We start from the raw sequence: 57,304 nt of genomic DNA on the forward strand, positions 1-57,304 counted from the left end.
ATTTTGCTTGGTGACAATAGCTTTGTGGTCCCACCTGATCCCATCCCGAACTCAGAAGTGAAACGCAATCGCGCCGATGGTAGTGTGGGGTCTCCCCATGTGAGAGTAGGTCATCGCCAAGCGCCTATTTATTCTCGAAAGAGAGTCGATATTCCCCAGCACACCGTGTTGGGGATTTTTTCGTTTAACGACTTCAGAAATACTTGCTTGATTTTACTAGCTCAGACCTGCTCCCATCCGCTCCTTATCGCCGCTGGCGCCCAGAAGTGAAACGCAATCGCGCCGATGGTAGTGTGGGGTCTCCCCATGTGCCCCCTTCGGGGATAATAAAGAGTAGGGTGAGGGGGCTGCGCTTATCAAGCGAAGCTTGATGCTGCTTCTGAACGCGGAGAGCTTGCTCGAAGCTGGCCATGACAGACGCCACTTTGGTTTTCACTTTTCGAAAAGTGAAGACAAAAAGTTAACTCGGAAGAGAGTCGAAAATCCCCAGCACACTGTGTTGGGGATTTTTTCGTTTGGGTGATTAAAAATCTGATAATACTATTAGGCTTGATCTAATCTTGTTTGTTTCAAAAAATTTAGTAAATGCTTAACTACAGCGCTTTTCCGCCTAAGGCTGTGATCTCCGCGGCTAACATGCTATGCAAATATGGGTATAATGTGGAATGAATTGTCGTTTAGGATGCGGTGCTTGCTGTATAGCGCCTTCAATAACCAGCCCTATACCAGGTATGCCTCAAGGTAAACCTGCTGGAGTGAGGTGCATTCAATTGGACGAGAATAATCTCTGTCGAATTTTTGGTAAACCGGAACGTCCATTACTGTGCGATCGTTTTACTGCCGAGCCGGACGTTTGTGGTGAGTCGACAGAAGAAGCACTTTGGTTGATCACATCTTTAGAAGCGGCGACGCAATCTTAGAAGGTAGATATGCAGTTAACTCGTTATACAGATTTTGGTATCCGTACTCTAATGTACCTGGCGATACAGCCGGAGAGAGAAACCCTGTTTCGTATTGCTGAGATCACCGAAGTATTCGATCTCTCATCTAACCATGTGTCTAAGATAGTGCATCACCTAGGTAAAGAGGGGTATCTAAAAACGATACGCGGAAAAGCCGGTGGTTTTAGGTTAGGTAAACCAGCTGAGCAGATCAATATCGGCGTGTTGGTGCGAACTCTGGAAAACTCGCTTGCACCGATAGATTGCGCAAAACCATATTGTCGCTTTACCCCTGCCTGTAAGCTTAAGGGCGTGTTGTCTGAGGCGGTGGATGCCTATCTGGCCGTTTTAGACCGTTATACGCTTGCGGATGTGATCAATAATCAGCAGGAGTTAAAGGCACTCTTGCCCGGTTTAGTCATACCGGTTGCCGTCGCTTAAGTTTTCCTTTAGTGCCGTGAATCCGTTAGTTGTGGCTGCTGAGCTATCCTGTAAGGCAGAAGCGCCGATGTTTTCACTAAGCTCAGGCTTTCGCTGCTGAGTCTCGATAGGTTTTTATTGAGAAAGGCGATAGTTTCTGGATAGGGATGGCCGATAACAATAACGTGATTTTGGCTCTTAGCCAGCTTGAGGATCTGCTTAAACTGTTTTTCTAGCGCCTTTTCACTGACATCATTGTCGAGAAAGATCTCCCGTCTCATAAGCGGCACGCCATATTTTAATGCCATCTCGCCTGCCTTACTGTAACGTGTGGTGACACTATCAACAAAATAGTTATCCTGTTGTTTTAGCGTCTGCATCAACCATCCCATAGGTTGTTCCATTTGGGTTAGCAGGCTCCCCATGTGGTTGTTCACCCCTCTAACATTTTCTATGCTGTTAAACGCGTCACTGAGTGTTTGCTTAAACTCCTCTTCCCCCATCTGATTGGTTAGGCCGCCAGGCCCGAGCTTCTTGCCATTAAGCGCCTGCATAGGTAAGTGCAGCATGATCTCATGCCCTTTAGCACTGGCTTGCTTGGCGATTTTTTTGCCGAGTGGCGTATGGGGTAAGACGGACAGGGTAACTGAGCTTGGCAGAGACAGTACGGCCTCATCGGTTTGGCGATAACCTATATCGTCAATAATGATAGAGACCTGAGCTGCGTGACTGTGAACACTGATAAAGATAAAGGCTAATAAGAGTAATAAGCGCACGATATTTTAATAATTAAGTATTGGTTTTTATCCATGTGATAGCCAAATTGACCAGCTTATCCTGTGCGACTTCATCATGGGGCGATAAGTTCTCGATTATAGGCACGTTTTCATTTGCCGTCATAGTATCGGATGAGATTTTTATATCTGGCTCTATGCCGATGGAGTGAATGTCCTTGCCCTTAGGTGTGCTGTAGTGGGCTATGGTGAGCTTAATGGCATTACCTTCGATGAGGGTCGGGATCAGGCTCTGCACTGTCCCCTTGCCGAAACTTTTCTCTCCCATTAGTGTAGCGCGCTGGTTTTCCTGTAGCGCCGCGGCCAGCACTTCCGATGCCGAGGCTGAGCCTTTATTGATCAGGACTATGATAGGCACCTTACTGAATATGTTGTGTGGCGAGGCAAAATAGTCTGCATTGGCATCGAAGAAGCGACCATTGGTGGAGACGATGCGACCCTTAGCTAGAAACAGATCGGCAATCTCAATGGCCTGGTCGAGCAATCCGCCAGGGTTGTTGCGCAGATCCAGGATCAAACCCGTTAGGGCTTTATCTTGCCATTGATCGAGTTGCTTTATCATATCCTGGGTCGAGTCATCCTGAAAGTTGGCTAACTTGATGTAGCCAATCCCGCCCTCGAGCAGCTCGCCGCTGACGGAATTCACATCGATAAAACCGGGTTTGAGGGTCACATCGATCAGCTCTCTGGAGTTGGGGCGGCTGAGGGAGAGATGGATAGCCAGATTGTGGCGGCTGTGAAATTTAATCTGTTTGAGCACAGTATCCAGCCGTTTGGGGTTGATGGACTCCTGGTTGACCTTGACTATCTTATCGCCGGGGAGAATACCGGCATTGGCGGCGGGAGAGTGGGGAAAAGGGCTGATGATAGTTACCTGCTCATTTTCGGTCGCGATTTCGATACCAAATCCGAAATACTCACCGCGATTAGTATCGACAAGTTCGTCGAACGCTTCCTGATCGAGAAAGGCAGAGTAGGGGTCGAGCTTGGCAAAGATACCGTCTATGGCTGCTTGGATCAGGGTCTGCTGGGAGATCTCATCCACATAATAGGTCTCAACCGTGTTGATCACATCCATCAGCTGGGCGTAGCTGGGCTGCGTCTGATATTTTTCGGCGTTCTCTTTACCGACCAGGGTGATAGATAAGCCTAAGCTTAAGCCCAGCACTATGCAGGTAAAATATCTTAGGAATTGAGCCATACGCAACCTCTTGAAGAAGGGGTTGCCATCCAGTTAGCGTTTGCAATATCTCGCAGGATCGACCGCTTGCCCCTTGTGCCGTATCTCAAAGTATAGGCCAGGTTCGGTTTGTCCACCTGAGCGACCCACCAAGGCGATGGTTTCCCCCTTGTTGACATTGTCTCCAGCGCTCTTGAGTAGGGTTTGGGCGTGGCCGTAGAGGCTCATAAAGCCTTTGCCGTGATCGACAACCATAACCATGCCGAAACCTCTAAGCCAGTCGGCATAGATCACCTTGCCGGCAGAAACGGCCTCGATGGCTTGTCCTTCGGGCGCCGACATTAATACCCCTTTCCATTTCACTTCGCCCGAGCGTTGGCTGCCAAAGCCTGAACTTATCCGTCCCTTGGTTGGCCAGCTCAGCTTATTTCTGCTGGATAAGCCTTCCATTTTCGGATTGTCTTTCATGGCGTTCAGCGCCTGCTCAATGACGCGTTTCAGGCTGGCTTCTTCTATCTGAAGTTGCTCCAGTTTCGAGCCCTGACTACTGAGGGTGAGTTGCAGCTGGGTAAGGGTCTGTTGACGCTGCGCCTGTTCCTGATTAAGTTTCTTTGCCTGTTGCTGCTGATCTACAATCAGCGCATTGAGTCGGCGCTGTTGGCTCTGTTGTTCCTGTTCGACGGATTCGAGTTCGGTCACAGTCTGTTGCAGCTGCTTGATGGCATCCATGCGGGCATCGTTAAGATACTGGTAGTAAGCCAGCAGGCGTTCTATGGTGGCGGGACTCTGCTGGTTGAGCAGCATCTTGGTGTAATCGTGATTGCCTGCCAGATACGCACTGGACAGCTGATTAGCAAGCACCTTTTGTTGAGTTCCCTTTTGTTTATCCAGTTCCACTTTGCGGCTGGCTAATTCGGCGAGTTTTTTATCGGTTTCTTTTAGCGCATCTTTGGTGCTGTTAACCTTTTTGGCTATGCGTGCAATGGCTTGTTCATCCTGCTTAAGCAGTTTTTGCAGCTTTTCACGCTGACGGCTGGTGTCTTTTAGGCTCGATTGCTGACCGCTAATCTGCTTTTGTATCTCAGCTAACTCGGATTGTCGCTGCTTCAGGTTGGAGGCCTGAGCCGCGCCGCAGAGCATGATAAAGCCCGCAATAATGCAGGCTTTATAAAAACCAAATCGTGTAAGCAATCGAGACTCGCTTATTATTTTAATGTGATAAGATTGCGTCCAGTCATCTCGGCTGGAACGGTTTGTCCCATCAAGGTTAACATGGTTGGTGCCAAATCACTTAATTTTCCGTTTGCGGAAATTTCAGCTTTGCGACCCACATAGATAAGCGGCACAAGTTCACTGGTATGAGCCGTGTGTGCCTGACCGGTTTGCTCATCTGTCATCTGCTCGGCATTGCCGTGATCGGCAGTGATTAAGCACTCACCATCAACCTTAGCTAAAGCCTCGACCACGCGGCCGATAGAGGTATCGACAGCTTCACAGGCCTTAACGGCCGCCTCGAAATTCCCTGTGTGACCTACCATGTCGCCATTGGGGTAGTTACAGATGATCACATCATATTTAGTCGATTCAATCGCCTCGACCAGCTTGTCGGTCAGTTCGGTGGAGCTCATCTCTGGCTGCAGATCGTAAGTGGCCACTTTCGGCGATGGGATCAGGATGCGATCTTCGCCTTCAAATGGCTGCTCTTTACCGCCGTTAAAGAAGAAGGTGACGTGGGCGTATTTCTCTGTCTCTGAGATCCGCAGCTGCTGCTTGCCGCTGTTTTGCAGCACTTCGCCCAAGGTGTTGACTAAGTCCACCGAGGGGTAGGCAACCGGCGCGTTTATATCGGCGGCATATTCGGTCAGCATTATGAAGTTGACTCTCGGGGTCACCTTGCGCTCAAAACCGCTAAAGTCGGCGTCGACAAAGCTGCGGGTGATCTGACGGGCGCGGTCGGCGCGAAAGTTCATGAAGATCAGTGCGTCCTTATCTTTAAGGCTGACGACATCGCCTTCGGGTGTGGTGATGGCCGAGCTGGCAACAAACTCATCGTTTTCGTCGCGGCCATAGGCGGCTTCCAGTGCATCAACAGCATTGTTGTATTGATGTAGTGATTTTCCTTCAGTGATCAGCTCATAGGCCTGTGAAACCCGCTCCCAGCGATTGTCCCTGTCCATGGCGTAGTAACGGCCGATAATGGACGCTATCTGCCCTGCACCTAGTTTGGCAAAAAGGGCATTGAAATGTGCCAGGCTGGATTTGGCGCTGCGCGGAGGCGTGTCACGACCGTCGAGGAAAGCGTGCAGATAGACTCTTTTGGCGCCGCGCTTGACCGCCATGGTGCACATGGCTTCGATATGGTTCTCGTGGCTGTGAACACCGCCCGGTGACAGGAGTCCCATGATATGTACCGCGCCATCGGCGGCAATCGCCTTATCGACTGCTTCAATCAAGGCGGGGTTTTCAGCAAATTCGCCGTCGTCAATCGCCTTGCCGATACGGGTCAATTCCTGATACACCACGCGGCCAGAACCTATGTTGATGTGGCCAACTTCCGAGTTACCCATTTGACCGTCGGGTAGTCCGACATCCAAGCCGGAACCTGAGATAAGTGAATTGGCGCAGGTTTGGGTGAGTTTGTCGAGAACCGGTGTGTTGGCGTGATAAACCGCATTGTTATCGGTGTTTTCACGGTAACCCCAACCATCGAGGATCAGCAGTGCCAGAGGGCGTTTGCGTGTCGTCATTGTGAGTACCTTTAAGTTTGAAAGTAAGTATAAAATCAGAAATTGATTAAATATTACTACGTACATAGAGGATCAAAAAGTGATTTACATCGATAGGGGTTATCGAGCCAGTCACAAATTGACGATTCGGCGTTACTGTGAACGCCAACAACTTGCTGCAATTAACCGCGACAATCGGTTATACTGTGCCGCTCAAAATGAACATAAGCCACACAAGTAGGCCCGAAAATAATGCAAGAATATATCGAATTTTTTAAAGCCAACCCTATGCTGAGTCTCGCTTGGATTGGTTTATTTGTCGCACTGATCGTCAGCGTCTTTAAGTCTAGCGTCTCTAAAGTGAAAACGGTCGATCATCAGCAGGCAGTGTTGTTAATTAACAAACAAGACGCCAAAGTGCTCGACGTACGCTCGAAAGAGGAATTCAAGAAAGGCCACATAGTTGACGCTGTGAACCTGCCTTTGGCCGAAATTAAAAATAATCAGATTTCTGCCCTTGAAAAGTTCAAAGCCAGTCCCATTATAATGGTATGCAATGCTGGAATGACTTCAGCGCAAGCTGCTCAGTTGATGGTAAAGGCGGGTTTTGAATCTGTTTACAACCTCAAAGGTGGTATGAGCGAATGGCAGCAGAACAATCTGCCTGTTGCCAAGAAAAAGTGATAACCCGTGCAAGCTTGCTTTTACTGAGTAAGATTGATTAGAGTGTCATCTCTTAAAAAAATGGCTTAAATCCTCAAATGGAGGATTTAAGATAAAACTAAAACTGGGATGGTGGCTGAGGTCTAATTGAGGACCCGAGTAGCAAAAGCCCTAAGATGATTCTTATGAATCAAACAAATTGAATTAGGTAAATATTATGGCTGAAGAAGTAGCAAACAACGAACAACAGGGTCCACAGTTCAACATTCAACGTATCTACACTAAAGATATCTCTTTCGAAACCCCAAACAGCCCAGCTGTGTTCCAAAAAGAGTGGAGCCCAGAGGTTAAGCTAGATCTTGATACTCGCAGCGCTAAGCTGGCCGATGATGTCTATGAAGTTGTTCTGTCTTTGACAGTAACGGCTAAAAACGGTGAAGAAACGGCTTTCCTGTGTGAAGTTCAGCAAGCGGGTATCTTCGCTATTTCTGGTCTGACTGAGCCACAACTTGCTCACTCTCTAGGCGCATACTGCCCTAACGTGCTGTTCCCATACGCTCGTGAAGCGGTTGGTAGCCTGGTTGCCCGTGGTACTTTCCCACAGCTTAACCTTGCACCAGTGAACTTCGACGCACTATTTGCACAGTACGTGCAGCAGCGTCAAGCAAGTGCTGAAGCGGCTCCAGCAGCTGACGAAGCGACAGCTTAATCACGCATGAACAACACTGCCGACATAACGGTACTGGGGGCGGGCTCTTATGGCACCGCCCTTGCTATTTCTTTAGCCAGTAACGGTCATAAAACCTTGCTATGGGGCCATGAGATAGAGCATATCGAAAGGCTCAAGCAAGACAGAAGCAACGAAGCGTTTTTACCTGGTATCCCTTTTCCTGAGCTGCTGATCCCCGAAGCGGATCTGGCTACCGCCTTAGCCGCCTCAAACAATGTTTTGGTCGTGGTACCAAGCCATGTGTTTGGATTAGTGCTGGCTCAGGCCAAGCCTCATCTTCGCAAAGATGCTCGCATCGTCTGGGCGACCAAGGGGTTGGAACCTGAGACAGGGCGTTTGTTGCAGGATGTTGCGCGCGAAGTGTTAGGCGATGCCTATCCGCTGGCTGTACTGTCTGGGCCGACGTTCGCAAAAGAGTTAGCCGCTGGCATGCCGACCGCTATCTCAGTTGCCGGAACCGACCAGAGCTTTACCCAAGATCTGGTGGAACTGCTGCACAGCCCAAGCCGTTTACGCGTCTACGCCAACGATGACTTTATTGGTCTGCAATTGGGCGGCGCGGTGAAAAACGTGATTGCTATCAGCGCTGGTATGTCAGATGGCATAGGCTTCGGCGCCAACGCCAGAACCGCACTGATCACCCGTGGCCTGGTGGAACTTACCCGTCTGGGTGAGGCTATAGGCGCACAGGCATCCACCTTTATGGGGATGGCGGGTCTTGGCGATCTGGTGCTCACCTGTACCGACAACCAGTCCCGTAACCGTCGTTTTGGTCTGGCCTTAGGTCAGGGTCAGGATGTGGAAACGGCTCAGGCCGAAATTGGTCAGGTGGTCGAAGGCTACCGTAATACCAAAGAGGTTTACACCTTAGCCAAGCGCCTCGGCGTGGAGATGCCGATCACCGAACAGGTGTATCGTGTGCTCTATCAGGGCGGCACGCCTCACGAAGCGGCTAAGGCCTTGCTCGCCCGCGAGAAGAAGTCAGAAACCAAAGAGAGCGAATGATCTCTGTCTCGGTTTATGCCGGTTATCGAGTTTATGTAGAACAATATATGTAGAATCATAAAGGGTGCTAAAATAGCGCCCTTTATTTTTGCCCTGTGCGCCATCTTTGGCAATTAAGCTCTGGCAATATTAGGTCAGGCAATTCAGGCTCGGTAATCTAGCTTTACGATGCACCGCCAATGGGCAAATTTGTTCGTTTATCCTGTGGAGTTATAGCGTGAAACATCATCAAGTCATCATAATAGGCGCAGGCGCCGCAGGCTTAATGTGCGCCGCGACAGCCGGTTATCGCGGCCGTGATGTACTGGTGTTAGACAATGCCAAACAGGCGGGACGCAAGATCTTAATCAGTGGCGGTGGCCGCTGTAACTTCACCAATCAGAAGGTGGAGCCGGGCAATTTCATCTGCCAGAATCCTCACTTCGTTAAATCGGCACTGGCTCGCTATCGGTCTCAGGATTTTATCGAGCTGGTCGAGCGCCACGGTATCGAATATCACGAGCGGGATCACGGCCAGCTGTTCTGCAACGACTCGGCCAAAGAGATAGTGGCTATGCTGCTCACAGAGTGCGACTGGGCTGGGGTGCAGATTCAGCTACGCACCGAGATTCAGTCTGTCATCAAAAATGCCGTTGGCCAGTTTGAACTCGAGACTTCTAAGGGGCGCTACAGCTGCGACTCGCTGGTGATCGCCACCGGTGGTCTCTCCATGCCTAAATTGGGGGCAACTCCCTTTGGCTACAAGCTGGCCGAACAGTTCGGATTAAAGGTATTGCCGACCTCAGCAGGCTTAGTGCCCTTTACCTGGCACAGCGAGCAAAAACAGTTATTTGAGCCCCTCTCTGGTATTGCTGTGCCGAGCACCATTACCGCCAAAGATGGCACCCAGTTTAGCGAGGCACTGCTGTTTACCCATCGCGGTTTGTCTGGCCCGGCGGTACTGCAGATCTCCAACTACTGGCGACCCGGCGAGACCATTTCAATCGATCTGCTGCCCAATATGGATGCGACTGTTTCTTTGGATGATGCCCTCGCGCAGCACCCGAAACAAAGCCTGCGTAATACCCTGAGTCAGTGGTTGCCCAAGCGTTTGATCGAATTGCTTTTCGATGAAGCCTTGCTCAATAAGGCGCTAAATCAATTGGTGCATGCCGAGCGGGATCGAGTTGTGGATAAACTGCATCACTGGGAGCTGTTAATGAATGGCACCGAAGGCTATCGCACCGCAGAGGTGACTCTGGGCGGCGTGGATACAAACGAGCTGTCATCGAAAGATATGCAGAGTAAAAAAGTCCCAGGACTCTTCTTCGCCGGCGAGGTGATGGATGTCAGCGGCTGGCTCGGTGGCTTTAACTTCCAGTGGGCTTGGGCCTCCGGCGTCGCCGCAGGACAAGCGGTTTGATTTGTGTAGATACAATCAAGTTTGCCAATATTAAATAGTGCATCGGCTCTGTCAACAACTTGATACTGGTCAACCACGCTGACATGAAGGTGTTGCTGGTACATTATACCTTTCAATGTTTTCAATAAAAAATTTCATTTCAACTCTAATTTTTAACTACTGGATAGCATTTCTGTTATAGTTGCGCTTACGTTCAGAATGCCTGCATGGATAGGAACACATGATCAAATGCCACCTCGCCCGTTTGATGGGAGAGCGCAAATTAAGAATAGCGGATGTCATTCGTGAAACGGGCTTAAGCCGCAACACAGTGACACTTCTGTACAAAGAAACAGCACAAAAAGTGGACTTAGAAGCCATAGACAAACTGTGTGTACTATTTAATTGTCAAGTTGGTGATCTCCTAGAACAGTCACCAGAGAATGATTAATAAAAACAATAGCAAAGGACTGATATGAGTTTCACTGAAGATTCTAGAGTAAAAATACCGACGATCTTACATTTGATGCGATTAGGGTATAAGTACCTGTCGCTTAAAGGTACTTCTTGGGATAAAGATACTAATATTTTTCCTGATCTTTTTTCCACTGCGATAAGCAATATCAACCCAGAACTAACACCTGATGACGTTGCCCGTTTGCTCGAAGAAGTGAAACTCTCTCTGGATAACGAAGACTTAGGCCGAGCTTTTTTCAATAAGTTGAAGGCTCGATCTGGTACTAAGCTGATCGATTTCGAGAATTTGTCCAACAACAGCTTCCATGTCGTTACTGAACTAACCTACAAGAACGGAGACGATGAATTTCGTCCTGACATCATCTTGTTAATCAACGGCATGCCACTGGTGTTTATTGAGGTGAAAAAGCCCAACAACCGAGACGGTATCATCGCGGAAAGAGAACGCATCAATAAACGTTTTCAAAACCCGAAATTCAAGCGCTTTGCTAACATCACTCAGTTCATGATTTTTTCCAACAACATGGACTACGTCGATGGTGATCCAGAGCCAGTACAAGGTGCGTTTTACGCGAGCAGTTCATATGACAAGCCAGTGTTTAACTACTTTCGTGAAGAAGAGGTGTTAGATCTCACAGCGCTTTTAAAACCACTAACTGATGAGCAAGAACTGGCAGTACTCAAAGACAACAACTTAGAGGTGATCCGCAGCAACCCTGAGTTTTTGAGCAACAAAGAACCCAGCCGCCCAACCAACCGAATTTGTACCTCTTTACTCAGCAAAGAGCGTTTGTCCTTTGTTCTACGCTATGCATTGGCTTATGTATCAGAGAGTGATGGCCTGCAAAAACACATCATGCGCTACCCACAGATGTTTGCGACCAAAGCCATTGAGAGAAAGCTAAACGAAGGGGTTCGTAAAGGGATTATTTGGCATACCCAAGGAAGTGGTAAAACCGCGTTAACCTATTACAACGTCGGGTTCTTAACGGATTACTTCCAAAAGCGAGAAATCATTCCAAAGTTCTATTTCATCGTCGATAGACTAGATTTGCTGCAACAAGCACAGCGGGAGTTCACTGCACGCGGCTTGATTGTTCATACTATAAACTCCCGTGAAGCGTTCACGCGTGACATCAAAGCCACACAAGTGATTCACAACCACTCAGGCAAAGCCGAAATAACCGTCGTCAACATTCAGAAGTTTAAAGACGACCCCGACGTTATTTCAACGCAAGACTATAACGTTACCATCCAACGTGTTTACTTCTTGGATGAGGTTCATCGCAGTTACAACCCGAAAGGTAGCTTTCTGGCCAATCTGACTCAGTCTGATACCAACGCTATCAAGATAGGCTTAACGGGTACGCCCTTACTGGGTGAAGACTATAACTCACGAGTTCTTTTTGGCGATTACATTCACAAGTATTACTACAATGCTTCCATTGCCGACGGCTATACCCTGCGCTTAATCCGTGAAGAGATCGCGACCAATTACAAAATGACGCTTCAGCAAGCACTTGAAGAAGCTGAAGTAAAAATGGGCGATGTAGACCGCAAAGAAATATACGCCCATCAAAGTTTTGTTGAGCCAATGCTGGACTACATCATCAGCGACTTCGAAAAGAGTCGCGGCACGCTAAATGACGCAACCATAGGCGGTATGATCATTTGCGATAGCTCAGACCAAGCAAAGAAAATGTTTGAGCTGTTTAATGCGGTGTACGCCTCTAAGTCACCAACCTTGCCCCTATCCAGCAGTGACCGCGCGGAACCTCAGCGAGCAACATCGGTAGCAGAACCAATTCCGACTTACGTTCAAACGGCAAGCATGGAGCCAGCCAAGCAAGCCCACAAAGTGAGCAATGCTGCGCTGATTTTGCATGATGTCGGCACAAAACAAGAACGCAAAGATTGGGTTGAAGATTTCAAAGCAGGAAAAATCGACTTACTGTTTGTTTACAACATGCTACTCACAGGCTTCGATGCTAAACGCTTGAAGAAACTTTACCTTGGCCGCGTGATCCGCAAACATAACTTGCTACAAGCACTCACACGCGTCAATCGCACATACAAAGACTTCCGTTATGGCTATGTGGTCGATTTTGCAGATATCCGCAAAGAGTTTGACGCGACTAACAAAGCTTACTTTGACGAGCTGCAATCAGAGTTGGGCGACGAAATCGAAAGCTACTCCAAGCTATTCAAATCACAGGAAGAGATCAAACAAGAGATAGAACACATTAAAGATGTGTTGTTCCGCTTTGATATCGACAACATGGAGACCTTCTGTGATCAAATCAGCCAGATACAAGACAGAGAAACTGTCTTAGCACTGAAAAATGCCCTAGCTGATGCACGAAGCCTGTATAACCTTATTCGCCTGCAAGGTGAATACGACTTCCTTGATGAACTGGATTTTGCCAAGCTCAACGTGCTTTACCGCGAAACCAGCAATCATTTGGACTTGCTCAACCTCAAGCAAGATCTTGAACAAGGTACAGACACCACACACCTGCTTCACCGAGCCTTAGAAGATGTCATCTTCAAGTTTGTTAAGATCGGTGAAGAAGAGCTAGTTTTGGCTGACCAGTTGAAAAATACACTGCGCCAAACACGCGAAGCACTGGCAAGTAACTTTGACCAGCAAGACCCGAAGTTCATCAACCTGAAAGATGAACTAGAGCGCTTATTTAAGAAAAAGAATCTCAGTGAAGTCACGCAAGATGAAATGGTCGCCAACATCGATGCGCTCAACAAAATTCACCAACGAGTGAAAGAATTGAACCGACAGAACAACCAATTGCGTCAGAAGTACCTAGGTGACACCAAGTATGCGCGTCTGCACAAGCGTTTATTTGAGCGCCAACAAGAGAGACGTGACATTACAGACTCTGAAAGAAAGATTTTTGAGGCCCTACTCGGAGTCAAAGAAGACGCCGATAGCCAGGTGCTCGACAACACCTCCGTTCTCGATAACGAAAGCTATTTTGCGCGACATCTGCTACCAAAGGTTCATAACCGCTTTATCAAACAACAGAGTATTCCCTTGAATGCGGAAGCAGTACGTTATGTAAACCACCTTGTCGTTGCAGAATATTTAAAAGAATTTAATACAGGTAGCCAATCCTGGTAAGAACATAAAGCTTATATTTAAAAGTAAAAGGCAGTACACAAACCATGGTCGAACTCGAATTTAGAGAAAAAACAAAAGCCCTTATCGATAGCCTGAAAAGCATCTGTGCAACCAATGGCTTAGGCAACAGTACCGGGGAATTTGAGATCATCACTCAGGTCTTTTTGTACAAATTCCTGAACGATAAGTTCGCCTATGAAGCAAAGAAAATAGACGAAAAAATCGCCAACGCGGAGAAATGGGAAGAAGCGCTGATTGAAATGAGTGAAGAAGATCTAGAGATGCTCCAGATCCAGATGGGCGGTGATCCTGCTCGTCTCAAACCACATCATTTCATCAGTCACTTGTTCAACCAACAAGACAAACCTGGGTTTGCTCAGCTGTTTGATGATACCTTGATGGACATCGCCATCAGCAATAACGATGTATTTGCGGTAATGACGGACACTGGCGAAAAGGTACAACTGTTTACCCGCATCAGCGAGAACGTGACAGTTTCCAAGCGTGATGCTTTCTGTAAAGCGATCATCAACAAACTGATTGAGTTTAGCTTCGAGCGTATCTTCAACCAGAAGTTTGATTTCTACGCCACCATCTTTGAATACCTGATCAAAGACTACAACAGCAACTCAGGCGGCAAATATGCCGAGTACTACACCCCTCATGCAGTAGCACGCATTATGGCCGCAATTTTGGTGCCTAAAGACCAGCAAGGCACCGTGCGCAATGTGAGCTGTTATGACCCATCAGCAGGGTCTGGCACCTTGCTGATGAATGTCGCCCATGCCATCGGTGAAACGCGTTGTAGCATCTACACGCAGGATATTTCGAAAAAGTCATCAAACCTACTGCGTTTGAACCTGATCTTAAACAACTTAGTGCATTCAATCCCTAACGTGATTGAAGGCGACACGCTTCGCCATCCGCACCACAAGGAAAATGGCGAGCTTCGCAAGTTTGATTACATTGTCTCTAACCCACCATTTAAGCTGGATTTCAGTGATTTTCGTGATGAGTTGGACAGCATCGATAACAAAAAACGTTTCTTTGCTGGTATTCCCAAAATCAAAGCCAAGGCCAAGGACAAAATGGAAATCTACCAATTGTTCTTGCAGCACATTATTTACTCATTAAAACCAGGTGGTAAAGCCGCGGTGGTATTGCCAACAGGGTTTATTACCGCTCAGTCAGGTATTGATAAAAAGATCCGTCAGTACTTGGTTGAGAACAAGATGTTAGCAGGTGTGGTCTCCATGCCATCCAATATCTTTGCGACCACAGGTACTAACGTCTCTATTCTGTTTATTGATGACAGCAACAAAGACAAAGTGGTGCTGATTGATGCATCAAGCCTGGGGCAAAAGGTCAAAGAAGGTAAGAATCAGAAAACGGTTCTAACACCTGAAGAAGAACAGCGGATTATTGAGGTATTTAATAGCAAGTGGACCGAAGAAGACTTCTCCGTTGCAGTCAGCTATGACGAGATCGCTGCAAAAAATTACAGCCTCAGTGCCGGACAGTATTTCGAAGTCAAGATTGAGCACGTTGATATCACTCCGGAGCAGTTTGCGGAAAAAATGCAGAGCTTTACCAGCAATTTGGACAGTTTGTTTAATCAGTCTCGTGAGCTAGAAGTAGAGATTAAAAAACAGTTGGTGAGAGTTAAGTATGAGTAATGTTGTATCTAAAAGGTTAGGTGATTCGATTACCTTAAAGAGGGGATATGATTTACCAGAAAAAAATCGCAAGCTGGGCGCTTATCCGGTAATTAGTTCTGCTGGTATATCAGGCTATCACAATGAATACAAAGTCGATGGTAAGGGAGTCGTAACTGGCCGATATGGTACTTTAGGTGAAATGTACTATGTCGACGGTAAATACTGGCCTCACAACACGGCTTTATATGTTCAGGATTTTAAAGGTAATGACCCCAAATATATTTATTACCTTCTGAAATGCATCGGTCGAATTCGTACATCAGACAAAAGTGCTGTTCCTGGTGTGAATAGAAATGAGCTTCACGAGATGTTAGTCCCGACCATAGCTGACATAGTAGGACAAGTTGCTTGCCGTGAAGTGCTTGAAGTTATAGACAAAAAAATCGAACTCAACAATCGTATCAATACTGAGCTAGAAGCCATGGCCAAAACGCTTTATGACTACTGGTTCGTGCAGTTTGATTTCCCAGATGTGAATGGAAAACCCTATAAAGCTTCTGGCGGTAAGATGGTTTACAACAATACATTGAAGCGTGTAATTCCTGTCGGCTGGTCTGATGGAACATTGGATAATTTAGGTCAGATAGTTGGGGGGAGCACACCTTCAACTGCTGATAAAAATAACTTTTCAGAACAAGGTAGTGCCTGGATTACTCCAAATGATCTTTCAGGGAACATTGGAAATAAATTCATATCTAAAGGCGCTATGGGTGTAACAGCGGAAGGTATAAAATCGGCATCACTTAAAAAATATCCTGCTGGAACTGTGCTGTTAAGCTCAAGAGCGCCAATAGGTTATATGGCGATTGCAAGAAATACACTGACAACAAATCAGGGGTTTAAGTCTTTTGTTCCATCTAAAGGGTACCCAACAGAGTTTGTCTATTTCACGGTAAAAAATAGCCTAAAAGCAATAATTCAATACGCTTCTGGTTCAACGTTCAAAGAAGTATCTGGAACTGTTATTAAAACAGTGAAATTAGCTCTTCCACCAAATGAACTTGTTGAAGAGTTTAGGGCAAAAGTAGAAGACCTTTTCAAAAGACAAGATACCCTAGAACAAGAAAACGAACAGCTAATAGCATTGCGTGATTGGCTTCTCCCCATGCTAATGAACGGCCAAGTAACGGTAAAACCAAGCACTAAAGCACAGGAGGCTCAGCATGGCTAAAGATCTCACTGAGTCTTTGCATGACAGACAAAACATACTGAATAACCGTTACGCCTTGCAAAAAGCAGAGCAACACCTCGCATTAGGTGGTGTTCAGTTTAATGGTGAATCGGTGTTCACTAAGCAACAAGTCATGGAATTGTTTGAAATCAGTGAACGTACAATTGAGCGCTATTTATCCAGCCATGCAGATGAGCTAAAAAACAGTGGCTACCAAATATTAAGAGGATCAAAACTAAGAGAATTCAAAGCATTAAGTCATGGTACCGACATCGATGACGGTACCAAAACCAGTGTGCTAGGCGTTTTCTCTTTTCGCGCTATTTTGAACCTGGGCATGCTACTCACTGACAGTGAACGCGCCAAAGAACTGCGCTCTCGTGTACTCGATATTGTCATTGATGTACTCGCAGAACGCGCAGGGGGTCATACCAAGTTCATCAACCAGCGCGATCAAGATTACTTGATGGCGGCGTTCCAAGAGGAAAATTACCGCAAACAGTTTACCGACGCCTTGGACAAATACGTAGACGGCAATAAGTGGAAGTATGGCCGCTTCACTAACCTGATCTACCAAAGCATTTTCCATGAGAATGCGACGGAATATAAGAAAATACTCAAGCTGGCTGAAAAGGATCAAATTCGCGAAACCATGTACTCAGAAGTGCTCACGCTTATTGCTAGTTTTGAATCTGGTATAGCCCATGAGTTAGAGCAAAAAAGCAACAACTTGGGTCGCAAATTGACGCAGAAAGAAACGGAAGTGTTATTTACAAGTTTTGAGCAGCATCCCTTATTTAAGCCGCTGATCACCGATGCTAGAACTAAAATGGCCAGCCGAGACTTGTGCTTTAGGGACGCTTTACATGAAAAGCTGGAGGCTTACATAAAATCTGTACCCGAGGCAGATTTTGAGCGCTTCCTCGGCGAGAAGAGTAAGTCGCTTGAAGAACAGCTCAGTGATCCTGAAACATTGGCCGTATTCAAACGTTTGAAGGATCGCTGATATGACTGGCGAAGTTCACCCTAGGTTTTTCTACTTCGATGTGGCGTATGCTGTTAAAACTCATGACTGGATTATTGATAACTCTGGTGGTTTAACTGGCACAAAAGATATCGGTCAACTTGAAAGCCCACTAGAGCATATTCAAAACGACAGGTATTACCCTGAAATCGAAGACAAACTGACGCACTTAGTGTTTTCCATCAACAAAAACCATGCCTTCAATGATGGCAATAAACGCTCATCACTGGCACTCGGAGCCTATTTTTTAGAACTCAACGGATTCGATTACCTAGTGCAGTATTTCGTTCGAGAAATGGAAAACATCGCTGTTTGGGTCGCAGATAATGTTATAAACAAAGAGCTACTGCATAAAATTATAAGTTCTATCTTGTATGAGGATGAGCATTCTGAGGCGTTGAAACTGGAAATGTATGAAGCGGTTCAACAAGCTGAAGAAAACAAACAATAATAGCCTTTTATATCTCTGAGGAAATCTGTAAATTGGCCAAGCCCCGGATTAACCAAGTCCTTAGTTAAGTTACCCTGAGCCTTATGCTTTGCGGTTAGCTCAGCATGCCAGCCTTGTATTGGAAACTGCGCCAGGCGAGTGCGCCTGCCGCCCTTGTCTGTGCTGGAATATCTTCTGCTACACTTTTAGCTTAGGGTCGATCCTCATCTGTTGGGGGCTGTAGAGGTTGTTATGGAAAAACTCGCCGTTGTGCTGGTGGTCGATGATGCCAGAGCGAATCTGCTGGTGATTAAGCAGTGCCTAAGTGAGCACTATCAGGTGTGGACGGCCGATAATCGCCAGGCTTGTCTGGTGGCGGCCAAACGACATCCGGATCTTATTCTGCTCAATACGCTAATGCCAGATCTCGATGGCTACCAGGTATGCCGTCAACTCAAAGCCAATCCAGACACAGCCGATATTCCCATCATTTTCGTTACAGCCACTGAGAGCGATGAGAGCATTAAGGGGCTAGCCTTGGGGGCGGTGGATTGCATTGCTAAACCTATTCATCCGGCTGTGGTGCGGGCGCGGGTGTCGGCGCATATTCAATTGAAGCAACATCTGGAACAATTGAAGTTTATCAGCCTGCATGACAAGTTGACCGGGCTTTATAATCGTCATTTTTTTATTGAGCGGGCGAATCAAGCGCTGGCCAGTATGGTGCGCCATAACAGGCCGCTGTGCCTGATGATGATCGACTTAGATAAGTTTAATCAAATCAATAATTTTAATGGGCGCGATGTCGGAGACCTAGTGCTGCAACAGGTCAGCGAGTTGCTGCAACGCAATTTTCGCAGAGAAGATACGGTCGCGCGCCTGGGGGGAAAGACCTTTGTGATCCTGATGGAGCTGGATATTTACCGGTCACAGGCAAAGGCCGAGCTTGTCCGTCAGCGTCTGCAGACACTCAGGCCATTAGGGATAGAGGTGACCGCCAGCTTAGGCGTAGTTTCTGCTCAGGGGCTGGATGGGGATTTCAGCCACCTGCTGGCGCTGGCCGAGGAAGCTGTGCTTAGGGCAAAGGCCGATGGGCGAAACTGCTTAGTCAGTCGGGTCGATGGCCATTATGTCAGTTCAGCACCCTGAGTAGACTTTCCTTTATCCGCCTAAAAACCAACAATCTCAGGTCTCATATCCCATATCATCTCAGTTTGCATAAAGTGAATAATTTGCCAATTTGGCTACGTTCAAGGTGGCAAATATGCTAGTTTAGGCGGCAATTTCTTTCTATAGATTAAAGGAAAACCCAATGGCGAAAGCAAAGATAGGCATAGTCACAGTCAGCGATCGTGCCAGTGCCGGCGTGTATGAGGATATCTCGGGTAAGGCCATTATTGAGGTGCTCAATGAGTATCTGACCTCAGAATGGGAGCCAGTTTATGAAGTTATCCCCGATGAGCAGGATGTGATTGAGGCGACTCTGATCAAGATGGCCGATGAACAAAATTGCTGTTTAATCGTGACCACTGGCGGCACAGGTCCGGCGAAGCGCGATGTGACCCCGGAGGCTACCGAGGCGGTTTGCGATCGCATGATGCCAGGTTTTGGCGAGCTGATGCGCGCCGAGTCGCTCAAGTTTGTGCCTACGGCGATCCTCTCCCGGCAGACTGCGGGGCTGCGCGCCGACAGTCTAATCGTCAACCTGCCCGGCAAGCCTAAGTCGATCCGCGAGTGTCTCGATGCGGTATTCCCCGCCATTCCATATTGTATCGACCTGATGGAAGGGCCTTACCTGGAGTGTGATGAGAGCGTGATAAAGCCATTCAGACCGAAAGCCAAGTAAGCTTTATCCGTTGCAAACCCAAAAAATCTAGCCATTGATTGGCTAGATTTTTTTATGGGCGCGGGTGGCCTTATCGATCACAGGCCAAAGACGATTTTTTCACTCTTAAGAGAGCGCTCCATGCCCATGGTCAGCGCCAGGGCGATGGCTAAGGTAGTTACACTGGAAATCGCCAGCTGCAATGAGGGAAACGCCTGGCCCTTAATGTAGGCGATCAGCGCCTGCATCTGCCCCGAAATAGGCAGCCATTGCAGTGTCTCCGGGGCGATATTGTAGCTGGCCGCCATCGACAGCATCATGGGCACGATCAGCACTATGGTCAGGTAGGACTGGGCTTCCTTAAAGGATTTAGCCATGAAGGAGACAAACAGCTGCAGCGCTGCCGCCATCAGGGCGATGGGAAGTCCGATTGCCAGCATCAGGGCGATAAAGTCGCCATTAATATTGACGCTAAAGCCCAGCTCCTGCCAAGGGACGAAGCCGTAGGCTATCTTGGAGATCACTAAGGTCAATACCAGGCCTATCATGGCGAAGATGGTGACGGCCGCTATCTTGGCGAGCACTATATCCCGGCTCGACACCGGATGGCTGAGCAGCAGCGCCAGCGAGTTGCGTTCGCGCTCGCCGGCGCTGGTATCAATCGCCAGGTTCATGCCAGAGATAAACACCGCATAGACCATCATAAAGATGGCGACGCCTAAGATCATGCCGCCTTTAGAATCGGACGTCGCCTGATCTTGTAGGCTCACCTTAAGCGGTTGCACCACCTTAGGATCGATCCCCCGGGCGATAAGCCTCAGGCTGCCCATCTCGGCGCTGTAGCGCTGCAGATTCTTTTCCAGGCGGCGGATAGAGGATTGCAGTTTCTCATTGGAGTTATCGGCGATCAGCGTCAACTCGGCCGGCATCCCCTTGGCCATGTTGACGGCATAATCTTCGCTGATCACCAGCTCAATTGCCTTGCGATCGGCCTCATCGCCCTGACTTATCTCGTTGCTGGCGAGATACTTCACCAGATCCGGTGCGCGTTCATCGTGGGTGATAGTGATGTTGAGCGCTTCTGGGCTGGTGATCTGGCCAATCAGCAGCATAAACATGGCGCACATCATCAGTGGCGCACCTATGGCGTAATAGAGTCCGGCCATCACAGATCGTTTGTCGCGGGCGGCGTCGATCAGCTCTTTTCTGATCATGGCGATAGTGGTCTTCATCATGCTGCTATCCCCTCGTCTGTGCCGATAAGTGCGATAAAGGCGTCTTCTAGTGAGTCTTTACCTGTCTGCTGGCACAACTGTTGCGGACTGCCTATGGCCAGCACCCGGCCTTCGGCCATGACAATGACTCTATCGCACAGGGCGGCGACCTCCTGCATCACATGGCTGGAAAACAGCACGCAGTGACCTGCATCTTTGAGATTTTTCAGTAGATCTCTCAGTACTCTGGTACTCATCACGTCCAAGCCTCGGGTCGGTTCATCGAGAATAATATTGGTGGGTTCATGCACTATCGCCTGAGCCAGGGCGGTTTTCATTCGTTGCCCTTGGGAGAATCCCTTGCAGCGGCGATCGCTAATATCTTCCATGTGTAGTTTACTCATCACGCTGGCGGCCGCGGCCTTGGCATCACTGCGTGACAGGCCATTGAGCTCGGCAAAGTAGCTGATATATTCCCGCGGCGTGAGACGCTCATACAGGCCGAAAGGATCGGGAAACAGTCCCAGTTGTTGTTTGGCTTTAACGGGATCTTTGGCCACATCGAAGCCGTCAATTTCGGCCACGCCTTGATCCGGTTTCAGCAGGCCGAAGATGGTGCGTAAACAGGTGGTTTTGCCTGCGCCGTTGGGGCCGAGCAGGCCGGTGATTTCGCCATCGAAGGCTTCGAAGCTGAGATCGTTCAGTGCCTGTACCTCGCCGATACGTTTGGACAGTTGTGAGACTTTAATCATTGTGTAGCTCCTTGGGTATCGGCTTGATTCGCCAGTTGTTCTACCGTGTTGGCGTTGAGGTAGAAGTTACGGCTGACATCCTTGTGTAAACATTCATCAGAGAGTTTTTCGACACTGCCGCTGCTGATCAGCTGCGCGATCAGTTCGTTAGCACAGGACTGATAGGCGACGCCGTGGGTGGCGTAGGGGTCGATAAAGTGTTTGGCGTTGGTGAGTTTTTCCATCGCCATCTCGCCCCAGCTTGGCGGCGTGGCCGGATCTATCTCGCCAGACAACAAGAGGGTGGGCAGATCGCTGTCGATAGGCGCAGAGAAGCTGTCATCAACGCTGGCCATGTCCCAGATGGGGCAGGTCTGATCTATCCCTTTTAGCATCTCGGTCGAGAAGTAGTTGGCTTGTTCGGCGCTCTTTTGCGCCTTAAAACGCTGCCAATCTTCGGCGCAGACCACAGAGGCGTGCATCCCCATGGCCATGCCTGTGCTGTTAACCGTTAAGGCATAGAGTCCCATCAGCGGCTGAAAATTGCCTTGAGCCGCCTGATGTATGGCGTGGGGTAGTAGGGCGCGTACATTGGTTGAATAGAGCGCCATACGGATAGCACCCATAAATTTGTTTTGGGTCATGGTTAGCTGTGTCGGCTCAAAGGTGAGTGGATCGCGTGTCTGACTTATCATGGGCGCCTTGGCAAGCTGTTGATTGACCTGGTTAAACTCGGTTTCAAGCTGGCCAAACTGCTGGTGGCACAGGCTATTGTTCTGGCAATCTTCGAACAGTAACTTAAAGGCGCGTGCTATGGCGTCACCGATATTGAGTACGCTTTGCTGCATGGGCACTACGCCGTCTAGGGTGACAGTGGCTATGGCCTCGGGATAGTGACGCATATAGAGTTGTGCCATGCGACTACCGTAGGAGATGCCGTAGATGTGCAATTTCTGGTAACCCAGATGGGTTCTCACCGCCTCAAAATCTTTCAGCGCGGTTTCGCTGCCATATTGGCGCACATCGGCGGTTAAGCCGTCGCGGCACTTTTGGATTTCGGCGGCGATATCCAGATCTGTCTCATCGAAGGCGAGCGTGCCTTCGAAACTCTCGCCAGTGCACTGGAGCGGGCTGGACAGCCCCGTACCGCGCTGGTCGATCAGCAGTATGTCCCGCTGTTGGCGCACCTTATTGAAAATACGATCGAAACCGGCGGCATTTTCGATGGCAGATTGTCCTGGGCCACCGGCAATCGCTAATAAGGCTTCCTGGGTAAAGCTGGGTTTAATGGCGGGCAGAACCACATAGTGTATCTGTATCTGCTTACCGTCCGGCTCGCTGTAGTTTTCGGGGACGTTAACAAAGCCACAGCGCAGCCTGTCCGATAAACCGTCAACATAGCAGCTCTCGTCACCGACTTGAGGTTGGGCCTTAACCTGTGTTGGTGTGAGTCCGGCAATTGCGATAAACGCGAGTGAGGCATAAGCCAAACAGGCGAGTTTACTTAATCGTCTTCGAGCCTGGGCGCTGCGAGTTCGCGATCCTTGTAACATAATTCCTATCCCTTAGTTGATGCAATCTTGTATTGATGGCGGTTTCTGCTTTATTTCGCCTCTGGCGTTGAGCCTTGTCTGCGCACAGAATTTCGATTGTGTCTGTTTCACGCCTGGCTAATCAAGTCTTGGTGCTAATTAATTCAGCATTCGATAAGGTTGTTCCTATTTAACCATTTGTTATTTTAATATAAAAGCCTAAATAAGTGTTTCGTGTCCAAGCCTCACATTTCGCATTTCTGTGGATTGATTAACATTGTTGGAGTAAAAACTCTTATTTTTTTGCCTGTGTTGGCGTAGAATGCGCCGAAAAAGGTACAAGTGTACGCTAAAAGGTTAAAGAATATGTCGCTCCAACAGTATCATCTTATCCGTCTGCTTCAGGAGCAGGCTTCGCAGTTAGGTGAGTCCATTGCCCTGGAAGGTTATGGGCTTGCAGCACCTTGGGATAAGGTAAGTTGGACGGATTTCGATCGTCGCACCAATGGTATCGCCAAGGCGCTTATCGGTTTCAACCTGGCGGTTCAAGACAAGGTGGTGATTCTGTCCCAGAACTGTCCCCAGTGGACCTGTGTCGATGTCGGGTCATTAAAAGCGAAAACAGTTGTTGTCCCAATTTATCCGACCAGCACCTTGGCGCAGGCGCGTTACATTGTCGATGACGCCCAGGCGAAACTGATCTTCGTTGACGACGCCAGCCAATATCAGACCGCCCGTGAGCTGGTGAAACTCTGCCCCTCTTTAACTCATATTGTGGTGTTCGACAGCAGTATTAACCTCGAAGATAGTGATCATGAGCTTCATTTAGATAGCCTGCTAAATCGTCACTATGATGAGGCGATCGAGACAGAGCAGGCCGCGCGTATGCAGGCGACTGATTTAAACGATCTGCTAACCCTTATCTACACCTCAGGCACAACCGGCGATCCTAAAGGGGTGATGCTGGATTATCGCAATATGGCTTCAGTGGTGCGTCAGCACGATACCGTATTGCCCTTCAAGCCGGGTGATGTATCGCTGGCCTTCCTGCCGCTGAGCCATGTGTTTGAACGTGGCTGGAGCTTCTATGTCCTGTGTCGCGGCGGTCATAACGTTTATTTAAAAGATCCTATGACGGTCAAAGAAGCCATTGCCGATGTGAAACCCCATACCCTTTGTGTGGTGCCAAGATTCCTGGAGAAGGTGTACAGTGCGGTGCAAGATAAGGTGAGCGGCGCCCCTGCGGGCAGACAGAAATTGTTTGCTTGGGCAATGGCCGTGGGTGAGCGTTTCTTTGAGGTAAAACAGGGGCGGGCGCAGAGCTCATTCTGGCTCGGTCTACAGCATAAGCTGGCTAATAAGCTGGTATTTAGCAAATTACAGCAGGTGCTGGGCGGTCGTCTGAAGTTTATGCCTTGCGGCGGTGCGGCCTTAGATCAGAATGTGGCTAATTTCTTCCATTCCATCGATGTGCCTGTATTGTGCGGCTACGGCATGACAGAAACCACGGCGACCGTCAGCTGTAATACCTTAGACAATCGTGTGGCGGGTTCGAACGGTAAAACCTTGCCCGAAGTGGAAGTCAAGCTGGGTAAAGAGAACGAAATTTTAGTGCGTGGCGATACTGTGATGCGTGGTTATTATAATCGCCCAGAAGAAACCGCCGCGACATTTGAAGATGGTTGGCTGAAAACCGGGGATGCGGGACGCCTCGACGAGCAGGGTAACCTGTATATCGTCGATCGTATCAAGGAGCTGATGAAGACCTCAAACGGCAAATATATTGCGCCGCAACGAGTCGAAGGCAAGGTCAGTTGTTGCCCCTTTATCGAGCAGGTGGCCATAGTGGCCGATGCCAAAAATTATGTGACCGCCTTGATCGTGCCTGCGTTTGAGTCCCTAGAAAACTGGGCGAAAGAGAAAGGCCTGCATTACGAGTCGCCTATCGAACTGCTGCGTCACAGCCATGTGGTGGAGCATTTTGAGCAGCGTCTGAAAACCCTGCAGGCTGAATTAGCTGGCTTCGAGAAGATCAAAAAATTTACCCTGTTACCTGAAGCTTTTTCCATGGAGGCAGGTTTGATCACCCCGACCATGAAGCTGCGTCGTAAGATGATCTACCATAAATATGCCAATGAAATTAATGCTATGTACGCGAAATAGTGTTGCGCTATTGAGAACTAATATCGAGCACTAGCATTAAGAGCTAATAAGAAGGCTGAAAGGGAATACTTTTCAGCCTTCTTGCTTTAATGGTGGCTAAACGCAAACACACTTGCATAGTCGAATCTTGTTCGGTAACGTCAGCACAATAATAACAATATGCCGTACAAGGATTTTCCCCATGTCCACTCCCTTCTTTAGTTTAGCCCTGCAACCTAGATTCAATGAAACCGATGGCTTAGGTCATATCAATAATACTGTCATTCCTATCTGGTTTGAGGCGGGACGTGAACCTGTGTTTGAGATCTTTAATCCAGGGTTGAATATCGACAAATGGAACCTGATAGTCGCGGGCTTTACCATTGCCTTTAGCGCGCCGACTTATTATGGCTCGCCGGTTGAGATCAGAAGCTGGATCAGCCGGGTCGGCAACAGCAGTTTTGAGATCACCCAGCAGTGCTGGCAGCAGGGGAAGAAGACCGCAGAAGCACAAACTACCCTAGTTCACTATGATTATGCTACAGAGAAAAGTGTCAGGATCAATGATGACATTCGTCAGCGTTTATCGGAACACGGCGGGGCATAATCGGCAAGCGAACAGCTTTATTTGTGTCGCCATCTTTCCGTTGGCAATAATTATGATATCTTAGTGTTGCGCTTAAGTTGTTTTGTTTTTAAATGGGGTTTGGTGTTGATTACTAAGATGATTAATCGATTTTGGCTCATATCTCTGCTGCTTCTTCTCGCCTTGAGTAGCCGAGCCAATGCCATCGACCCCATACTGCGTAAAGCCATAAAGCAGAAAGTGACAGGCGATTTTACCAGCGCCATAGTGCTGACCGATGCCAATCTTATCTCCTTGGGTGTGGTGGACTTTAATCCCAATGCCATAGTGGATCTAGATGATTTAGGCAATGTGAATGCCGGTGATGATGACTCCTTAAAACGCCGCAGTCAGTTAAAGAGTTACACAGTTCCCTGGGAAAGCGACGAGATGGATCTGACCGATGACTGGCAAGGGGCCTACGCTGTCCGTTTCTCTTACGTCCATGCGAAGGACCATATCAAGGGGATTAATGATGAGACCATCAGCAGTCCGCTGGAGGATACCAGTTATCTGTTCGCCTCGGAATTTAAATGGAAATACCAAATTAGTGATAACTGGAAAGTGGTGTTGGGCGCCGGTGGACAACTTATCTGGCAGGACAATAGCCTGATCTATAACGATCCTGTTTTGCGGCAGGTGAAACCTCTGTTCGATGACGCCTTGGTTAATACCAGCCTTGGCGCCATCATGATCGACCCCAATGCCGAGTTCACCTACACGAGTGAATTGTTTGGCCATAAATGGGAATATATCAGTACCCTGCGTTTTGCCATCGGCAGGACTGTGATGACGGACAATGGCGCTCAGAGTGTGTCTCCCCAAGTGGGGCGCTGGAGCAATGCGTTCCTATTCCATTATGAACTGCCCAGTGTATGGGATAAGGCAAACGAGGTACGTTTTCTGGTCAAGCGGGTCGACTTAACCGGCGATGTTATCCAGTCCATAGGTACAGATAACTATTATGAGTTCGGTGCCGGCTGGGTTATCGAAACCTCATCCCTGGTCTCCTGGTTGTCCAGCATAGGTCTGGGGATCACTATCAATATCAACAGTGGCCTCAGTGGCGGGGGGATCGTCTTGCTGCTCAATGAGCCCCTGTGACCTCATGGCTATGAGCTGCTATTTTTGCTGATGCTGACGCAGCACAGCTAGGAGATCTTCCGGCAGTGGTATCTTTCTCTGGGTTTTAAAATCATACATCACGGCTACCGATGAGCCAGTGGTAGTGATCGTCTGCTGGCGTTCACTGAACACCTGATAATGGGTGCTAAATCTGTCCTCTTTTATCTCACCGATAGTCACCGCCACCCTGAGAGTATCCGGGTAAGTTACCGGGCGTTTGTAGCGTGCGCTGTTGTCGCTGATCACCAGTCCCTGACCCGATTTATACATCTCGCCCAGCGGAAAGAAGCGATTGAAGAAGTCGATCCTGGCGGTCTCAAAGTAGCGAAAATATACCACGTTATTCACATGCTGCAGGGCATCCATCTCACCCCAGGCGACGGCTATGCCGCTGTGAACGGGGTATTTAGCTATAAAATTTTCCACTCTGTTTCCTTACTCGGCTTGAATTTAAACGTGTGTTTAATTTTGCCATGGTAGCAAAACCGAGATACAAAAAAAGCACCTAATGTGCTTTTTATGCGCTAGCTGCTGTTAATGTGTACAGCAGCATTTTATGCTTAACAGAGCGCTGGCTTAGAGGTTGTCGAGATCCAACTCGTCGAAGCTGCTGATCTGTTTGAAATCGCCGGTGCGCTGTGTGGTGTCGCGCACCATCTGCACTGTGCGTAGTCCCGCCTGTTGTGCCGCCTTCAGCTCCTCGAGCAGATCTGAGATAAACAGCACCTGTTTGGGCGCCAGGCTGATGGTGTTGATTATGTTGCTGTAAGCCTGCTTATAGCTTTTGTTACCGGTACGGGTATCGAAATGACCATTGAAATAAGGTGTTAAATCGCCATCGTCGCTGTGACTGAACAGTAGTTTCTGTGCATCCACAGAGGCAGAAGAGAAGCTATAGACCCGGATATTTTGGCTGCTGAGCTTTTTGATGGCCTCAATAAAGTCAGGGAAGATATGGCCCTTAAAATCACTCTTGCCATAGCCCTGTTTCCAGATCAGGCCCTGTAGTGTTTTAAGTGGTGTTGCCTTACGATCTTCCGCTATCCATTGCCGTAATATTTCAACAATTCGTTCAAGGGATGCATCGGGTTCCAGAGCGATATCACGTATGTCGGAAAGACAGTTATCTACTAATACATTGTGTTGATTATCTTCTAAAAATTCTGGTAAAACCTTAGCAGAATAGGAGAAGAGAACATCTTTAATAAAGTTGAGATCGGTTGTTGTACCTGCTGTGTCCACCACAATGGCTCGAATACCCATAATGTTGCTCTACTCCACAATGTATTACGAAATTACGTATTAAAACTACAGCTCAGATCCTAAGCTGAATTGGGCTGTTTGGCTAGTGAATTATCGAGTCAATATCAGCAGGTGCGCATCTAAAGATAATCCCAGCATCTCCAGCACCCATTCATTACAGGTTTCGCCCTGTTTTGGTGCAAATTTGCGCGTATCTCGCCCGCGACGAATCATGCTTAGCTTAGGCAGACCTCCTTTAAACATGGCGTTAAGCCGGAGAAGCCAGGCCTGGAGCCGGAAAAACCTGCCTTATCTTCAGTCTGCGGATCAATCAGATGGCTTGGCGTCATAGTTGCAAGGTCAGATGTGCAAGATGGGAATTAAGAAAGGGTGAAACTGAAATGTGCTGGAGTCGCTAATGGTAGCAATGAGTTATTTGAGTGTGATTGAGCGGTACCATGAGCATGAGCAATTGGTAAAAGAGATGCTGGAATCGGTTTTGGTTGGCATAGGCGATCCTGTGATGCTCTCGGATCCCGGCATGCGGGTGCGCGCCATGGCCGAGATCGCCAACAGTTATCCCTTTGTCGAGCTGCTCTATGTGCTCGACAGCAGCGGTATGCAGATCAGTGACAACGTGGCGATAGTCAATCGGGTGGTGCAGTCGATCCCTGTGGGTAAGAATCTCAACCGCAGCCACAGGCCTTATTTCTCCAAGACCCAGCAGAGTGAGATGCTTAAGATCACCCATCCCTATCTCTCTAACGCCAGTGGCAAGTTGTGTTTGTCGGCATCCTATCGTATCGGAGATGAGCAAGAGTATGGCTATATAGTGGTGGATGTGAACCTGACCCAACTCATCGAATTTATGATGGGCGATAGCGCCCGCCGTAAAGCCACACCCCTGTTTAAGTTTATCTACAGCGCCCTGGTCTTAGGGTTATTCATCATGGTGACAGTGCTGATCAGCATGGCGACAGTCGATATTGTCGATCTACTCTCCGAAGGGCTGGTGCCCAGTGGTTCGATAAAACCCTTTGGGATCATCATCTTTATTACCTTGGCGCTTGCCGTGTTCGATCTGGGTAAGACTATCCTCGAAGAGGAGGTCTTGATGCACAAAGATATCTTCCGTCATAGCTCGACCCGGCGTACCATCACCCGGTTTATCTCCACCATACTCATCGCCATCTCTATCGAGGCGCTGCTGACCATGTTTAAGGCATCCTTGGGGGAGATGGAATATGTACAACCGGCGATCTGGATGATGTTTGCCGTGGTAGGCCTGCTGGTGGGACTGGGGATCTATGTCTATCTGGGCGCCAAGGCGGAGCTGCTGCTTAAACAGGGCAATGGCAAAATTAGTGCTGGTCATACAAGCAATGATTGAGCTAGTGTGGAAAAAGGATATTGGAAGCCAATTTTTACCTGTTTTAAAAGGAGTTAAATCATGTTCTGGCAAATTACTTTCTGGCTCTTATGCGCCATCTTTGTACTGCCTGTCCCGTTTAAAATAGCAGGTTACCTGTCGGGGAAAGATCCCAGCCCTTTGAGTGTCAAAGTGGAAGAGATGGCAAACCTTGCGTTTACGGCTATCGGCTTAGTGGCCTTTTACGGTTTTATCAGCGACCAGAGCTACTTTTCCCCCTTGTTTTGGCAGATCTGGTTGGTGATTGCACTTATCTGGTCGATTTCCTCTTTCTTCTGGTCACCTAAGCTGACTTATGCCGCCGAGCTCTTCGGCAAGCATAGGATGTATCTGCTCGCTTCAATCAGCATTACGTTATACAGCCCTCTGCTGTTGGCCGTCTATTTTTACGCCTGCTAACCTGGCAGAGGGTAAAGTGTCAGTTATCTGAGCCCCGTCCCCGGCAATCTCTATTGATGCACTAGCTTGCCGTTTTTGACCACCTCTTTGCAGGGATTAACCCCATAGCTGTAGGCGAGCTGCGCCGGGGTGCCGATGTCCCACAAACAGAAATCGGCCTGCATGCCTTTACGCAATATTCCGACTGAGTCTTCTACGCCTAGGGCTTTCGCGGCGTTACGAGTCATACCAGCTAGTGCTTCTTCCGGGGTTAATCTGAACAGGGTGCAGCCCATATTCAGCATTAGTAAACTGGAACACAGGGGCGATGAGCCCGGGTTATAGTCGCTAGCCAGCACCATAGGTACCTGATATTGCCGCAGTAGATCTATGGGGGGGAGTTGGGTTTCGCGCAGGAAATAGAAGGCGCTGGGCAGCAAAGTCGCGCAGGTGCCGCTTTCGCTCAGAGCTCTGACCCCGGCTTCATCTAAGTATTCGATATGATCCACCGACTTTGCCCCAAGCTTGGCCGCTAGGGCCGAGCCACCCATATTGGACAGCTGTTCGGCGTGCAGCTTGATATCCAGTCCCGCCGCTTTTGCCGCGCACAATACTCGTTCTGTTTGTTCCAGACTGAAGGCGATATTCTCGCAAAATACATCGACGGCATCGGCCAGGCCTTCAGCTATCACGGCTGGTAGCATCTCATCGACCACGAGATCCACATAGGCATCGCTATTATCTTTATATTCAGGGGGGATGGCATGGGCACCTAAGAAGGTGGTTTTGACATCCACGTGATGATGCTTACCCAGCTCGCGGGCGACCCGCAGCAGCTTAAGTTCGGTTTCTGTATCCAAACCATAGCCGGATTTTATTTCGACCGTGGTCACCCCCTCTTTGGCGAGGGCGTTTAAGCGTTGACGGCCAAGTTCAAATAACTCAGCCTCCGATGCCTCACGGCAGGCTTTGACTGTTGAGATGATGCCGCCACCGGCTCGAGCTATCTCCTCATAGCTTGCACCCTGCAGGCGCAGCTCAAATTCGTTGGCGCGATTGCCGGCAAATACCAGATGGGTGTGGGCATCGATCAGGCCTGGGGTTAGCCAGCCGCCTTTGCCTCGATACACAGGCATTGATAACACATCAAATTCAGGCAGTTCGCTGCGTGGCCCCATCCAGGCAATTTTACCGTCTTTGACTGCGAGAGCTGCATCAGGGATAGCGCCGTAACTACCTGAAATATCTTGGTCCATAGTGGCGATATTGACGTCAATCCAAACCTGATCCCAATCCATTTGCTTCCCCTTTAATGATTGCTGCTTGCTCTTTAATAGCAAAAGCGAGTATAAACTTACTTGTGTTTACTTGTATATACAAGCTAGGATTATAGCGGTAATGTAACACATTTGAAAAGTGATATCGCCAAGGTTGGACTGAGTCAGCTCGGCAGCCTTAAGTTGAGTAAGAGGGAACGGATGGTAACGCCCAAGTTTGTTGAAATTAAACAGTTTATTCTGGCTAAGGTGGAGAGCGGCGAGTGGCAGCAAGATAGCCGCGTGCCCTCTGAAAACCAGTTAGCAGAGCTGTTTGAGTGCAGCCGTATGACGGCAAGGCGGGCGTTAACTGAGCTGACCGAGTCAGGCATACTCGAACGTGCTCAAGGGCTGGGCACCTTTGTTGCAGGGCTCAAATCCCAATCTTCCATGATGGCGATTCGCAATATTGCCGATGAGATTAAAGACAGAGGCCATGGTTATAGCGTCGAGCAGATAGCCCTGACCCAAATCGCTGCCGAGCCTCAGATCGCCATCGCCTTAGGGTTGGAGAGTGGTGAACCTGTGTTTTATTCCCTCCTGGTGCACTGTGAGCAGGGCGTGCCGCTGCAGCTCGAAGAGCGCTTTGTGAATCCTAAATTGGTGCCGGATTATCTGACCCAGGATTACCGATCGCAGACGCCTCACGAGTACCTGTCACAGGTGGCGCCTTTGACCGAGGCGCGCCACACCATAGAAGCGGTTGTGGTGAATGAGCAGCAAGGGGCTCATCTGCAGATAGCGGTTACCGAGCCCTGTTTGCAATTGCTGCGCCGCACTTGGTCGCGTCAGGGGGTGGTGAGCTTTGCCCGGCTTATTCATCCCGGTAGCCGCTTTAGATTAGGCGGCCATTTAACATTTCACACTTAATCCGGGATCGACGCGGATTAAGTAATAACAACAATCAGTAAGACCCAAAATGAATAGAAAAAGGATGTCCCAATGAACAACAGACACGATCCTAGCCGTAAGATTATCGCCCCTCATGGCAGCAAATTAAGCTGTAAGAGTTGGCTGACCGAAGCGCCACTGCGTATGCTGATGAACAACCTGCATCCGGATGTGGCTGAGCGCCCAGAAGATCTTGTGGTTTATGGCGGTATTGGCCGTGCGGCGCGCGATTGGCAATGTTATGACAAGATAGTCGAAGTGCTACAGCGCCTGGAAGATGATGAAACCCTGTTGGTGCAATCGGGTAAGCCTGTGGGCGTCTTTAAGACTCACAGCGACGCACCGCGCGTGATCATCGCCAACTCCAACCTGGTGCCTCACTGGGCCAACTGGGAACACTTTAACGAGCTGGATAAGAAAGGCCTGGCCATGTACGGCCAGATGACGGCGGGTTCCTGGATCTACATCGGCTCTCAGGGGATTGTTCAGGGCACTTACGAGACCTTTGTCGCCATGGCGAAGAAGCACTTTGGCGGCTCATCAGCTGGTAAGTGGATCTTAACTGGCGGTCTGGGCGGTATGGGTGGGGCACAGCCACTGGCGGGCACTATGGCCGGTTATTCTGTGCTGGCCTGTGAAGTCGATGAGACTCGTATCGATTTTCGTCTGCGTACCCGTTATGTCGATAAGAAGGCGACCAGCCTGGATGAAGCCTTGGGGATGATCGATGAAGCCAATGCCAGCGGTACACCTGTCTCCGTGGGTCTGCTGGCTAACGCTGCCGATGTGTTTGCCGAATTGGTTGAGCGTGGCATCACCCCGGATGTGGTGACAGACCAGACTTCGGCGCACGATCCGCTCAATGGTTATCTGCCACAGGGCTGGACCTTAGAGCAGGCGGCCAAGATGCGCCTCGAGGATGAAGCGACTGTGGTGAAGGCGGCCAAGCAGTCGATGGCGGTTCAGGTGAAAGCTATGCTGGCGCTACAGGCGGCCGGTGCGGCCACCACTGACTATGGTAACAACATACGTCAGATGGCGTTTGAAGAAGGGGTGGAAAATGCTTTCGACTTCCCTGGTTTCGTGCCCGCTTACGTGCGTCCTCTCTTCTGTGAGGGCATAGGCCCATTCCGCTGGGCGGCGCTGTCAGGCGATCCTGAAGATATTTATAAAACCGATGCCAAGGTGAAAGAGCTGATCCCAGACAATCCTCATCTGCACAACTGGTTGGATATGGCGCGTGAGCGCATCGCCTTCCAGGGGCTGCCAGCGCGTATCTGCTGGGTTGGCTTGAAAGACAGGGCTCGTTTAGCCAAGGCTTTCAACGAGATGGTGAAAAACGGTGAGCTTTCTGCGCCTATCGTGATCGGTCGTGATCATCTGGACTCAGGCTCAGTTGCCAGCCCGAACCGTGAAACTGAATCTATGCTTGATGGCTCGGATGCGGTATCGGATTGGCCATTAATGAACGCCCTGCTGAATACGGCCAGCGGCGCGACCTGGGTTTCCCTGCACCATGGCGGCGGGGTCGGTATGGGCTTTAGTCAGCACTCAGGCGTGGTGATTGTTGCCGATGGTACAGATGCCGCAGCGGCGCGTCTTGGACGTGTACTCTGGAATGACCCGGCCACAGGTGTGATGCGTCATGCCGATGCGGGTTACGATATTGCTAAGCAGTGTGCCGCCGAGCAGGGCTTAGATCTTCCTATGCTGAATGCGTAAACAACTAACAATAATAAGAGGCAGTAAATGGAACATTTAGTATTAAAGCCAGGAACCTTATCTCTGGCGCAGTTGCGTGAAATCAGCCGTAGCAAGGTGAGTCTGGAACTTTGTTCGAGCGCGATTGCCGACATCAACACCAGCGCCGCCTTGGTGCAGCAAGTGATCGATGAAGGCCGCACGGTTTATGGCATCAACACAGGTTTTGGTCTGCTGGCCAATACCAAGATTAGCGATGAAGATCTGCAATTACTGCAACGCTCTATCGTGCTGTCTCATGCCGCGGGCACAGGGCAATATATGCAAGACGCCACAGTGCGTCTGATGATGGTGCTTAAGATCAACTCCTTGAGCCGCGGTTTCTCCGGCATACGTTTAGAGGTGATCAACTTCCTTATCGCCCTGGTCAATGCCGAAGTTTACCCTTGTGTGCCAGAGAAAGGTTCTGTGGGCGCATCTGGCGACTTGGCACCTTTGTCACACATGTGTTTGCCGCTTTTGGGCGAAGGTGAGATGAGCTATCAGGGTCAGATCATCTCTGCCAAAGAGGGCTTGGCCATTGCAGGTCTTGAGCCTATCGAGCTTGCCGCCAAAGAGGGGCTGGCGCTGCTTAATGGCACTCAGGCATCGACGGCGCTGGCGCTCGAAGGTCTGTTTAATGCCGAAGATCTGTTTGCCGCCAGCTCAGTGATTGGCGCCATGAGCGTCGAAGCGGCCATGGGCAGTCGTAGTCCGTTCGATCCGCGTATTCATGCTGCGCGCGGCCAGAGAGGTCAAATCGACTCTGCGGCCATCTTCCGTCATCTGCTGGGAACTGAGTCTGAGATCAGCTTAGATCACATCAACTGTGAGAAGGTGCAGGATCCTTATTCGCTGCGTTGTCAGCCTCAGGTGCTGGGTGCTTGTCTGACTCAGATCCGTCAGGCCGCCGAGGTGCTGCAGACAGAAGCCAATGGCGTAACGGATAACCCGCTGGTGTTCCAGGATACGGGCGACATCATCTCTGGCGGTAACTTCCATGCCGAGCCTGTGGCCATGGCGGCCGATAACCTGGCGATTGCCATCGCCGAGTTGGGTTCGATTGCCGAGCGTCGTATCGCTCTGCTGATCGACTCTAACCTCTCTAAGCTGCCACCATTCTTGGTGGAAAACGGTGGAGTGAACTCAGGCTTTATGATTGCCCAGGTGACGGCGGCGGCATTGGCTTCAGAGAACAAAACCTATGCCCATCCAGCTTCTGTGGACAGCCTGCCTACTTCGGCAAACCAGGAAGATCATGTGTCTATGGCGACCTTCGCGGCGCGCCGCCTGCGTGATATGTCAGAAAATACCCGTGGCGTGCTGGCGGTGGAACTACTGGCTGCGGCTCAGGGCTTAGACTTCCGTGCGCCTTTGCAGCCATCACATGCAGTTGCGCAGGCCAAGGCCGAGCTGCGTGAGCGAGTAAGCTACTATGACAAAGACAGATTCTTTGGTCCCGATATTGAAGAGGCGACCGAACTCTTGTTAACGGCCAGCTTCAACGCCTATCTGCCAGCGAATACCCTACCGAGTTTTTAATCGGGTAAGATTAAGCTTTTCAATGTAAAAGGGCCGTAAGGCCCTTTTTTATTGGGATAATTAACGCGAACTCATGTCGGTGATCTTTATCGTCATCGACTCTTGCTGCCAGCGGTTTTTATCGACCCCTTCTATCCAGATTGTGTCGCTGCTGCGCTTTTGCCCCTTGCGAAGGTAGGTCTCCGGCCACCGGGCAAACGGCTTGCTTATGGCGGACAAAATAACTGTGCTAGTATGCAGATAAAATAAGAGTTTGGCTTTTGCGCTCGTTGGCTAGGCCTGCACAGCATCTGATTTAGGGAGCGATATTTTGGAGCAGGAATTACGCACTCAAGTGTCAACTTGGTTGACTCAATTAGGGGTTGAGAGTTCAGCCGACGCAATGGCGACCGGGGTATTGGCCTTCGCCTGTTTGCTGGTGGCATTCTTGGTCTATTTTGTGGTGAAACGCCTTGTCGTCAGCACTATGAATTTGGTGATCCAGCGCTCTAAGGTACGCTGGGATGATATCTTTATGCATAATGGCGTGCTGGAAAAATTGGCAATCATAGTTCCTGCTCTGCTGCTTAATATCAGCCTGCCGCTGGTGCTAACTAACCATGAACTGCTTGCCAGCATGACGGATCGCCTGCTGGATGTGGTGATAGTGATCCTTGTGGTGAGGGCGATATTCAGCGTGCTCGATTCGGGCAACGAGATAGCCAATCACAATCAGCTTAGCCGTCGTCTGCCGATCAAGAGTTTTGTGCAGTTATGTAAGCTGTTCCTCTTCTTTGTGGCCCTGATCGTCTCGGTTTCTATCTTATCGGAGCAGTCGCCAATCTATTTCCTCAGCGGCTTAGGGGTTGCAACCGGTCTGGTGATGTTGGTGTTCAAAGACACCATACTGGGCTTTGTCGCCGGTATTCAGCTGGCAGCGAATCGCATGGTCAGCCCGGGAGATTGGATCCAGATGGACAAGTATGGTGCCGATGGTGCCGTCGAAGAGGTGTCGCTGACGACGGTTAAGGTGCAGAACTGGGATAAGACTATTACCATGATCCCCGCCTATGCCCTAGTGTCGGACGCTTTTAAGAACTGGCGTGGCATGTCTGAATCCGGCGGGCGTCGCATCAAGCGGGCGGTGAATATCGATGTGGATTCCATCGGGTTTTTAACCGAGGAGCAGCTGGCGCGTCTGGGTAAGATTAATCTGCTCAAAGAGTATCTTGCCCGCAAGAAGGGTGAAATAAGCGAGCACAATGCCAAGGTTGAAGATGGTGAAATGCCAGTGAATACCCGCCATCTGACCAATATAGGCACCTTCCGTGCCTATCTGTTGCAATATATGCAAAAGCACCCCAAGGTGCATCAGGAGATGACTCTGCTGGTGCGCCAGCTCGCGCCCACAACAGAGGGGCTACCCATAGAGATCTATATCTTTACCAACGATACCCGCTGGGCCTTTTATGAAGATATTCAGGCCGATATTTTCGATCATATCTACGCTATTCTGCCCCAGTTCAACTTGCGGGCATTTCAGGCACCCTCAGGGGCAGACATTCGCAGTTTAAAAAGCGAGTGACGTCAGAATTAGCTGTGACGTGTGACTAATAGGGCGGCCAGACCGATAAACAGGCCGCCGCTTATCCTGTCAAACCAGTGCAGTTTTTGATTGCTTTTAAGCCAGGGCGCGAGAATGTTAGCCAGGCAGGCGTAGATCATCACAAAGCTGAAATCCACCAGAGCCCAGGTGCCTGCCAGAATCGCTAATTGTGGCCCCTGAGGCTGACTCATATCGATAAACTGGGGAAATAGTGCGCCGAAAAACAGCAGATCTTTGGGGTTGCTTATCCCCACCATAAAAGCCTGTTTAAACAGCAGTGCCGGCTTGCCCTCCCCTGTGGCCGACAGGCTGATCTTGTGATCTTTTGCCTTGGTCAGCAGCAGTTTGATACCCAGGTAGAGAAGATAGGCTGCGCCGCAATATTTCAGTACGCTGAAACCATATTCCCAGGCACTGAGCAGCGCGCCGAGTCCTGCTGCCGAGGCGCACATCAACAACAGTGCAGAACAGACACTGCCGCTGGCTGTCGCCAGAGAGCGGCTCTTGCCAAAATGGATGCCGTGGCTCATGGATAAGATCGCCATGGTGCCCGGCGAGAGGGCGATTAGCACAATGGCAAACAGGTAGAGCAGCCAGGTATCTAAGGTCATAGGATAAATTACGTCAGCAGTGAGAAGGGTTAGGCACCGGGTAAGGTTTTAGGATGATAGCCCTGGATACCGCGATAAAAATTCAAAATGGCGCGCATATCTTTTTCTATCTCCCCGCTGACATAAAAAGGTGCGGGGATCACCACGGCTTTGCGATCGAAATCGAAGGCCACCGTCACTATCGGCACCTGGGCTTTCTCGGCGATGCGATAGAAGCCGGTTTTCCAGCGATCTACATGGCTGCGGGTCCCCTCGGGCGCTAGTGCCAGTTTAAACTGGGGATCTTGTCTGAAGAGCAGTACAACAGAGTCCACCAGGTTATTGTTTTGGCGTCTGTCAACGCCAGTACCGCCAAGCACCTTGAAAAACCAGCCCCAGGGCGGAATAAAGAGTTGGTGTTTCGCCAGGAAGTGAATCTTTTGCCCCAGCGCGCCACGGGCAAGTACGCCGATAATAAAGTCCCAGTTGCTGGTGTGAGGGGCAACAATAGTGACATATTGCGGCACATCCGGCAGGGCACCATCGAGTTTCCAGCCGATTAATTTCAGCAGAGTTTTACAAAAAAATTGCCACATGAGTTAAGCTCTATATAGATATGTTGTCGTGGTTTTTCTATTTATTGATAATAGCTTACACAAAGTTTAACCATTATACATCAGATCTTACTCTCGCTCTAAGGAGTCGAAAATGTTTAAGGTTTTCTGTTTTTTTCTCTTATTTTGCATCCCGTGTTGTGTGTCGGCAGTGCCGACGGATGAGATCACCCATATGCTTGCCCGCCAGGAAGCGGCCTGGAATACGGGTGACATAGATACCTATATGCAAGGTTATTGGCGCAGCGAAAAACTGCGTATCGCATCGGGCAAGAAATTTCGCTATGGCTGGCAAGAAACCCTAGATGCCTTTAAGAAGTATTATTCAACCCGGGCGCTGATGGGGAAGTTGCAACTGACGCAAGTGGAGATCAAGGTTTTCAATAACTCTGCTGCTATGGTGGTGGGGCGCTGGCAATTGATCCGCGCTAAAGATAAGCCTGAGGGGCTGTTTACCCTACTGCTGGAGAAGATAGATGATAGATGGGTGATCACTCATGATCATACCTCAGAGTAGTATTTTAATTCTGCGTTAGTTTAAAGCTCTGTCTGCCTAAATTTCTGCCTTTGCCATCGTAGCGTACCTCAGTAAATTCGCAGTTTCTCTGGTTGTCGAACAGGACTATCGAGGTGGAGCGGGTGCCATATTCTGGATGTTTGATGTAGATAGAAGAGAGCTGGCGCTCCCACTCCAGACTGATGCCAGTTTGCGGCAGGGCACTGTCATCGGCTTGAGTATCATCTGTCATTATTGTCAGCAGGGCGTTGATATCGGGTGGAGTCTCCTTAGATAAGAGTGCCTCTAAGGCTTGGGTGCCTTTGGCCATCTTGGGCCAGATATCGTCCAGTGCGCCGTTGCTGATGGCGTGAAATCCCGGCGTTAATCGGGTGCAATCTCCCGAGAGACTGTGATAGCAATACAGTCCATCATCCAGACTAAACAGCAGGTTAAAAGGGTTATAACTATGTCTATGCTGCGCCAACCAGTCGGGTGTCAGCTCCTCTCGTAAGGCCTTAATGACCAGCTCGCCGCGGCTGAGTTTGTCGTTTTGCTGTAACTGAGGTGCGCGAATATTGGTCAGCGCCGCCAACTTGCCACTGCGATTGATGCCCAGCCAGGTGCCGCCGGCCTGGAGATCTTTTCCCGCCAATATCTGATCATCCGGTGGCCAGAAATGGGCCGGTTCGGTGGGGCGAATATGAAACTCGTCGCGGTTGGCGCAGACGATCAATGGATAATCCGGATGTACCTCTAGGGCGACAAATAAGATACACATAGGCCTGACATGGTTGGGCGGCTCATGGTGTTAACTTAGCCTTGTTGTAGGTTAAACGCCAGTGAATCTAACAAGGCAATCATTCATGATGATGGCGCTTCGGAGTTGCATCTTGTTGATGGTTATGTGGGTGATCATGTTTGTGGGCCTTGCTCCACAGCGTGATACGCGACATAAATTTTCGCGGTCCCAGGCGTAGCAGACTGGCGCCAAACAGAAACGTGATAATAGCCAGACACAATAGATTGAGGTTTGATGGCAGATGCAGCAATCCTTGCCAGCTCGGCGCCAGGTATTGGGTGATAAACAGGCAGAGCAGTAAGCTGCTGACTAACAGAAAACGCTTTGACCAGTTCATCAGTTTAAGCTGTGAGAGATTAAATACAGGCGCCGCCAATAGTGTGATCACCACTGCCGCCATGCTCCAACCGCTGTAGGCTAGAGTGAGCGCCAGCACCGCGCCGCCCAGATGGCAAAATCCCATGGGAAGAAACAGCAGCAGGAGTACAGCGACCTGAACCCAAGGTTGCTCTAAGGGAACTGAAGGATGGCCAATGAGGTTGGCCAGAATCAGGCTGAGAACAATCCAGGGTGCGCTGCGATCCACTGTATCTGCCATGCCAAAACGCCAGGCTGATTGCGGCAGGTCGCTCTGGGGCTCGGCTGGTTCGACTCTGAGCTGGGTTAATAAGGTTCCAACTAGGAGTAAACCGATAATCTGGATCAGCGCCAGGGTCGGTCCCAGCAGCAGAAGTGTGATAATTAATGCCTCAGGGCCAGCCAGTCGCTGCAACCAGCGAAGGGGCAATTTAGTGTGCTGCGCAGACAGGCCAAAATGATAGCGCAAGGTCGCGAGAAGGTAAGCCAATAACAGCACTGGCGCCAGCGTCAGCAACCAGTCCATTAGCTGCTCTGTGGTGTGGGTGTGCTCATGGTGATCATGCCCGCCCGAGTCCATCATCAGCAGAATAAAGAGTAACAGTATCCCCAGGATACTGCCTATGCCGGCCTGGTATTCATATTTACCCTGTTTATCGCTGATATGGTGGCCATGGGGTTGATGCAACACCACGTGCAAGATGGAGCCTGTCACGAAGGCCTGCAGATAGACAGTGTTATCCAGGCTCAGGTGAGTGAGCAGTTGCTCGCCCGCGAAATAGCCAAGGCTAGTGAGCAGCATCATGCTCACTAAAACCGCCATCGCCCAGCGATTGCCGACTTGGGGCTTGAGTAGCCACCAGATAGCCAGACCAACCGGGAGGCGATGCAGTATCACGCCCAGTGCCAGCAATGCCGAATTACCATCTTGCTGGGCCAGCACCATGGCGCCGCCATCTGTGATGGTATGCAGCAGCAGACCAGCTAGGCCTAAGGTCAGGGTGAGGTTATGGGTCACCTCTGAATAACGATGAAATAGGCGTTCACTCAGGGTTGGCCCCCATAAGCCTATGATAACGAACAGGATCGCCAATAGACCACCATGCTCTAGGAGCTCAGGCAGAATATGGATTAGCACTAAGCCGCCGAGGGAGACAAAAATGAATCCATCTAAGCCTTTTTGCAGGCCAGTTCCCGTGGTAAAAAAACGGTAAAACAGCGGACCTAGCAGGAGTGCAATACAACTGGCGATGAGATAGTACATATCAGAGTTTAAAAGGGAACTGGAAAGCCAAGCAGTATAACAGTGTTATCGTCTGCAATCGAATACTTATGATAGTCGCCTGCTTGGATTTATTGCCATTATCGAGGAAGAACAGGGCGTTTTTACTCGCCTTTTCCTGGCTAAAAATAACGGCAACTTAGCCATTGGAACTAGATCTCGTCGATGGCAGAAATTTAGTTGTTTTAGCTACAGATTAATGATGAAACTTCGTTATACAATATGGGGCAATCTTTAATGGGGTCAATCTAGAAGTACGATAAGTTATGGATATCTTTTCAGCAGCGGTAATGTTGTTCTTAATTATGGACCCGTTAGGGAATCTGCCTATCTTCGCCTCTATCCTCAGGCATATAGAACCGAAAAAAAGGCGTATCGTATTGATAAGAGAGCTGATTTTTTCGCTTATCATCATGTTGCTCTTCCTGTTTGCCGGCGAGGCGATTCTTAATTTCCTCAACCTGAGATCTGAGTCTGTGAGTATTGCGGGTGGGATCATCTTATTTTTGATCGCCCTGCGGATGATATTCCCTCAGCCTGGTGGCGTGGTTGGTCTGGCCGCGGGCGAAGAACCTTTTATTGTGCCTATGGCGATCCCTCTGATGGCCGGGCCGTCAATTCTCGCCGCCCTAATCCTGCTGGCTCACACAGATTCTAGCCGCATGACGGACTGGACAATCGCCTTGCTTGCTGCCTGGGGGGCGAGTGCCGTCATTTTACTCTTCTACAAGTTGTTTACTAAGCTGTTGGGCGAGAAAGGTTTAACCGCAGTCGAGCGTCTGATGGGGATGGTGCTGGTGATGATTTCTGTACAGATGTTTCTCGACGGTATTGCCAATTACATGACCTATACAGGTAATTAATCACATTCTTGTCCTTAATTATTCGACTCGATGGAGTAAAATTAGATATAAGAGTATTGCGTCATCTCAATCACCCAGTTTCGCAAGGACAAAGTAGAATGATGAAACCATATTGGGCAGGGATATTAACGGCTTTAGCTTTTCTGTTGTCATGTGGGAGCCCAGATCTCAGTGCGGCGCCCAGGCCTGAAAATCTTTCGGGGCCGTCTGCAGACATAGGTTTGGTGAATAAGACGCAGATCCTCTACTGGCTGACGAAGCGGGGTGAGCTCTCCCCTGATGCCAGCGAAGCGCAGAAACAAGAGGCATTTGAGCTGTATATCAGTAAGGCGAGTCATTTCAGGGATGACGCCATGGTGATCGAGTCTAAACTGAAACGGCAAAATGCAGTGACAAGCAGCTCAAAAGAGAGCTCAAGATTACAAAAAGTGGGTGCTATGGTGACAGTGCTCTCCGACAGAGAGGTGAGCAAAACAGTTAAAGTGCTGGGGGTGTTAATCGACTTTCCTGATCTGCTTCATAACGATAACCGCCTTAGCTCCAGTGATACACCTATGTATTACCCTAGTTATCCGCTCTCTCACTATTATAATCTGATGTTTTCCTCCAGCGGATTTACCGGCCCCTTCGGTGAAAATCTGCTCTCTGCTTACCAATATTACCAGGCCGAATCCGGTGGCTCCTTCTTCTACGAAGGTGACGTTAAGGGGTGGTATACCGCCAGCAATAATGCCGCCTATTATGGGGCTAACAATCCTAGCAATAATAACGACGATGTTCGGGTGCCTGAGCTGGTTCAGGAAGCTGTCACCTTTGCTCTTTATGGCATGAGTCAGTCTGAACTGGACAGTTACGATATTGAAGACCCTTACGATCTCGATGGCGATGGCAATTATGATGAAGCCGACGGCATCATAGATCATGTGACCATATTTCACTCCAGCATAGGTGAGGAGTCTGGCGGCGGGGTATTGGGCGATAATGCTATCTGGTCGCACCGCTATTATGTTTATGGCAGTAATGATATTGGTGAGACTATCCCAGGCACCAACAAGAAGGTCTTTGGTTACACCATTCAACCCATAGATGCCGCCGCGGGTGTAGTGGCACACGAGTTTGGCCACGACTTAGGTCTGCCGGATGAATATGATACCAGCGGCCTTGGTGATGGCTCTCCCGTAGGCATGTGGTCGATCATGGCCAGCGGCAGTTGGGCGGGGGATATTCCAGGGGCGCACCCTGTGGGTTTTAGCCCCTATGCTCGCTCCTATCTGCAAGAGAACTATAAAGGGAAATGGCTCAATGAGACCAAGATTAGCCTGAATGCGATTCCCGTCGGTGGCCAGGAGGTGAATCTGGTCGAGGCGGTGAATCACAATCAGGTCAATCAGTTGTCGATACCCCTGCCGCCGGAAGCGATTTTGTTTCGCGCCCCCTATTCGGGTCAGTACCAATACTATTCCGGTCAAGGTAACTTAATTAATCAATCCGCCAGTTTCGATCTCAACCTGCCAGCCAGCGCAAGTCTCATTCTGTCGATGAAAGCGCACTGGAAGATAGAGCTGGATTATGACTATGTGCAGGTATTGATCGATGGTGTTCCCCTCGCCGGTAACCATACCAAGGCGGTCAATAGTATCAATTCGGCAGAGCACATCATTACTGGCCAGTCTGCCAATATCGCTGGCGCCGAGGGCAGTAATGCCTGGGTGGATCTGACCTTCGATTTGACGGCCTATGCCGGTGGCAATCACCAAATCAGCTTCATCTATAAGACAGATGAATTTGTCGGTGACTATGGCTTTGTGATGGATGACATACGTCTGCTCGAGAATGGTCAACAAGTCTATTTTGATGGCGCAGAAACTGCCGGAGTGATGACACTCGATGGCTTCACCCGCATAGATAATTACCGTCAGGGCGGTGATCGCCGCTATGTGGTGCAACTGCGCAGTTACAATGGTGTTGATGTCGGGTTGCAGAGCTTCCCTTATGAACCCGGTGTTTTGCTCTGGTTCGAGAATAAAGAGGAGGTCGATAATGGTTCCAGCGGGCATCCTGGCGAAGGTTTGATCGGTGTGGTGGATGCCGATCAGGTGTTAATTAGCAGCTGGGATACAGAGGGGCAGATCCGCGATGCAACCTTCAGTCTATACAACCAGTCGGCCTTCTTCGGTGATAATCACCTCAATGCCAATAACCTGTTTGATGATAGCCTGGATTACAGTGCGCCACTGAAACCTCAGGCAGGGATAAAGTTGCCTGCGCTGGGCTTGACTATGGAAGTGGTGACTCAGGCCACAGACTCCACCCAAGCATTGGTGCGTTTTGAATACACAGGCGATGAGATTGAGTTACCTGCCAGTGAACTCTTGATCAGTATTGCCACTACCAATGACAACGGCAGTGTCAGCTTTACCGCCAATGTCAGCGGCGGCGATGGCAATTACACCTATCAGTGGGATTTTGGTGTGGCGGGTGCAAGCTCAACACTGGCCTCGCCCACGCACACTTATAGTGAAGCCGGCCAGTATCTGGTGACACTGACTGTGACCGATGGCAGCGGAAATACTCAAGATACAGTGGTAACCATACTGGTTGAACTGCCACCTGTGGCCGCTTTCAGTTTTGTTGCTAATCAACTTCAGGTCAGCTTCAGCGATGCGACGACTCTAGGAGTGGGAGCGCTCAGTTATCAATGGGATTTTGGTGACGGCAGCAATAGCGTTTTTTCCTCTCCGAGCCACACCTACGATACAGCAGGCACTTATACTGTGGTGCTGAACGTGACCGACAGCAATGGCAATACTTCGAGCGCGACTCAGGAAGTGACAGTGTCTTCGGCTGCAAGCCAGTCATCCGGCGGTTCGGGTGGCGGTGGCAGCTTAGGTGGAGTATCACTTATTCTATTGATGGTGCTTGCTTGTTTCAGGCGCTTAGCTGGTCAAGGCTAAGCTGTTTCGAGCTTAGCTATTTAGAAGCTTAACTTTTTCGAAATCAGATAAGTAAACCGCAGATAACAAAACGCCTCACAGATGAGGCGTTTTGTTATTTGAGCTGCTCTTGAGTAATGCGCCGCTGCGAGGCTGGGAGAAAGATCTCGCTGACGCTGAGCTGTTTGCTATTGTGGCTAAAGTATCTGCGTCGCCCCCATAGAGCCTGACTTGCATCTTGATCCTGAGCATTTATCAGCTCAGCTAGCGCGCCATCAGGGTAAAATTGACTGATCTCAATTTCCCCAGGGGTAAAATTTCCTTCGCTAAATAACAGCTCTCCCAGCGGGCGGGTGCCCAGTTCAAGAAAGCGCTGGTGTTGATTTTCGATGATCTCGCTTGGTACTAAGGTGCGGGCGAATACCCAAGGTGTACCATCGAGGCAGAGTAATACTTCCCGCACCCATACTGTCTCCTGGGTGGTAAACTCGCCAACAAAAGGGGGAAGGTGAGCTTCTCCCAGAACGATGACGCTAAACTGATCACAGTGAGATTTGAGCTTTTGAGTTAGACTGCCCGTGTCAAGCAACCAATCCTTAAGGGCGAGAGGTGGAGATTGGGTAAGGTGTTCGGGGGAATACCATGTTATGGCTTGGCCATAGGGGAAGCTTAACCTAGTCACACTCATTCATTTCTCGGTACAATATTGACTCCCGACGCAGTTTATCATGGTCAGTAGAAGATGTCGGTATAATCTGGCTGCAATAAGCCGACATAAACTGTGGCTGCCATAAAGAGCGACCGCTGGATAATTAACAAAGTGTAGAATGGCTTAGCTGGAATCGTTCGAGTCTGGGTAAGAATAACGGAGCATGTCTTAATATGAAAAAATTTGTCCTCTTGCTGCTGATGCTCTCGGGGTTGGTGAGCCTCAATGCACTCGCTAACGATAAGAAAGGGATCGACTATGCCTACTATGGTTTTGAGCCAGATATAGTGACCAATTACCTCTCCAATCGTAAGAAATTAGGTTTTATTAAGATCAGCGTTGAACTGATGGTGAAAGAGCCCAAAGATCTGATAGTGTTAGAGCGTCATGATCCGCTGTTACGCTCAGCTATTATCGAAATTTTAGGTTCTCAGCCGGAAGAGAAGGTTAAGTCGCTGACAGGCAAAGAGGAGATCCGCCGCGAGTGTTATGAGACGATCAATCGCCTTATTCAGCAAGAGGTAGGGCGTCCATTAGTGGTGAACCTACTCTTTACCAAGTATCTGTATGATTAATTTTTATTCGCTAAGAGTGATGCCCGCGCTCGGTAAGACAGTTAACTATGGCTTCTAAGTTATGGGCCTCTAAGTTATGACCGCTTCTTCCCATCGCCCAGCGGCGAAAAACAAGGCCGTGAAACCTCGCACTGTTAAAGCCAGAGCGCCTAAAGCCGGTGCGCCTAAAGCCGGTGCGGCGACCCGTCGTGCCAAGGGGCTGCATCCGCGTAATCTGCATAATCAGGGCTATGATTTTCATGCCCTGAAAAAGGCGACCCCAGAGCTGGCTGACTTTGTGCGCCCCAATCCCTACGGTAACGACAGCATAGATTTTAGCGATCCCCAGGCGGTAAAGTGTCTTAATTTGGCCTTACTGCGGCTGCATTATGGTCTGAATTATTGGGATATTCCTAAAGGGTTTCTCTGCCCGCCCATACCAGGACGGGTGGATTATCTACACTATCTGGCGGATCTGCTCGCCAGCGATAGACCAAAAGGAAAAGGCAAACCGCCCAAGGGAGCAAAAATCTCGGGTCTGGATATAGGGACGGGCGCTAACGGCATCTATCCTATTCTGGGGAGCCAGAGCTACGGCTGGCGCTTTGTGGGTAGCGATATTAATCGCCTCGCCCTAGATAATCTACAGGAGATCATCGCCAATAATCCTGGGCTGCAGGGCAAGCTTGAGCTACGCCACCAGGCCGATCCTAAGCAGATTTTTGCTGGCATTTTGACGCCGGATGACAGGTTCGATTTCACCCTGTGTAATCCTCCGTTTCATGCCTCTCAAGCTGAGGCCGAGAGTGGCAGCCAGCGTAAACTGAAGAATCTGGCGGTGAACAGACAGGCTAAAGGTCATCATAAACAGGGTGTTAAGGGCGATAAACTTAACTTTGGCGGCCAGCAGCCCGAGCTCTGGTGTGAGGGTGGCGAGCAGCGATTCTTGCTGGATATGATTGCCGAAAGTGCGTTATACGCCAGTCAGGTATGCTGGTTTACCAGTCTGGTGTCGAAAAAAGAGAATCTCAAGCCCTGCAATCAGGCGCTCAACCGAGCAGGTGCCCAAGAGGTAAAAGTTCTGGAGATGAACCAGGGTAATAAGCTCACACGGGTGCTAGCCTGGAGTTTCTTGAGTCAGGCTCAACGTCAGCTGTGGCAGCAGTACCGACCTTAGAGAGTAAACTTAGTGGCCAGAGCTAGTATTTCCAAAAATTAGGGTGGAAGAGCACTGCCACGGTCAGGATCTCCAATCGCCCGAGCAGCATGCCGATAGACAGAGACCACTTGGCCACATCGGGCAGGCTGGCAAAATTCCCCGCAGGGCCTATCACAGGTCCCAGTCCCGGCCCCACATTAGTGACGGCCGTGATTGCGCCACTTAGGCTGGTTGTAGGGTCCAGTCCGCACATCACCAAGATCACAGATAAGATCACTATCACCAGCATAAACAGCAGGATAAAGGCGATTAGCGAGCGGATAATATCCTCGGTGATCGCTCGGCCGTTATAGCGCTCCTTAAAGATACCATTGGGGTGAAACTGCTGTTTCAACTGCTCGCGCATGATGGCGATGGCTATCTGAAAACGGAAAATCTTAATCCCGCCCGAGGTCGAGCCCGAACAGCTTCCTGCAAACATCAGGAAGAGAAAGGCCACATTGGCTAGTGCGCCCCAAGAGGTATAGTCGGTGAGGCCATAGCCTGTGGTTGTCACCACAGAAACCACGTTAAAACTGGCGAGTCGCAGGGCATCGGCCAGTGCCATCCCCTGATCATGCCATAACCAGAATGCCAAACTGCCCGAAATAGTGATTAGAAAAATCAGATAGCCTTTGACCTGGGCATCATCCCAGATTTTCACCGAGCGCTGCGTCAGGGTGTGAACGAACATCAAGAGCGGCAGGCCGCCGGCGGCCATAAACAGGGTGCCGACCCAGTGGGCGCCATTGGAGAAGGCCGCCATGGATCGATCTGAGGTGGAGTAACCACCGGTGGAGAGTGTGGTCATCGAATGGTTGATGGCTTGAAACCAGTTCATGCCTGCCGCATGGTAAGCCAGTCCGCAGGCGACAGTAAGACCTATGTAGACCAGAAACAGCTGTTTGGCCATATCCTGAGTGCGGGGCACGGCTTTGTCACTCCAATCCGATGATTCGGTTCGAAACAGGCGCATACCACCGACGTTGAGGAAGGGTAGAATCGCCACCGCCATCACGATAAAGCCGATTCCGCCGAGCCATTGCAGCAAAGAGCGCCAGATCAAGATGCTGTGATCCATGGTATCTAAGCCGGAGAGCACAGTGGAGCCTGTGGTGGTGATACCCGACATGGTCTCAAAAAAAGCATCGGTATAGTTGATACCGTGGTAGAGGGTAAAAGGCATAGCGGCGAACAGGCTAACAATAAACCAGGTCAGGCTGGTGAGCAGGAACATGTCACGTATGTTGAGGCGCAGGCGGTCGCTGTGTCCCTGATGCATACAGGCGCTGGCGCAGGTGCCAGTCGCTAATGATGCAATCATAAATGCGCCCACTGTCTCTTCGCCATAGATCAAGGCAAACAGCAGTGGGATAAACATAAAGGCGGTCAGTGTCGACAGGAACACGCCTAAGATAAAAAGTAATGGTCGTATGTTTAGCATTGCAGCCGCCGGACCAGGTTCAGTGGTTAGAAGAAGAAGGCGCTGGGTTGGAACAGCTTTTCAACTTCGCCGACAAATTTCTTGTTCACTAAGAATAAGATAACGTGATCTCCCTGTTCAATAACCGTTTTGTCATGGGCCATTAAGACCTGTTCGTCGCGCACTATTGCCCCTATGGTTGTGCCTGGCGGCAGTTTAATGTCGCCTATCTGTTTGCCCACTACTCTGGAGGTGTTGGCATCGCCGTGGGCAATCGCTTCAATCGCCTCGGCCGCGCCGCGTCTTAATGAGTAGACGTTACAGATATCCCCTTGACGAATATGGGTCAACAGGGCGGAGATGGTGGCTTGCTGGGGCGAGATGGCGATATCGATATTGGCTTCCTGAACGATATCCACATAGGCTTCACGCTGGATCAGCACCATCACCTTCTTGGCACCCATACGCTTAGCCAGCAGGGCCGCCATGATGTTGGCCTCATCATCGTTGGTGACAGCAATAAACACGTCTGTCTGGTCGATATGCTCTTCGAGCAGCAACTCCTGATCCGACGCATCGCCACAGAAGACTGTGGTGTTGTCCAGTTGTTCTGACAGGGCCTCGGCGCGATCTTGTCTGTGCTCGATCAGTTTAACCGCATGATTACGTTGTAGCTGTTTGGCCAAGCCTAAGCCGATATTGCCGCCACCGGCGATCATTATGTTGCGATAGCTGTTGTCTAGCTTCTGCATCTCGCTCATTACCGCTCGCACATGGCGGCTGTCGGCCACGAAAAACACCTCATCATCGGCCTCGATAATTGTGGTGCCTCTGGGCATGATGGGCTTGCCTTGGCGGAAGATGGCCGCTACCCGGGTATCGATATTGGGCATATGCTCACGCAGGGCTGCCAAGGCGTTACCCACGAGGGGGCCGCCATAGTAAGCGCGCACCGCCACCAGACTGAGTCTGCCATCGGCAAATTCGAGCACCTGCAATGCCCCAGGATACTCCACCAGACGGCGGATATAAGAGGTGACTAGCTGCTCTGGTGCGATCAATTCATCTATGATAAAACCGCCGCGGGTACGGTTGTCGCTGTTTTTGGTTTCACTGTCGATAAAGAGTTCGTTGCGGCGGGAGAGGTATTGCTCCGAGCGGATACGAGCGATCTTGGTCGGGGTGCCAAACAGGGTGTAGGCCATCTGGCAGGCGGCCATGTTGCACTCGTCACTGTTGGTCACGGCAATTAACATATCGGCATCTTCGGCGCCGGCATCTTTGAGTACGCCGGGGTGAGCACCATGGCCAAGCACAACACGAAGATCGTACTTGTCCTGCAAGGAGCGCAGCCTATCCCTGTCGTTATCCACGATAGTGATATCGTTGTTTTCACCAACCAGGTTTTCGGCCAATGTGCCGCCCACCTGGCCTGCACCTAATATGATAATTTTCATCTATTACCTTATCCCTTAATCAGGCGAGCATAATAAAACCCGTCCATATTGTCCTGCCCTGGCGTAATTTGCCAGCCAATTTCATCGCCCTGGGGTTGCTGGGCAATGGGGACGAGTGTCGCATCCGGGGTTCTCGCCAAAAACGCACTGACTTGCTGGGCATTTTCCTGGGGTAAAATGGAGCAAGTTGCATATAGCAGTGTGCCACCAGGTTTTAGCCACTGCCAGCAATGATCTAAAATTTGTGCCTGTAATTTTGCTAACTCTTCAATGTCGGCCGATTTACGTAACCATTTGATATCTGGGTGACGACGTATCACCCCTGTGGCGGAGCAGGGCGCATCGAGCAGGATACGATCGAACTTATCCCCTTGCCACCAGGCGTCAATATTGGCGGCATCGCCGTGAATGACTTGGGCGGTTAAGCCTAAACGATCCAGATTTTGCTGCACTCGCGCTAGGCGCTTGGCGTCGAAATCGACGGCCACCAGATCTATGCTTGCTTCACTTTCCAGCAGATGACAGGTCTTGCCACCGGGCGCAGCGCAGGCATCGAGGATCAACTCCTTGGGCTCGGGGGCTAAGAGGGTCGCCGCCCACTGGGCCGCACCATCTTGCACAGAGGCGGCGCCTTCACTGAATCTGGGCAGCAGAGTCACATCGGTTGCCTTATCCAGCAGGATGGCATTGTCGCTGTTACCTTTTGATGCGCCGATTTCCAGCTGTGCTAGCTCGGCGAGATAGGTATCCCGTGATTGGCGCAGGGCATTGTTTCTCAGCCACATGGGCGGGCGCTGATGGCTCTCTTCTATTATGTTTTCCCAGCTATCTGGATAGGCTTCTTGCAAGCGTTTGATTAACCAGGCTGGTGTATTGAAAGCCAGGGTATCGTTTTCTGTCGGTAGAGGTTTGTCATTGCGCTGCAGGTTTCGAAGTACGCCGTTGACCACCTTGACCAGACCCTCAAACTTGAGCTGACGACAGGCCTCGGCGGTTTCAGAGATAGCCGCGTGAGCCGGAATGCGGGTGAAATAAAGTTGATAGCAGCCGATCAGCAGCAGCTGGTGGACTATGCGCTGCTTGCCTTTCATCGGTTTGTTCATGCAGTCGCTGACCAGCTTGTCCAGCTGGGGCAAATGACGCATCACACCGTAGCAGAGCTCCGCAAGTAGGGCTTTATCTTTACCACTGCTGAGTTTTTGTTGCTGTTCGGGTAGGGCGACTGAGAGTGAGACTCCCTTCTCCAATACCTGAAACACGGCTTTGGCGGCTAAGGCGCGTAGATTCATTGGCCGCTTGCCTCTGTGTTATCCGTCGCAGCGGGTATCGCCAGCTGAGTGCCAACGGCGAACCAATCGGCGCGGGAGTTGAGAATATCGGCCACCGCCATCGCCTTCTTGCCCGGCAGCTGCATCATCTGCAGGCTGAGCACGCCGTCAGTCGTGGCAATATCTATGCCCTGTTTATCTGCCGATACTATAGTACCGGGCGCTTGCTTGGCTTGAGTGCTCTTTACGCTCGCCTGCCAGACCTTGATGCTAGCATCCATGTGGGAAAAGTGGCTCACGGGCCAGGGATTAAAGGCGCGGATCTCACGCCATAACTGCTCGGCGGGTTTGTTCCAGTCCAGCAGCGCCTCCTCTTTACTGAGCTTTTCGGCGTAGTTGGCCAGAGATTCATCCTGCTTCTCGGCGCTGAGAGTGCCCTGTGATATGCCTGTCAAAGCCTCTATTAAGGCTTCTGGCCCTTGTTGCGCCAGTTTTTCATACAGGGTGGCCGAGGTATCTGTATCTTGGATTGGCAGCTCAGTCTTAAGCAGCATATCGCCTGTATCCAGGCCGATATCCATCTGCATTATGGTGACGCCTGTTACCTTGTCGCCGGCCCAGAGCGCCCTTTGGATCGGCGCGGCGCCGCGCCAGCGCGGCAGAATCGAGCCATGAACATTGATGCAGCCCAGTCTTGGGGTGTCGAGTACCACTTTAGGTAAGATAAGGCCGTAGGCGACCACCACCATAATATCGGCGTTGAGGGCGGCAAGCTCTGCCTGGGCTTCTTCATTTCGCAGACTGACAGGCTGGTAGACGGGAATGTCATGTTCCAGCGCCACTGCTTTTACCGGGCTGGCCTGAAGCTTCTTGCCGCGACCGGCGGGTCTGTCGGGCTGAGAGTAGACGCCGATAACCTTGTGCTCTGATCCGATAAGCGCTTGCAGATGACGTGCGGCAAAATCCGGGGTACCCGCAAAAACAATCTTGAGTGGTTTCAAATGGAACTTATCCTTGTTTAGCTTCGAGACGGGCGTTCTTTTCCAGCTTCTGTTTGATGCGCTGACGTTTGAGTGGCGACAGATAGTCGACAAACAACTTGCCATTTAGGTGGTCGAGTTCATGTTGCAGACAGATGGCAAACAGCCCATCAGCCTCTAATGTGAACTCGTTGCCGTGACTATCCAGCGCCTTAATAGTGACAAACTCGGCACGATCCACCTTGGCGTAGATGCCTGGCACAGACAAACAGCCTTCTTCGTTACAAAATTGACCGCTCTTTTCGATGATCTCCAGGTTGATAAAGACCTTAGGGCGCTCAATTTCATCCTGTAGGTCCATGACGATTAATTGATGGTGGTAATCGACCTGAGTTGCAGCCAGGCCTATGCCTTTCTCTTCGTACATGGTTTCGAACATGTCATCAATTTGAGTTTGTAGCTCGGAATCGAATTTTGTTACCGGTTTCGCAATTGTGCGCAAACGTTCGTCAGGAAAGCGTAAAACTTTTAATAAACTCATACATAAACTCTTAACAAGTCTGTCAAATTTGGGCCAGTTGGTTATACTGACCTAGGCTAATAGATTAATTTTAATCCTTAGTGGCACTCAATAACAGTAAAAGCTCGATTTAAAGGGCAAACAGCATGGATACCCCCATGAAACGATTAATTTTCCTTGCGTTAACGATTTTAAGTTGTTCTTTGGTACAGGCGGATACTCTGACATTGAAGTCTGGGCATCCCGATTCATACGTAGTCAAAAAGGGCGATACCCTCTGGGATATCTCGGCCCATTTTCTTAAAGATCCCTGGCGCTGGCCTAAGCTTTGGGGCGCAAATCCTCAGATAGCCAACCCACACCTTATCTACCCTGGTGACAGGCTGACTCTGGTATTTATCGATGGTGAGCCAAGATTAGTGGTGAAACCTCATATTCGTAAGAGTCCAGAAGGGCGGACGCAATCTAAAGACGGGGCAATTCCAGCAATCGACCTCTCTCTGATTGAACCTTATTTGGTCAATAACCGTGTGGTTGATGGCGAGTGGTTTGAAGAGCAACCTATGGTGATGGGGGGCGAGAGCGAGTCCAAGCACCATGTGATGGACGATATCATCTATGTACAGGCCGAGCTTCCCGAAGGGCAAAAGCTGGGAGTCTATGCTCCGGGTCGTCAGTTTACCGATGAAGAGTCAGGGGATGATCTGGGTAAAGAGGTGATCCTAACCGCTAGCGGCCGGGTGATCGAGTCTGGCCCAATCTCTAAGGTGAAGTTGCTGAGTAATCTGCGTGAGACCAAGGCGGGTTATCGCGTGCTTCCTATCGAAGACGATTCGCTGATGTCGGCTTACTTTATGCCGACTGCGGCCACCATTAACGCATCTGTGCTGGCGTCTGAACGTAAGACCCGGGAGATGGGTAAGTGGGATGTGGTATATATAGACAAAGGCAGTAACGACGGTGTCGAACCAGGACAGGTTTTCTCCATCTTCCGTGATGGTGTAGGCATAGTGATCAACGGTGAGGGGCAACCGGTTAAGCCGGAAGATCGCAGTACCTATGAAGATCTGCTATCGAAAATATCTTCCGATAACGAAGTGAAGATGCCCGATATTTACCGTGGTAAGTTAATGGTGTTTAAATCCTTTGAACGCGTCAGCATGGGGCTTATCTTAGTCAATGAGAAGCCGGTGCGCGTTAAAGATAAACTGGTGCAACCCGATACCTTGCTGCAGGGTGAATAAAAGCAATAAACAGGTGACTAGATCGAAACTAAACTGGTCGATTGGCTAGTTGTTTGTGCAGTATCCGGGTTAGGACCAGCCCGGATTAAACAATTGTTGAATTACATGGATGTAAGCGAACTCAGGCTGAGGTTATCGCATGAACCCCATGTTTTGCCTCTGCCGGAGAAATTCCTCAAAGCATCCTATCACATTGATGCCTCCAAGGTTGAGGCCGCTTTGGCCTGGCTAGACAGTGACGAGCATCATCATATCATTACCCAGAGCGATCCCTTTTATCCCTCGCTATTACTGGAAATTCCCGATCCACCCCCTCTGTTGTTTGTTAAAGGTGACTCGAGCGCGTTGCTTAAACCTAGCATCGCCATGGTGGGTAGCCGCGCTGCATCTCAAAGTGGCTTGGCGGTGGGGTATCAGTTATCTCAGGAACTTACACGCAGCGGTTTAGTGATTTGCAGCGGCATGGCTGCAGGCATAGATGGTGCCGCTCATCAGGGAGCCTTGGATGCTGGCGGCGAGACAGTGGCTGTGCTGGGCACAGGCATAGAGGAGGTTTACCCCAAAAGACATGCGGCTTTGTACCACAAAATACAAGAATCTGGCTGTGTTATCAGTGAATTTTGGCCTGATACTAAGGCGTTTGCCGGAAATTTTCCCAAGCGAAATCGCATCATCAGCGGCTTGTCACTTGGAGTGTTAGTGGTTGAAGCGACTCGAAAAAGTGGCTCGTTGATCACCGCCAGACTGGCATTAGAGCAGGGCCGGGAGGTGTTTGCCGTACCTGGAAATATACTTGCAGGCGACCATCAAGGCTGTCATGATCTACTGCGTAGCGGCGCAAAATTGGTAGAATCGGCGGTGGATGTCATCGAAGAACTTACCCCTTTATTGCAATTTCAGCTTGAAGAGTTGCAAAGCCGCCACCATATAAAAGATGAGTTAGCTTCAGATTTGCCATTTTCCTCACTGTTAGCTAGTGTAGGTTATGAGATCACTCCACTAGATGTAGTGGTTGAACATAGTGGAAAAACGATAGAGCTAGTACTAGAGCAACTGCTTGAACTTGAACTACAAGGTTGGGTTTCAGCTGTACCCGGTGGTTATGTAAGACTTAAGAGGAGCTAGCCATGTTCGATATCCTCATGTATCTATTTGAAAACTATGTCCATAGTGAAGTTGAGTTATTGGTCGATGAAGATGAGTTGACTCAAGAACTGACACGCGCGGGCTTTCATCCTTCTGCGATCCTAAAGGCGCTCTCTTGGCTTGAGCATCTGGCCTCTCTTCAAGAGAGTGATCAGCCCTACCTGCGCGCACACGCCCCTCAATCCTTCCGTATTTATACAGACAGTGAGATGGATAAACTCGATGTCGAGTGTCGCGGCTTTCTGCTGTTTTTAGAGCAGATCAAGGTATTGAGCGTCGAAACCCGTGAGATGGTGATCGATCGCGTGATGGAGCTCGATGAGCCCAGCCTGATTTTAGAAGATCTCAAATGGGTGATCTTGATGGTGCTGTTCAACTCACCCGGTAATGAATCGGCCTACGAGCAGATGGAAGATCTTATCTTCGAGCAACCCGATGGCGGTTTGCACTCTTAGGTTGAAGATTTTGCTGTTCAGATGACCAAATAAAGGAGGCGATTTGTCTCCTTTTTTGTGTCCGTTAGTGTGGGCAGATTCAATTTCCAACTACTGGGTAAGCTTGGTAAAATAGTGAAAGATTTTTGGGTGAGAAGATGATGGCTAAAAAAGATCAACTGTTTACTGTTCATGAGCATGCCTTAGAGAAAGAGTATGAACTCTGCCCTAAGTGTGGCTCTGAATTGTCGATAAAAAACAGTAAGCATGGTGGTTTTGTCGGTTGTAATAACTATCCGACCTGCGATTATACCCGGCCTCTGGTTCAGCATGAATCCATCGAAACCCAAGTGATAGAAGGCTCAAGTTGCCCCGAGTGTCAGGCGGAGCTGGCGGTAAAATCCGGGCGTTTTGGCCTGTTTATCGGTTGCACCCGCTACCCAGAATGTACTCATATCGAGAATCATCATCAGGATGAGTCGGCCCACGCCATCGGCTGCCCAAGTTGCCATAAAGGCACAATGGAGCACAGAACCAGTCGTTTTGGTAAGAGTTTTTACGCCTGCAGCGCTTACCCTAAATGTAAGTTTTTAGTGAATTATCCACCTGTCGCCGAAACCTGCCCCGAGTGCGGACTCGAGATGCTGGTGGAGCGCAAGGGGGCTGCCGGTATGCGCCTCGAGTGCCCGCAGAAGCAGTGTAAATATAAGCGCGCCTTATAAGTGCCTGCTGCCATTGTCAGCATTAGCTATCTCTGTATAATCACCAGCCATTGAAGTGATAATCTTTCTCATCAATCTGATATCAAGGTTAGAGTAAATGTTGCAAGTTGAGCCGAGTGCCGTTGTCGATCTTGTGTTACAAGGCGGCGTTATCGCCTATCCCACCGAAGCTGTGTATGGATTGGGCTGCGATCCCGATAATGAGGCCGCGATCGGTAAGTTATTGGAGCTGAAACAACGTCCTTGGCAGAAGGGGCTAATCCTAGTCGCCAGCGATTTTGCCCAGTTAACCGACTATGTCGACACAGACAAGCTAACACCCGAGCAGTTACAGAATGCCTTGGATAAATGGCCCGGGCCTTTTACCTTTATCATGCCGATCAAGGCGGAAATATCGCCCCTGTTATGCGGCCAATTTAACTCCCTTGCGGTGCGGGTCTCGAATCATCCTGGTGTGCAGGCGCTATGCAAGGCATTGGGTAAACCCATAGTCTCTACCAGTGCCAACCTGACAGGTGAGGAACCTGCCATGACGGCCGATGAGGTGCAGCGTCAGTTTGAAGGTAAGATTGCCGCCCTGGTTTCGGGCAGCCTGGGTG

Annotated in this window: 55 protein-coding genes and 1 rRNA gene (1 of these 56 cut by a window edge); 34 read left to right on the forward strand and 22 right to left on the reverse strand. The window is 49.8% G+C overall.

Going from position 1 to position 57,304, the window contains the following annotated elements:
* The first annotated feature begins 6 nt into the window (after positions 1–6).
* From rrf to LZP69_RS15210, 3 genes are all read left to right on the forward strand, one after another.
* A 5S ribosomal RNA gene (gene rrf, locus LZP69_RS15200) occupies positions 7–122 on the forward strand.
* Between the two features lie 543 nt (positions 123–665).
* Positions 666–920 carry a YkgJ family cysteine cluster protein gene (locus LZP69_RS15205; protein WP_234201569.1) on the forward strand — a complete coding sequence of 85 codons (255 nt, stop codon included), beginning with the start codon at positions 666–668 and terminating at the stop codon, positions 918–920.
* A gap of 9 nt (positions 921–929) precedes the next feature.
* Positions 930–1,382: an Rrf2 family transcriptional regulator gene (locus LZP69_RS15210; protein WP_234201570.1), complete on the forward strand. Its 453-nt coding sequence runs from the start codon at positions 930–932 to the stop codon at positions 1,380–1,382.
* Positions 1,383–1,390: 8 nt separating this feature from the next.
* Here the strand turns inward: LZP69_RS15210 and LZP69_RS15215 are convergent, their stop codons facing one another.
* The 4 genes from LZP69_RS15215 to gpmM are packed head-to-tail and all read right to left on the reverse strand — an operon-like array spanning position 1,391 to position 6,082.
* Entirely contained in the window at positions 1,391–2,137 is a 747-nt protein-coding gene (locus LZP69_RS15215; RefSeq protein WP_234201571.1) for a divergent polysaccharide deacetylase family protein, read from the reverse strand.
* A gap of 13 nt (positions 2,138–2,150) precedes the next feature.
* Complete coding sequence (locus LZP69_RS15220; RefSeq protein ID WP_234201572.1) at positions 2,151–3,356, reverse strand: S41 family peptidase; 1,206 nt, start codon at positions 3,354–3,356, stop codon at positions 2,151–2,153.
* Positions 3,357–3,389: 33 nt separating this feature from the next.
* Positions 3,390–4,526: a murein hydrolase activator EnvC family protein gene (locus tag LZP69_RS15225; protein WP_442800692.1), complete on the reverse strand. Its 1,137-nt coding sequence runs from the start codon at positions 4,524–4,526 to the stop codon at positions 3,390–3,392.
* A gap of 14 nt (positions 4,527–4,540) precedes the next feature.
* Positions 4,541–6,082, reverse strand: a complete 1,542-nt coding sequence (gene gpmM / locus LZP69_RS15230; RefSeq protein WP_234201573.1) for a 2,3-bisphosphoglycerate-independent phosphoglycerate mutase — start codon at positions 6,080–6,082, stop codon at positions 4,541–4,543.
* Positions 6,083–6,313: 231 nt separating this feature from the next.
* Here gpmM and LZP69_RS15235 point away from each other — a divergent pair, with 231 nt between their 5' ends.
* The 12 genes from LZP69_RS15235 (at position 6,314) to mog (ending at position 19,642) form a co-directional block, all read left to right on the forward strand.
* A complete protein-coding gene (locus tag LZP69_RS15235) occupies positions 6,314–6,745 on the forward strand; it encodes a rhodanese-like domain-containing protein (protein ID WP_234201574.1) in 432 nt (143 codons plus the stop codon).
* 196 nt (positions 6,746–6,941) lie between these two features.
* Entirely contained in the window at positions 6,942–7,433 is a 492-nt protein-coding gene (gene secB / locus LZP69_RS15240) for a protein-export chaperone SecB (protein ID WP_234201575.1), read from the forward strand.
* A gap of 6 nt (positions 7,434–7,439) precedes the next feature.
* A complete protein-coding gene (gene gpsA, locus LZP69_RS15245; RefSeq protein ID WP_234201576.1) occupies positions 7,440–8,459 on the forward strand; it encodes an NAD(P)H-dependent glycerol-3-phosphate dehydrogenase in 1,020 nt (339 codons plus the stop codon).
* Between the two features lie 217 nt (positions 8,460–8,676).
* Entirely contained in the window at positions 8,677–9,861 is a 1,185-nt protein-coding gene (locus LZP69_RS15250; RefSeq protein WP_234201577.1) for an NAD(P)/FAD-dependent oxidoreductase, read from the forward strand.
* A gap of 220 nt (positions 9,862–10,081) precedes the next feature.
* Positions 10,082–10,291 (forward strand): helix-turn-helix domain-containing protein, encoded by a 210-nt coding sequence (locus LZP69_RS15255; RefSeq protein ID WP_234201578.1) that lies wholly within the window; start codon positions 10,082–10,084, stop codon positions 10,289–10,291.
* A 24-nt stretch (positions 10,292–10,315) separates the two neighbouring features.
* Entirely contained in the window at positions 10,316–13,453 is a 3,138-nt protein-coding gene (locus LZP69_RS15260; protein ID WP_234201579.1) for a type I restriction endonuclease subunit R, read from the forward strand.
* 44 nt (positions 13,454–13,497) lie between these two features.
* The gene (locus tag LZP69_RS15265) at positions 13,498–15,129 is read left to right on the forward strand and encodes an HsdM family class I SAM-dependent methyltransferase (protein WP_234201580.1); all 1,632 of its coding nucleotides are present in this window, start codon (positions 13,498–13,500) and stop codon (positions 15,127–15,129) included.
* Complete coding sequence (locus tag LZP69_RS15270; protein WP_234201581.1) at positions 15,122–16,342, forward strand: restriction endonuclease subunit S; 1,221 nt, start codon at positions 15,122–15,124, stop codon at positions 16,340–16,342. The genes LZP69_RS15265 and LZP69_RS15270 overlap by 8 nt, the downstream gene beginning before the upstream one ends.
* Complete coding sequence (locus LZP69_RS15275; protein WP_234201582.1) at positions 16,335–17,348, forward strand: DNA-binding protein; 1,014 nt, start codon at positions 16,335–16,337, stop codon at positions 17,346–17,348. The genes LZP69_RS15270 and LZP69_RS15275 overlap by 8 nt, the downstream gene beginning before the upstream one ends.
* Before the next feature lies 1 nt (position 17,349).
* Complete coding sequence (locus LZP69_RS15280) at positions 17,350–17,817, forward strand: type II toxin-antitoxin system death-on-curing family toxin (protein ID WP_234201583.1); 468 nt, start codon at positions 17,350–17,352, stop codon at positions 17,815–17,817.
* A gap of 231 nt (positions 17,818–18,048) precedes the next feature.
* Positions 18,049–18,945, forward strand: coding sequence for a diguanylate cyclase (locus tag LZP69_RS15285; protein ID WP_234201584.1), 897 nt, complete (start codon positions 18,049–18,051; stop codon positions 18,943–18,945).
* Between the two features lie 163 nt (positions 18,946–19,108).
* On the forward strand, positions 19,109–19,642 hold the full coding sequence (mog, locus tag LZP69_RS15290; protein ID WP_234201585.1) for a molybdopterin adenylyltransferase: 534 nt from the start codon (positions 19,109–19,111) through the stop codon (positions 19,640–19,642).
* 77 nt (positions 19,643–19,719) lie between these two features.
* Here mog and LZP69_RS15295 read toward each other — a convergent pair whose 3' ends face one another.
* The 3 genes from LZP69_RS15295 to LZP69_RS15305 are packed head-to-tail and all read right to left on the reverse strand — an operon-like array spanning position 19,720 to position 23,119.
* Positions 19,720–20,853 (reverse strand): ABC transporter permease, encoded by a 1,134-nt coding sequence (locus tag LZP69_RS15295; RefSeq protein WP_234201627.1) that lies wholly within the window; start codon positions 20,851–20,853, stop codon positions 19,720–19,722.
* Positions 20,853–21,587 carry an ABC transporter ATP-binding protein gene (locus LZP69_RS15300; RefSeq protein ID WP_234201586.1) on the reverse strand — a complete coding sequence of 245 codons (735 nt, stop codon included), beginning with the start codon at positions 21,585–21,587 and terminating at the stop codon, positions 20,853–20,855. The genes LZP69_RS15295 and LZP69_RS15300 overlap by 1 nt, the downstream gene beginning before the upstream one ends.
* Positions 21,584–23,119, reverse strand: coding sequence for an alpha/beta hydrolase (locus tag LZP69_RS15305; protein ID WP_234201587.1), 1,536 nt, complete (start codon positions 23,117–23,119; stop codon positions 21,584–21,586). Before LZP69_RS15305 ends, LZP69_RS15300 begins: the two co-directional genes overlap by 4 nt.
* Before the next feature lie 345 nt (positions 23,120–23,464).
* Here LZP69_RS15305 and LZP69_RS15310 point away from each other — a divergent pair, with 345 nt between their 5' ends.
* From LZP69_RS15310 to LZP69_RS15320, 3 genes are all read left to right on the forward strand, one after another.
* Complete coding sequence (locus tag LZP69_RS15310; protein WP_234201588.1) at positions 23,465–25,261, forward strand: AMP-dependent synthetase/ligase; 1,797 nt, start codon at positions 23,465–23,467, stop codon at positions 25,259–25,261.
* Positions 25,262–25,442: 181 nt separating this feature from the next.
* Positions 25,443–25,847, forward strand: coding sequence for an acyl-CoA thioesterase (locus LZP69_RS15315; protein WP_234201589.1), 405 nt, complete (start codon positions 25,443–25,445; stop codon positions 25,845–25,847).
* A 117-nt stretch (positions 25,848–25,964) separates the two neighbouring features.
* On the forward strand, positions 25,965–26,969 hold the full coding sequence (locus tag LZP69_RS15320) for a Solitary outer membrane autotransporter beta-barrel domain (RefSeq protein WP_234201590.1): 1,005 nt from the start codon (positions 25,965–25,967) through the stop codon (positions 26,967–26,969).
* A gap of 18 nt (positions 26,970–26,987) precedes the next feature.
* Here LZP69_RS15320 and LZP69_RS15325 read toward each other — a convergent pair whose 3' ends face one another.
* The 3 genes from LZP69_RS15325 to LZP69_RS15335 form a co-directional block, all read right to left on the reverse strand.
* On the reverse strand, positions 26,988–27,416 hold the full coding sequence (locus LZP69_RS15325) for an acyl-CoA thioesterase (protein ID WP_234201591.1): 429 nt from the start codon (positions 27,414–27,416) through the stop codon (positions 26,988–26,990).
* 150 nt (positions 27,417–27,566) lie between these two features.
* Positions 27,567–28,253, reverse strand: coding sequence for an acireductone synthase (gene mtnC, locus LZP69_RS15330; RefSeq protein ID WP_234201592.1), 687 nt, complete (start codon positions 28,251–28,253; stop codon positions 27,567–27,569).
* A 90-nt stretch (positions 28,254–28,343) separates the two neighbouring features.
* Positions 28,344–28,496, reverse strand: coding sequence for a hypothetical protein (locus tag LZP69_RS15335; RefSeq protein WP_234201593.1), 153 nt, complete (start codon positions 28,494–28,496; stop codon positions 28,344–28,346).
* A 154-nt stretch (positions 28,497–28,650) separates the two neighbouring features.
* Here LZP69_RS15335 and LZP69_RS15340 point away from each other — a divergent pair, with 154 nt between their 5' ends.
* Positions 28,651–29,622, forward strand: a complete 972-nt coding sequence (locus LZP69_RS15340) for a PDC sensor domain-containing protein (RefSeq protein ID WP_234201594.1) — start codon at positions 28,651–28,653, stop codon at positions 29,620–29,622.
* Between the two features lie 60 nt (positions 29,623–29,682).
* Positions 29,683–30,060 (forward strand): hypothetical protein, encoded by a 378-nt coding sequence (locus LZP69_RS15345; RefSeq protein WP_234201595.1) that lies wholly within the window; start codon positions 29,683–29,685, stop codon positions 30,058–30,060.
* 50 nt (positions 30,061–30,110) lie between these two features.
* Here LZP69_RS15345 and hutI read toward each other — a convergent pair whose 3' ends face one another.
* Entirely contained in the window at positions 30,111–31,337 is a 1,227-nt protein-coding gene (gene hutI / locus LZP69_RS15350; protein WP_234201596.1) for an imidazolonepropionase, read from the reverse strand.
* A gap of 180 nt (positions 31,338–31,517) precedes the next feature.
* On the opposite strand from hutI, the gene hutC reads away from it, so the two are divergent.
* The 3 genes from hutC (at position 31,518) to hutH (ending at position 35,528) form a co-directional block, all read left to right on the forward strand.
* Positions 31,518–32,225 (forward strand): histidine utilization repressor, encoded by a 708-nt coding sequence (gene hutC, locus LZP69_RS15355; protein ID WP_234201597.1) that lies wholly within the window; start codon positions 31,518–31,520, stop codon positions 32,223–32,225.
* A 72-nt stretch (positions 32,226–32,297) separates the two neighbouring features.
* Positions 32,298–33,968 carry a urocanate hydratase gene (hutU, locus tag LZP69_RS15360; protein ID WP_234201598.1) on the forward strand — a complete coding sequence of 557 codons (1,671 nt, stop codon included), beginning with the start codon at positions 32,298–32,300 and terminating at the stop codon, positions 33,966–33,968.
* A gap of 27 nt (positions 33,969–33,995) precedes the next feature.
* Complete coding sequence (gene hutH / locus LZP69_RS15365; RefSeq protein WP_234201599.1) at positions 33,996–35,528, forward strand: histidine ammonia-lyase; 1,533 nt, start codon at positions 33,996–33,998, stop codon at positions 35,526–35,528.
* A gap of 60 nt (positions 35,529–35,588) precedes the next feature.
* On the opposite strand, the gene LZP69_RS15370 is transcribed toward hutH, so the two are convergent.
* A complete protein-coding gene (locus LZP69_RS15370) occupies positions 35,589–35,747 on the reverse strand; it encodes a DUF3157 family protein (RefSeq protein ID WP_234201600.1) in 159 nt (52 codons plus the stop codon).
* A 91-nt stretch (positions 35,748–35,838) separates the two neighbouring features.
* Here LZP69_RS15370 and LZP69_RS15375 point away from each other — a divergent pair, with 91 nt between their 5' ends.
* Entirely contained in the window at positions 35,839–37,092 is a 1,254-nt protein-coding gene (locus LZP69_RS15375) for a mechanosensitive ion channel family protein (protein WP_234201601.1), read from the forward strand.
* Positions 37,093–37,100: 8 nt separating this feature from the next.
* On the opposite strand, the gene LZP69_RS15380 is transcribed toward LZP69_RS15375, so the two are convergent.
* Positions 37,101–37,724 carry a LysE family translocator gene (locus tag LZP69_RS15380; protein ID WP_234201602.1) on the reverse strand — a complete coding sequence of 208 codons (624 nt, stop codon included), beginning with the start codon at positions 37,722–37,724 and terminating at the stop codon, positions 37,101–37,103.
* 29 nt (positions 37,725–37,753) lie between these two features.
* The gene (locus tag LZP69_RS15385) at positions 37,754–38,299 is read right to left on the reverse strand and encodes a lysophospholipid acyltransferase family protein (RefSeq protein ID WP_234201603.1); all 546 of its coding nucleotides are present in this window, start codon (positions 38,297–38,299) and stop codon (positions 37,754–37,756) included.
* A gap of 112 nt (positions 38,300–38,411) precedes the next feature.
* Between LZP69_RS15385 and LZP69_RS15390 the strand changes: the two genes are divergently transcribed.
* Positions 38,412–38,834, forward strand: a complete 423-nt coding sequence (locus LZP69_RS15390; protein ID WP_234201604.1) for a YybH family protein — start codon at positions 38,412–38,414, stop codon at positions 38,832–38,834.
* Positions 38,835–38,838: 4 nt separating this feature from the next.
* Here LZP69_RS15390 and LZP69_RS15395 read toward each other — a convergent pair whose 3' ends face one another.
* The gene (locus LZP69_RS15395) at positions 38,839–39,594 is read right to left on the reverse strand and encodes an NRDE family protein (RefSeq protein WP_234201605.1); all 756 of its coding nucleotides are present in this window, start codon (positions 39,592–39,594) and stop codon (positions 38,839–38,841) included.
* Between the two features lie 79 nt (positions 39,595–39,673).
* Entirely contained in the window at positions 39,674–41,236 is a 1,563-nt protein-coding gene (locus tag LZP69_RS15400; RefSeq protein WP_234201606.1) for a metal transporter, read from the reverse strand.
* Positions 41,237–41,520: 284 nt separating this feature from the next.
* On the opposite strand from LZP69_RS15400, the gene LZP69_RS15405 reads away from it, so the two are divergent.
* Both LZP69_RS15405 and LZP69_RS15410 read left to right on the forward strand, forming a co-directional pair.
* Entirely contained in the window at positions 41,521–42,117 is a 597-nt protein-coding gene (locus tag LZP69_RS15405) for a YhgN family NAAT transporter (protein ID WP_234201607.1), read from the forward strand.
* A gap of 224 nt (positions 42,118–42,341) precedes the next feature.
* Entirely contained in the window at positions 42,342–45,071 is a 2,730-nt protein-coding gene (locus LZP69_RS15410) for an immune inhibitor A domain-containing protein (RefSeq protein WP_234201608.1), read from the forward strand.
* Between the two features lie 94 nt (positions 45,072–45,165).
* On the opposite strand, the gene LZP69_RS15415 is transcribed toward LZP69_RS15410, so the two are convergent.
* On the reverse strand, positions 45,166–45,738 hold the full coding sequence (locus LZP69_RS15415) for a chorismate--pyruvate lyase family protein (protein WP_234201609.1): 573 nt from the start codon (positions 45,736–45,738) through the stop codon (positions 45,166–45,168).
* A gap of 194 nt (positions 45,739–45,932) precedes the next feature.
* Between LZP69_RS15415 and LZP69_RS15420 the strand changes: the two genes are divergently transcribed.
* On the forward strand, positions 45,933–46,334 hold the full coding sequence (locus LZP69_RS15420) for a flagellar basal body-associated protein FliL (protein ID WP_234201610.1): 402 nt from the start codon (positions 45,933–45,935) through the stop codon (positions 46,332–46,334).
* A 76-nt stretch (positions 46,335–46,410) separates the two neighbouring features.
* Positions 46,411–47,490, forward strand: coding sequence for a 23S rRNA (adenine(1618)-N(6))-methyltransferase RlmF (rlmF, locus tag LZP69_RS15425; RefSeq protein WP_234201611.1), 1,080 nt, complete (start codon positions 46,411–46,413; stop codon positions 47,488–47,490).
* 22 nt (positions 47,491–47,512) lie between these two features.
* Here rlmF and LZP69_RS15430 read toward each other — a convergent pair whose 3' ends face one another.
* From LZP69_RS15430 to def, 5 genes are read right to left on the reverse strand one after another with little or no spacing between them, the layout of a single operon-like run.
* The gene (locus LZP69_RS15430; protein WP_234201612.1) at positions 47,513–48,955 is read right to left on the reverse strand and encodes a TrkH family potassium uptake protein; all 1,443 of its coding nucleotides are present in this window, start codon (positions 48,953–48,955) and stop codon (positions 47,513–47,515) included.
* 26 nt (positions 48,956–48,981) lie between these two features.
* Positions 48,982–50,391 (reverse strand): Trk system potassium transporter TrkA, encoded by a 1,410-nt coding sequence (trkA, locus tag LZP69_RS15435; RefSeq protein ID WP_234201613.1) that lies wholly within the window; start codon positions 50,389–50,391, stop codon positions 48,982–48,984.
* An 8-nt stretch (positions 50,392–50,399) separates the two neighbouring features.
* Positions 50,400–51,680 (reverse strand): 16S rRNA (cytosine(967)-C(5))-methyltransferase RsmB, encoded by a 1,281-nt coding sequence (rsmB, locus tag LZP69_RS15440; protein WP_234201614.1) that lies wholly within the window; start codon positions 51,678–51,680, stop codon positions 50,400–50,402.
* Entirely contained in the window at positions 51,677–52,660 is a 984-nt protein-coding gene (gene fmt / locus LZP69_RS15445; protein WP_234201615.1) for a methionyl-tRNA formyltransferase, read from the reverse strand. The genes rsmB and fmt overlap by 4 nt, the downstream gene beginning before the upstream one ends.
* Positions 52,661–52,667: 7 nt before the next feature.
* On the reverse strand, positions 52,668–53,180 hold the full coding sequence (gene def, locus LZP69_RS15450; RefSeq protein ID WP_234201616.1) for a peptide deformylase: 513 nt from the start codon (positions 53,178–53,180) through the stop codon (positions 52,668–52,670).
* A 125-nt stretch (positions 53,181–53,305) separates the two neighbouring features.
* On the opposite strand from def, the gene LZP69_RS15455 reads away from it, so the two are divergent.
* The 5 genes from LZP69_RS15455 to LZP69_RS15475 form a co-directional block, all read left to right on the forward strand.
* A complete protein-coding gene (locus LZP69_RS15455; RefSeq protein ID WP_234201617.1) occupies positions 53,306–54,403 on the forward strand; it encodes a LysM peptidoglycan-binding domain-containing protein in 1,098 nt (365 codons plus the stop codon).
* Between the two features lie 105 nt (positions 54,404–54,508).
* Positions 54,509–55,528: a DNA-processing protein DprA gene (dprA, locus tag LZP69_RS15460; protein WP_234201618.1), complete on the forward strand. Its 1,020-nt coding sequence runs from the start codon at positions 54,509–54,511 to the stop codon at positions 55,526–55,528.
* 2 nt (positions 55,529–55,530) lie between these two features.
* The gene (locus tag LZP69_RS15465) at positions 55,531–56,004 is read left to right on the forward strand and encodes a DUF494 family protein (RefSeq protein ID WP_234201619.1); all 474 of its coding nucleotides are present in this window, start codon (positions 55,531–55,533) and stop codon (positions 56,002–56,004) included.
* A 140-nt stretch (positions 56,005–56,144) separates the two neighbouring features.
* The gene (locus LZP69_RS15470) at positions 56,145–56,705 is read left to right on the forward strand and encodes a DNA topoisomerase family protein (RefSeq protein ID WP_234201628.1); all 561 of its coding nucleotides are present in this window, start codon (positions 56,145–56,147) and stop codon (positions 56,703–56,705) included.
* A 97-nt stretch (positions 56,706–56,802) separates the two neighbouring features.
* A protein-coding gene (locus LZP69_RS15475; RefSeq protein ID WP_234201620.1) for an L-threonylcarbamoyladenylate synthase crosses the window boundary here: on the forward strand, positions 56,803–57,304 show its 5' portion. Its footprint extends 56 nt past the window's final position; the window shows 502 of its 558 coding nt (coding positions 1–502); the start codon lies at positions 56,803–56,805; its stop codon lies beyond the right edge, outside the window.

The sequence above is a fragment of the Shewanella sp. AS1 genome (assembly GCF_021412565.1).
In the GTDB taxonomy this organism is placed as follows: domain Bacteria; phylum Pseudomonadota; class Gammaproteobacteria; order Enterobacterales; family Shewanellaceae; genus Shewanella.

Coding starts and splice junctions, on each gene's coding strand:
- LZP69_RS15205 (WP_234201569.1), top strand. CDS start 666: ATGAATTGTCGTTTAGGATGCGGTGCTTGCTGTATAGCGCCTTCAATA.
- LZP69_RS15210 (WP_234201570.1), top strand. CDS start 930: ATGCAGTTAACTCGTTATACAGATTTTGGTATCCGTACTCTAATGTAC.
- LZP69_RS15220 (WP_234201572.1), bottom strand. CDS start 3,356: ATGGCTCAATTCCTAAGATATTTTACCTGCATAGTGCTGGGCTTAAGC.
- gpmM (WP_234201573.1), bottom strand. CDS start 6,082: ATGACGACACGCAAACGCCCTCTGGCACTGCTGATCCTCGATGGTTGG.
- LZP69_RS15235 (WP_234201574.1), top strand. CDS start 6,314: ATGCAAGAATATATCGAATTTTTTAAAGCCAACCCTATGCTGAGTCTC.
- secB (WP_234201575.1), top strand. CDS start 6,942: ATGGCTGAAGAAGTAGCAAACAACGAACAACAGGGTCCACAGTTCAAC.
- gpsA (WP_234201576.1), top strand. CDS start 7,440: ATGAACAACACTGCCGACATAACGGTACTGGGGGCGGGCTCTTATGGC.
- LZP69_RS15255 (WP_234201578.1), top strand. CDS start 10,082: ATGATCAAATGCCACCTCGCCCGTTTGATGGGAGAGCGCAAATTAAGA.
- LZP69_RS15260 (WP_234201579.1), top strand. CDS start 10,316: ATGAGTTTCACTGAAGATTCTAGAGTAAAAATACCGACGATCTTACAT.
- LZP69_RS15265 (WP_234201580.1), top strand. CDS start 13,498: ATGGTCGAACTCGAATTTAGAGAAAAAACAAAAGCCCTTATCGATAGC.
- LZP69_RS15270 (WP_234201581.1), top strand. CDS start 15,122: ATGAGTAATGTTGTATCTAAAAGGTTAGGTGATTCGATTACCTTAAAG.
- LZP69_RS15275 (WP_234201582.1), top strand. CDS start 16,335: ATGGCTAAAGATCTCACTGAGTCTTTGCATGACAGACAAAACATACTG.
- LZP69_RS15280 (WP_234201583.1), top strand. CDS start 17,350: ATGACTGGCGAAGTTCACCCTAGGTTTTTCTACTTCGATGTGGCGTAT.
- LZP69_RS15285 (WP_234201584.1), top strand. CDS start 18,049: ATGGAAAAACTCGCCGTTGTGCTGGTGGTCGATGATGCCAGAGCGAAT.
- mog (WP_234201585.1), top strand. CDS start 19,109: ATGGCGAAAGCAAAGATAGGCATAGTCACAGTCAGCGATCGTGCCAGT.
- LZP69_RS15295 (WP_234201627.1), bottom strand. CDS start 20,853: ATGAAGACCACTATCGCCATGATCAGAAAAGAGCTGATCGACGCCGCC.
- LZP69_RS15300 (WP_234201586.1), bottom strand. CDS start 21,587: ATGATTAAAGTCTCACAACTGTCCAAACGTATCGGCGAGGTACAGGCA.
- LZP69_RS15305 (WP_234201587.1), bottom strand. CDS start 23,119: ATGTTACAAGGATCGCGAACTCGCAGCGCCCAGGCTCGAAGACGATTA.
- LZP69_RS15310 (WP_234201588.1), top strand. CDS start 23,465: ATGTCGCTCCAACAGTATCATCTTATCCGTCTGCTTCAGGAGCAGGCT.
- LZP69_RS15315 (WP_234201589.1), top strand. CDS start 25,443: ATGTCCACTCCCTTCTTTAGTTTAGCCCTGCAACCTAGATTCAATGAA.
- LZP69_RS15320 (WP_234201590.1), top strand. CDS start 25,965: ATGATTAATCGATTTTGGCTCATATCTCTGCTGCTTCTTCTCGCCTTG.
- mtnC (WP_234201592.1), bottom strand. CDS start 28,253: ATGGGTATTCGAGCCATTGTGGTGGACACAGCAGGTACAACAACCGAT.
- LZP69_RS15335 (WP_234201593.1), bottom strand. CDS start 28,496: ATGTTTAAAGGAGGTCTGCCTAAGCTAAGCATGATTCGTCGCGGGCGA.
- LZP69_RS15340 (WP_234201594.1), top strand. CDS start 28,651: ATGGTAGCAATGAGTTATTTGAGTGTGATTGAGCGGTACCATGAGCAT.
- LZP69_RS15345 (WP_234201595.1), top strand. CDS start 29,683: ATGTTCTGGCAAATTACTTTCTGGCTCTTATGCGCCATCTTTGTACTG.
- hutI (WP_234201596.1), bottom strand. CDS start 31,337: ATGGATTGGGATCAGGTTTGGATTGACGTCAATATCGCCACTATGGAC.
- hutC (WP_234201597.1), top strand. CDS start 31,518: ATGGTAACGCCCAAGTTTGTTGAAATTAAACAGTTTATTCTGGCTAAG.
- hutU (WP_234201598.1), top strand. CDS start 32,298: ATGAACAACAGACACGATCCTAGCCGTAAGATTATCGCCCCTCATGGC.
- hutH (WP_234201599.1), top strand. CDS start 33,996: ATGGAACATTTAGTATTAAAGCCAGGAACCTTATCTCTGGCGCAGTTG.
- LZP69_RS15380 (WP_234201602.1), bottom strand. CDS start 37,724: ATGACCTTAGATACCTGGCTGCTCTACCTGTTTGCCATTGTGCTAATC.
- LZP69_RS15385 (WP_234201603.1), bottom strand. CDS start 38,299: ATGTGGCAATTTTTTTGTAAAACTCTGCTGAAATTAATCGGCTGGAAA.
- LZP69_RS15390 (WP_234201604.1), top strand. CDS start 38,412: ATGTTTAAGGTTTTCTGTTTTTTTCTCTTATTTTGCATCCCGTGTTGT.
- LZP69_RS15395 (WP_234201605.1), bottom strand. CDS start 39,594: ATGTGTATCTTATTTGTCGCCCTAGAGGTACATCCGGATTATCCATTG.
- LZP69_RS15400 (WP_234201606.1), bottom strand. CDS start 41,236: ATGTACTATCTCATCGCCAGTTGTATTGCACTCCTGCTAGGTCCGCTG.
- LZP69_RS15405 (WP_234201607.1), top strand. CDS start 41,521: ATGGATATCTTTTCAGCAGCGGTAATGTTGTTCTTAATTATGGACCCG.
- LZP69_RS15415 (WP_234201609.1), bottom strand. CDS start 45,738: ATGAGTGTGACTAGGTTAAGCTTCCCCTATGGCCAAGCCATAACATGG.
- LZP69_RS15420 (WP_234201610.1), top strand. CDS start 45,933: ATGAAAAAATTTGTCCTCTTGCTGCTGATGCTCTCGGGGTTGGTGAGC.
- rlmF (WP_234201611.1), top strand. CDS start 46,411: ATGACCGCTTCTTCCCATCGCCCAGCGGCGAAAAACAAGGCCGTGAAA.
- LZP69_RS15430 (WP_234201612.1), bottom strand. CDS start 48,955: ATGCTAAACATACGACCATTACTTTTTATCTTAGGCGTGTTCCTGTCG.
- trkA (WP_234201613.1), bottom strand. CDS start 50,391: ATGAAAATTATCATATTAGGTGCAGGCCAGGTGGGCGGCACATTGGCC.
- rsmB (WP_234201614.1), bottom strand. CDS start 51,680: ATGAATCTACGCGCCTTAGCCGCCAAAGCCGTGTTTCAGGTATTGGAG.
- def (WP_234201616.1), bottom strand. CDS start 53,180: ATGAGTTTATTAAAAGTTTTACGCTTTCCTGACGAACGTTTGCGCACA.
- LZP69_RS15455 (WP_234201617.1), top strand. CDS start 53,306: ATGGATACCCCCATGAAACGATTAATTTTCCTTGCGTTAACGATTTTA.
- dprA (WP_234201618.1), top strand. CDS start 54,509: ATGGATGTAAGCGAACTCAGGCTGAGGTTATCGCATGAACCCCATGTT.
- LZP69_RS15465 (WP_234201619.1), top strand. CDS start 55,531: ATGTTCGATATCCTCATGTATCTATTTGAAAACTATGTCCATAGTGAA.
- LZP69_RS15470 (WP_234201628.1), top strand. CDS start 56,145: ATGGCTAAAAAAGATCAACTGTTTACTGTTCATGAGCATGCCTTAGAG.